General features: G+C 40.7%; 47 protein-coding genes and 2 tRNA genes (2 of these 49 cut by a window edge). 27 read left to right on the forward strand and 22 right to left on the reverse strand.

Annotation, left to right across the window (positions count from 1 at the left end; translation table 11 throughout):
• Both BLR53_RS16490 and BLR53_RS16495 read left to right on the forward strand, forming a co-directional pair.
• Window positions 1-14 carry the final stretch of a TonB-dependent receptor gene (locus BLR53_RS16490; RefSeq protein ID WP_074591298.1) on the forward strand. Its footprint begins 2,404 nt before the window's first position, so only the last 14 of its 2,418 coding nucleotides appear in the window; the start codon falls outside the window, past its left edge; the stop codon is at window positions 12-14.
• Between the two features lie 96 nt (window positions 15-110).
• Window positions 111-566: a hypothetical protein gene (locus BLR53_RS16495; RefSeq protein ID WP_074591301.1), complete on the forward strand. Its 456-nt coding sequence runs from the start codon at window positions 111-113 to the stop codon at window positions 564-566.
• A gap of 9 nt (window positions 567-575) precedes the next feature.
• Here BLR53_RS16495 and BLR53_RS16500 read toward each other — a convergent pair whose 3' ends face one another.
• Window positions 576-1,097 (reverse strand): NADPH-dependent FMN reductase, encoded by a 522-nt coding sequence (locus tag BLR53_RS16500; protein WP_037437865.1) that lies wholly within the window; start codon window positions 1,095-1,097, stop codon window positions 576-578.
• 179 nt (window positions 1,098-1,276) lie between these two features.
• Here BLR53_RS16500 and BLR53_RS16505 point away from each other — a divergent pair, with 179 nt between their 5' ends.
• From BLR53_RS16505 to lepB, 5 genes are read left to right on the forward strand one after another with little or no spacing between them, the layout of a single operon-like run.
• On the forward strand, window positions 1,277-2,080 hold the full coding sequence (locus BLR53_RS16505) for a ParA family protein (protein WP_037437864.1): 804 nt from the start codon (window positions 1,277-1,279) through the stop codon (window positions 2,078-2,080).
• Between the two features lie 10 nt (window positions 2,081-2,090).
• A complete protein-coding gene (locus BLR53_RS16510) occupies window positions 2,091-3,008 on the forward strand; it encodes a ParB/RepB/Spo0J family partition protein (protein ID WP_037437863.1) in 918 nt (305 codons plus the stop codon).
• Entirely contained in the window at window positions 3,008-3,628 is a 621-nt protein-coding gene (locus tag BLR53_RS16515; protein WP_074591303.1) for a DUF5683 domain-containing protein, read from the forward strand. The genes BLR53_RS16510 and BLR53_RS16515 overlap by 1 nt, the downstream gene beginning before the upstream one ends.
• Window positions 3,629-3,655: 27 nt before the next feature.
• Window positions 3,656-4,396, forward strand: coding sequence for a 4-hydroxy-tetrahydrodipicolinate reductase (dapB, locus tag BLR53_RS16520; RefSeq protein WP_037437861.1), 741 nt, complete (start codon window positions 3,656-3,658; stop codon window positions 4,394-4,396).
• A gap of 9 nt (window positions 4,397-4,405) precedes the next feature.
• The gene (gene lepB / locus BLR53_RS16525; RefSeq protein WP_037437860.1) at window positions 4,406-5,602 is read left to right on the forward strand and encodes a signal peptidase I; all 1,197 of its coding nucleotides are present in this window, start codon (window positions 4,406-4,408) and stop codon (window positions 5,600-5,602) included.
• Between the two features lie 87 nt (window positions 5,603-5,689).
• Here lepB and BLR53_RS16530 read toward each other — a convergent pair whose 3' ends face one another.
• The 7 genes from BLR53_RS16530 to rpmB form a co-directional block, all read right to left on the reverse strand.
• A complete protein-coding gene (locus tag BLR53_RS16530; protein WP_074591305.1) occupies window positions 5,690-6,775 on the reverse strand; it encodes an Ldh family oxidoreductase in 1,086 nt (361 codons plus the stop codon).
• Between the two features lie 7 nt (window positions 6,776-6,782).
• The gene (bshC, locus tag BLR53_RS16535; RefSeq protein WP_074591307.1) at window positions 6,783-8,369 is read right to left on the reverse strand and encodes a bacillithiol biosynthesis cysteine-adding enzyme BshC; all 1,587 of its coding nucleotides are present in this window, start codon (window positions 8,367-8,369) and stop codon (window positions 6,783-6,785) included.
• Window positions 8,370-8,415: 46 nt separating this feature from the next.
• Window positions 8,416-9,750, reverse strand: coding sequence for a 30S ribosomal protein S12 methylthiotransferase RimO (gene rimO / locus BLR53_RS16540; RefSeq protein WP_074591309.1), 1,335 nt, complete (start codon window positions 9,748-9,750; stop codon window positions 8,416-8,418).
• 29 nt (window positions 9,751-9,779) lie between these two features.
• A complete protein-coding gene (ftsY, locus tag BLR53_RS16545) occupies window positions 9,780-10,742 on the reverse strand; it encodes a signal recognition particle-docking protein FtsY (RefSeq protein WP_037437635.1) in 963 nt (320 codons plus the stop codon).
• A 72-nt stretch (window positions 10,743-10,814) separates the two neighbouring features.
• Window positions 10,815-10,982, reverse strand: a complete 168-nt coding sequence (locus BLR53_RS16550) for a DUF4295 domain-containing protein (protein ID WP_070808179.1) — start codon at window positions 10,980-10,982, stop codon at window positions 10,815-10,817.
• 25 nt (window positions 10,983-11,007) lie between these two features.
• Window positions 11,008-11,190 (reverse strand): 50S ribosomal protein L33, encoded by a 183-nt coding sequence (rpmG, locus tag BLR53_RS16555; RefSeq protein ID WP_008242799.1) that lies wholly within the window; start codon window positions 11,188-11,190, stop codon window positions 11,008-11,010.
• A gap of 39 nt (window positions 11,191-11,229) precedes the next feature.
• Window positions 11,230-11,463: a 50S ribosomal protein L28 gene (gene rpmB / locus BLR53_RS16560; protein ID WP_037437638.1), complete on the reverse strand. Its 234-nt coding sequence runs from the start codon at window positions 11,461-11,463 to the stop codon at window positions 11,230-11,232.
• Between the two features lie 315 nt (window positions 11,464-11,778).
• Between rpmB and acs the strand changes: the two genes are divergently transcribed.
• On the forward strand, window positions 11,779-13,674 hold the full coding sequence (gene acs / locus BLR53_RS16565) for an acetate--CoA ligase (protein WP_074591312.1): 1,896 nt from the start codon (window positions 11,779-11,781) through the stop codon (window positions 13,672-13,674).
• 50 nt (window positions 13,675-13,724) lie between these two features.
• On the opposite strand, the gene BLR53_RS16570 is transcribed toward acs, so the two are convergent.
• Window positions 13,725-14,366, reverse strand: coding sequence for a hypothetical protein (locus BLR53_RS16570; protein ID WP_074591314.1), 642 nt, complete (start codon window positions 14,364-14,366; stop codon window positions 13,725-13,727).
• A 227-nt stretch (window positions 14,367-14,593) separates the two neighbouring features.
• Between BLR53_RS16570 and BLR53_RS16575 the strand changes: the two genes are divergently transcribed.
• Window positions 14,594-14,779, forward strand: a complete 186-nt coding sequence (locus BLR53_RS16575) for a CsbD family protein (protein WP_037437646.1) — start codon at window positions 14,594-14,596, stop codon at window positions 14,777-14,779.
• Between the two features lie 414 nt (window positions 14,780-15,193).
• On the opposite strand, the gene BLR53_RS16580 is transcribed toward BLR53_RS16575, so the two are convergent.
• Entirely contained in the window at window positions 15,194-18,127 is a 2,934-nt protein-coding gene (locus BLR53_RS16580) for a M16 family metallopeptidase (protein WP_074591317.1), read from the reverse strand.
• Window positions 18,128-18,329: 202 nt separating this feature from the next.
• Here BLR53_RS16580 and surE point away from each other — a divergent pair, with 202 nt between their 5' ends.
• Both surE and lpxB read left to right on the forward strand, forming a co-directional pair.
• A complete protein-coding gene (gene surE / locus BLR53_RS16585) occupies window positions 18,330-19,109 on the forward strand; it encodes a 5'/3'-nucleotidase SurE (protein WP_037437651.1) in 780 nt (259 codons plus the stop codon).
• Window positions 19,110-19,150: 41 nt separating this feature from the next.
• Complete coding sequence (lpxB, locus tag BLR53_RS16590) at window positions 19,151-20,281, forward strand: lipid-A-disaccharide synthase (protein ID WP_074591320.1); 1,131 nt, start codon at window positions 19,151-19,153, stop codon at window positions 20,279-20,281.
• Window positions 20,282-20,315: 34 nt separating this feature from the next.
• Here the strand turns inward: lpxB and BLR53_RS16595 are convergent, their stop codons facing one another.
• The 3 genes from BLR53_RS16595 to hxlB form a co-directional block, all read right to left on the reverse strand.
• The gene (locus BLR53_RS16595; protein WP_074591323.1) at window positions 20,316-20,693 is read right to left on the reverse strand and encodes a response regulator transcription factor; all 378 of its coding nucleotides are present in this window, start codon (window positions 20,691-20,693) and stop codon (window positions 20,316-20,318) included.
• 124 nt (window positions 20,694-20,817) lie between these two features.
• Window positions 20,818-21,450, reverse strand: coding sequence for a 3-hexulose-6-phosphate synthase (gene hxlA, locus BLR53_RS16600; RefSeq protein ID WP_037437655.1), 633 nt, complete (start codon window positions 21,448-21,450; stop codon window positions 20,818-20,820).
• A 22-nt stretch (window positions 21,451-21,472) separates the two neighbouring features.
• On the reverse strand, window positions 21,473-22,093 hold the full coding sequence (gene hxlB, locus BLR53_RS16605; RefSeq protein WP_244889559.1) for a 6-phospho-3-hexuloisomerase: 621 nt from the start codon (window positions 22,091-22,093) through the stop codon (window positions 21,473-21,475).
• 208 nt (window positions 22,094-22,301) lie between these two features.
• On the opposite strand from hxlB, the gene BLR53_RS16610 reads away from it, so the two are divergent.
• On the forward strand, window positions 22,302-23,147 hold the full coding sequence (locus tag BLR53_RS16610) for a helix-turn-helix domain-containing protein (RefSeq protein ID WP_074591326.1): 846 nt from the start codon (window positions 22,302-22,304) through the stop codon (window positions 23,145-23,147).
• Window positions 23,148-23,151: 4 nt separating this feature from the next.
• Here the strand turns inward: BLR53_RS16610 and BLR53_RS16615 are convergent, their stop codons facing one another.
• The gene (locus BLR53_RS16615) at window positions 23,152-23,511 is read right to left on the reverse strand and encodes a response regulator transcription factor (RefSeq protein ID WP_037437657.1); all 360 of its coding nucleotides are present in this window, start codon (window positions 23,509-23,511) and stop codon (window positions 23,152-23,154) included.
• A 91-nt stretch (window positions 23,512-23,602) separates the two neighbouring features.
• The gene (locus tag BLR53_RS16620) at window positions 23,603-25,219 is read right to left on the reverse strand and encodes a sensor histidine kinase (RefSeq protein WP_074591328.1); all 1,617 of its coding nucleotides are present in this window, start codon (window positions 25,217-25,219) and stop codon (window positions 23,603-23,605) included.
• A 211-nt stretch (window positions 25,220-25,430) separates the two neighbouring features.
• Here BLR53_RS16620 and BLR53_RS16625 point away from each other — a divergent pair, with 211 nt between their 5' ends.
• Window positions 25,431-27,089: a M1 family metallopeptidase gene (locus BLR53_RS16625; protein WP_074591372.1), complete on the forward strand. Its 1,659-nt coding sequence runs from the start codon at window positions 25,431-25,433 to the stop codon at window positions 27,087-27,089.
• Here BLR53_RS16625 and BLR53_RS16630 read toward each other — a convergent pair.
• Window positions 27,082-27,387, reverse strand: coding sequence for an antibiotic biosynthesis monooxygenase family protein (locus BLR53_RS16630; protein ID WP_074591331.1), 306 nt, complete (start codon window positions 27,385-27,387; stop codon window positions 27,082-27,084). The genes BLR53_RS16625 and BLR53_RS16630 overlap by 8 nt on opposite strands.
• An 83-nt stretch (window positions 27,388-27,470) precedes the next feature.
• Here BLR53_RS16630 and BLR53_RS16635 point away from each other — a divergent pair, with 83 nt between their 5' ends.
• Window positions 27,471-27,809: a cupin domain-containing protein gene (locus BLR53_RS16635; RefSeq protein WP_074591332.1), complete on the forward strand. Its 339-nt coding sequence runs from the start codon at window positions 27,471-27,473 to the stop codon at window positions 27,807-27,809.
• Window positions 27,810-27,893: 84 nt separating this feature from the next.
• Window positions 27,894-27,967 (forward strand) — tRNA-Ala (locus tag BLR53_RS16640).
• Between the two features lie 242 nt (window positions 27,968-28,209).
• Here BLR53_RS16640 and BLR53_RS16645 read toward each other — a convergent pair.
• Complete coding sequence (locus BLR53_RS16645) at window positions 28,210-28,545, reverse strand: winged helix-turn-helix transcriptional regulator (RefSeq protein WP_074591333.1); 336 nt, start codon at window positions 28,543-28,545, stop codon at window positions 28,210-28,212.
• A gap of 95 nt (window positions 28,546-28,640) precedes the next feature.
• Between BLR53_RS16645 and BLR53_RS16650 the strand changes: the two genes are divergently transcribed.
• Window positions 28,641-29,624 (forward strand): quinone oxidoreductase family protein, encoded by a 984-nt coding sequence (locus tag BLR53_RS16650; protein WP_074591334.1) that lies wholly within the window; start codon window positions 28,641-28,643, stop codon window positions 29,622-29,624.
• Between the two features lie 75 nt (window positions 29,625-29,699).
• On the opposite strand, the gene BLR53_RS16655 is transcribed toward BLR53_RS16650, so the two are convergent.
• Window positions 29,700-30,062, reverse strand: coding sequence for a VOC family protein (locus BLR53_RS16655; protein WP_037437672.1), 363 nt, complete (start codon window positions 30,060-30,062; stop codon window positions 29,700-29,702).
• A gap of 61 nt (window positions 30,063-30,123) precedes the next feature.
• Window positions 30,124-30,741, reverse strand: coding sequence for a Crp/Fnr family transcriptional regulator (locus BLR53_RS16660; protein ID WP_234797584.1), 618 nt, complete (start codon window positions 30,739-30,741; stop codon window positions 30,124-30,126).
• A gap of 132 nt (window positions 30,742-30,873) precedes the next feature.
• On the opposite strand from BLR53_RS16660, the gene BLR53_RS16665 reads away from it, so the two are divergent.
• From BLR53_RS16665 to BLR53_RS16685, 5 genes are all read left to right on the forward strand, one after another.
• Complete coding sequence (locus BLR53_RS16665) at window positions 30,874-31,941, forward strand: SDR family oxidoreductase (protein ID WP_037437673.1); 1,068 nt, start codon at window positions 30,874-30,876, stop codon at window positions 31,939-31,941.
• Window positions 31,942-32,090: 149 nt separating this feature from the next.
• Window positions 32,091-36,272, forward strand: a complete 4,182-nt coding sequence (locus tag BLR53_RS16670; RefSeq protein WP_083332112.1) for a hybrid sensor histidine kinase/response regulator transcription factor — start codon at window positions 32,091-32,093, stop codon at window positions 36,270-36,272.
• Between the two features lie 237 nt (window positions 36,273-36,509).
• Window positions 36,510-39,635, forward strand: coding sequence for a SusC/RagA family TonB-linked outer membrane protein (locus BLR53_RS16675; RefSeq protein WP_083332113.1), 3,126 nt, complete (start codon window positions 36,510-36,512; stop codon window positions 39,633-39,635).
• A gap of 11 nt (window positions 39,636-39,646) precedes the next feature.
• On the forward strand, window positions 39,647-41,347 hold the full coding sequence (locus BLR53_RS16680; protein WP_037437677.1) for a RagB/SusD family nutrient uptake outer membrane protein: 1,701 nt from the start codon (window positions 39,647-39,649) through the stop codon (window positions 41,345-41,347).
• A 73-nt stretch (window positions 41,348-41,420) separates the two neighbouring features.
• Complete coding sequence (locus BLR53_RS16685) at window positions 41,421-43,844, forward strand: glycoside hydrolase family 2 TIM barrel-domain containing protein (protein ID WP_074591340.1); 2,424 nt, start codon at window positions 41,421-41,423, stop codon at window positions 43,842-43,844.
• A 104-nt stretch (window positions 43,845-43,948) separates the two neighbouring features.
• On the opposite strand, the gene BLR53_RS16690 is transcribed toward BLR53_RS16685, so the two are convergent.
• On the reverse strand, window positions 43,949-45,388 hold the full coding sequence (locus tag BLR53_RS16690) for a fimbrillin family protein (RefSeq protein WP_074591342.1): 1,440 nt from the start codon (window positions 45,386-45,388) through the stop codon (window positions 43,949-43,951).
• A 25-nt stretch (window positions 45,389-45,413) separates the two neighbouring features.
• Window positions 45,414-47,060 carry a fimbrillin family protein gene (locus tag BLR53_RS16695; protein ID WP_074591345.1) on the reverse strand — a complete coding sequence of 549 codons (1,647 nt, stop codon included), beginning with the start codon at window positions 47,058-47,060 and terminating at the stop codon, window positions 45,414-45,416.
• Between the two features lie 324 nt (window positions 47,061-47,384).
• On the opposite strand from BLR53_RS16695, the gene BLR53_RS16700 reads away from it, so the two are divergent.
• Window positions 47,385-48,296 (forward strand): hypothetical protein, encoded by a 912-nt coding sequence (locus tag BLR53_RS16700; RefSeq protein ID WP_074591348.1) that lies wholly within the window; start codon window positions 47,385-47,387, stop codon window positions 48,294-48,296.
• 69 nt (window positions 48,297-48,365) lie between these two features.
• A tRNA-Tyr gene (locus tag BLR53_RS16705) sits at window positions 48,366-48,448 on the forward strand.
• A gap of 84 nt (window positions 48,449-48,532) precedes the next feature.
• Here the strand turns inward: BLR53_RS16705 and BLR53_RS16710 are convergent.
• Window positions 48,533-50,908 (reverse strand): TonB-dependent receptor, encoded by a 2,376-nt coding sequence (locus BLR53_RS16710; protein ID WP_244889561.1) that lies wholly within the window; start codon window positions 50,906-50,908, stop codon window positions 48,533-48,535.
• A gap of 267 nt (window positions 50,909-51,175) precedes the next feature.
• Here BLR53_RS16710 and BLR53_RS16715 point away from each other — a divergent pair, with 267 nt between their 5' ends.
• The 4 genes from BLR53_RS16715 to BLR53_RS16730 all read left to right on the forward strand — a co-directional run.
• A complete protein-coding gene (locus tag BLR53_RS16715; RefSeq protein WP_074591352.1) occupies window positions 51,176-52,771 on the forward strand; it encodes a tetratricopeptide repeat protein in 1,596 nt (531 codons plus the stop codon).
• 261 nt (window positions 52,772-53,032) lie between these two features.
• Entirely contained in the window at window positions 53,033-55,789 is a 2,757-nt protein-coding gene (locus BLR53_RS16720) for a TonB-dependent receptor (protein WP_074591355.1), read from the forward strand.
• 22 nt (window positions 55,790-55,811) lie between these two features.
• The gene (locus BLR53_RS16725) at window positions 55,812-57,074 is read left to right on the forward strand and encodes a right-handed parallel beta-helix repeat-containing protein (protein WP_037437688.1); all 1,263 of its coding nucleotides are present in this window, start codon (window positions 55,812-55,814) and stop codon (window positions 57,072-57,074) included.
• A 10-nt stretch (window positions 57,075-57,084) separates the two neighbouring features.
• Window positions 57,085-57,671, forward strand: the 5' portion of a protein-coding gene (locus BLR53_RS16730) for a phytase (protein WP_244889562.1). The gene runs 511 nt beyond the window's last position; only the first 587 of its 1,098 coding nucleotides appear in the window; the start codon lies at window positions 57,085-57,087; the stop codon falls past the right edge of the window.

A 57,671-nucleotide genomic window follows, 5' to 3' on the forward strand; every position in this document is an offset into this window, starting at 1 on the left:
GTATCCAGCAATAAAATATTTCTATACAGATTGACGAAGGCTGCCTTTTAAAGGCAGCCTTTTTTTATTCGGCCCGCTTTCGTTACTTTTGCGGCAAGAAAACGCAAATTATGTCCTTTTTAACTGCAGTGATTAATAGTGTCGGAGATGAGAGTATCCAGGAATATTTACAGGAAAGGGTAGATATCATCTTGCATAAGATTAAATTTATGGAGCCGGTGCCGGTAATTTGCTTGAATCTGGATAATCAGGCCGATTATGTACTTAAGCAATTGCTGGAAGCAGCTGGTTGTTCAGTGCAAGACGATCCCCTGCAGGCCCGGATTCTTATTTATCATCAGCCAAATACAGGTATCCCTGAAATGATGGGCCAGGTTCCGCAGTTGCTGCAGAAAGAATGGCCGGCAGTAGAATATAATAAAGTTTATCTTTTGGAAGATGCCACTGCTGCGTTCAGCGATCCTCAGTCCTTGGTAGATGCTTTTGAAGATATAGCTGAAATCCTTTATCCAGGGTATTTCATTTTCGGAAACGAGGGGGAAACCTGGATGTCATTTGCAGTTTAAAATCTAGGGCTAATACAGTATAAATTTCTCGATCTGTTCGGTTGTAAATTTAAGGGTATCTTCCCTAAAGAAGGTATTGTGCTCATTCAGTTCCGTTTTTATTGCTGGAATATGCAGACGGAGCGGCATTACATTCAGGTGCAGATAACTGCAAACGCCACCAAAATGATCTATACCACGTATGTTTCCATATTTGCCCGATGAGATGCCAACGAGACAGCATTTTTTATCGTAAAAGCTGGCAGGAAATTCACAGGCGTCAATAAAAACCTTAAGTACGCCAGGGAAACTACCATTATATTCAGGAATAATAAATACGAATTTTTCAGTTTGATTAACGAGCTCCAGGGTCGATTTAAATGCAGGAGAACGTTTTCCGTAAAGGTCTGTTTGGATGATATTGTCGGGGAGTAAATCCAGACTGAGTAAATTGCTGCTTATTCCTCTGTCTGCCATTGCCTGCTGATAATATTTTGCGACTTTGAGCGTATTGCTACCAGGTCTGTTCGTGCCGGAAACGATAGTAATCATGTATGGATTGTTAATAAGATGTTCAAAACACTTATTGGTTTAACACTAATATTGTTATTTAGTTTGTATCTTAGCTAATTGTTAAAAAGCGCCTAAATATAGGCAATAATAGCGTTTTTTACAGGAACAATCTAATAGACAAATTCTCAGAAAATAATTGATAATTATTAAGAAGATAAATGAGTAAAATTATTGCATTGGCCAACCAGAAAGGTGGTGTCGGTAAAACAACGTCATCCATCAATTTAGCTGCCAGCCTCGCCGTTTTAGAGTACAGAACTTTGTTAGTTGATGCCGATCCTCAGGCCAACTCCACCTCTGGTATTGGATTCGATCCCAGAAGTATTAAAAATAGCATCTATGAATGCATTATCAATGATATAGAACCTGCTGAAGCTATTCAGAAAACAGAAACTCCTAATTTGGATCTGTTACCTGCTCATATCGACCTTGTCGGCGCTGAGATTGAGATGATCAATCTGACCAACCGGGAGTATAAAATGAAAGCAGTACTGGAAAAAGTTAAAGATCAGTACGATTTTATTATTATCGATTGTTCCCCTTCACTCGGTCTGATTACTATAAATGCGCTTACTGCTGCCGATTCTGTAATTATTCCTGTTCAATGCGAGTATTTTGCATTAGAAGGATTGGGTAAATTATTAAATACAATAAAGATTGTACAGAACAGGTTAAATACTGCCCTGGAGATTGAAGGTATTCTGTTAACGATGTATGACGTCAGACTGCGTCTGTCCAATCAGGTTGTGGAAGAAGTCAGAACGCACTTTCAGGATCTGGTATTTGAAACCATTATACAGAGAAACACCCGCTTAAGTGAAGCCCCGAGTTATGGCGTGTCAGTAATTATGCATGATGCTAATTGTAAGGGAGCGATCAATTATCTGAACCTTGCCCGCGAAATTGTCCGCAAGAACGGACTTGTTAAAGAGATCCGGGATGTGAGTTCTGCAAACATTTAAATTTTATTGAATGACATCTTTTCAGCGAAAAACAGGATTAGGAAGAGGATTAAGTGCGCTTTTGGATGATAGTGATGCTTCGCATCCACCCAGAAACGAGATCAATCAGGTTAGTGAAACGGAACAGAAGACACAGACAGGTCCTATCGGAATGATTCCTTTGAAGGAGATATCAACCAATCCATATCAGCCAAGAACAGCATTTGACGAAGTTGCATTAAATGAACTTGCCGATTCTATTCGGATACAAGGTCTTATTCAGCCGATCACAGTGCGTAAAACTCAACAGGGCGGCTATGAGCTTATCGCTGGAGAAAGACGTCTGCGGGCTACTAAAATAGCCGGACTGACAGAGATCCCTGCGTATATCAGGAAAGCTGACGACCAGCAGATGCTGGAAATGGCGCTGATTGAAAATATACAACGTGAAAACCTCAATGCGATAGAAGTAGCTTTAAGTTTTCAGCGTATGCTGGAAGAATGTAACCTTAAGCAGGAACAACTTGGAGAACGCGTAGGCAAGAACAGGTCTACAGTAACCAACTACCTGCGCCTTTTGAAATTACCTCCTGCAATTCAGATCTCTATCCGTGACCAAAAAATATCAATGGGACATGCCCGTGCACTGATAAGTGTAGAGGATACTGAAAAACAATTATTTATTCATCAGGAAATTTTGGATAAAGGGCTGTCCGTAAGAAAGGTTGAAGAACTGGTTCGAAGTATCGATACTTTACAAATAAAGCCTAAGCCTGGTAAACAGGCTGCGGGAGTTTCATTTGAATATCAGAAACTGCAGAAAGATCTGGCATCGCGCTTCGCATCCAAAGTGAAACTCAAAGTAGGGGAGAATGGTAAAGGTGCCATTGAAATACCGTTTGTATCCGATGACGATCTGAGCAGAATCCTGGAATTATTAGACTGGTAATGCTTAAAAATATATTATTAACCATAAGCTTTTTGCTGGCAATCAATGCGTGCTATGCGCAGGAGGGTTTTACCGTTAAAGGTGATACGCTTAAACGTACCCCGGCCCCGGCAGATACAGCTAAGTATGTAAATCCAGGTAAGCTGGCTGGAAGGAAAGCGATTTTCAGGTCTGCAGTGTTACCAGGATGGGGACAGTATGGAAATGGACTGAACGTCTACCGCGGTATCAAAATCGCTGCAATCTATGCCGGTGGTGCTGTTCTGGTAATGTCCTATATGGACAATAACAGACAATATAAAGTTTACTTGAAAGAACTCCAGTATCGCCTGGAAAACAATGATGACCCGGATCCCGATGGCTCGCTGCAAAGGTACACCACCGAGGGGCTGCGTGCTGCTAAAGATATTTACAGACGAAACCGTGAGGTGGTCATCTTTTCAATTGGAGCGCTTTACGCAGTAAATATCATCGAAGCTTATGTAGATGCAAGACTTAAATACTTCGATATAGGTAATAACCTGGCATTGAAGATTTCCCCAACGGTAATCGGTTCGGGTTCCATGTATGGCTATAACAATACCTTCACCCCCGCATTAAAATTAGCCATCAGACTATAAAGCTTCTAAATCTTAAAATAACAACACATGAATATTGCATTAATCGGTTATGGTAAAATGGGTCAGATTATTGAACGTTTTGCGATAGAAAGAGGACATGAGATTGTCCTGAAAATCAGTGTAGACAACCAGGAAGACCTAACTGCTGCTAACCTGAAGAAGGCCGATGTTGCGATCGATTTCAGTACGCCCGATGCAGCGATAAATAACATTTACATGTGCTTCGACGCGAACGTTCCATTAGTAGTTGGTACCACAGGATGGTACGGTCAGTTACAGGAAATAAAAAATGAGTGCCTTAGCCGTAACAATAGTTTACTTTATGGGTCAAACTTCAGTATAGGTGTTAATTTATTCTTTCATATTAATGAGGTTCTTGCAAAAGTGATGAACAACTATCCTGCATATGATGTGCAGGTAGAAGAAATTCATCATACCCAAAAACTGGATTCTCCAAGTGGAACGGCAATGACGCTGGCAGAAGGAATTATTGAACAACTCGATAGAAAAAATGAATGGTTGAATGAGCTGGATGGTTCAGTTAGTGGCGATGTGCTTAAAGCAGATCAGCTACTGATAGCCTCTGAGCGAATTGAAAATGTACCAGGAACACATACGGTTATCTACAGTTCGGAGGTTGATGAGATTGAGATCAAACATACCGCGCATAACCGGGCTGGGTTTGCATTAGGCGCAGTGGTTGCTGCGGAGTGGCTGCAGCATAAACAAGGCTTTTTCAATATAGCCGATATATTTAATTTTAAATAACAATAAGATATGAATTGGAAGTTCTGGCAAAAAAATAAAGAAACAGCAAGCAAGAAGAAAAAGACTAAAAGCCGGGAGTGGGCAGACGCGGTAATATTTGCGGTAGTCGCTGCTACTGTCATCAGAGTATTCTTTATTGAAGCTTATACCATACCTACCGGTTCAATGGAGCGGTCATTACTAATCGGTGACTTCCTTTTCGTAAGTAAAGTGAATTACGGCGCGAGAATTCCGATGACGCCTGTCGCTTTTCCTTTTGCGCACCATACTATGCCTGTAACGGGCACGAAAGCCTATTATGACGGTATTCAATGGAAATACAGAAGATTACCCGGACTTCAGGATATTAAAAGAAATGACGTAGTCGTATTTAATTTTCCTGACGGTGATACTGTAGCTGTCGAAGCACAAGACAGAGATTATTATGATATGGTTAGGGCCAACGGAAGAGAAGCCGTACATAATGCATATACTATTATCAGCCGTCCTGTAGATAAAAGGGAGAACTATATTAAACGTTGTATAGGTATTGCAGGTGACGTTCTCACTATGAAAGACGGATTGGTTTCTGTGAATGGAAAACCGGTACCAATGGAAAATACAGGTCAGATTGACTATTTGGTTAAATTTAAAACCAGCGATGTTAACTTCCAGGTTTTCGAAGAAATGGGGTTCAAAATACAACGCGATATTATGGGGCTTTCAGATGATACCTATAATTTCCTTGGAACTCCGGAAATGATGGCGAAAGTAGGAAAGCTTGACTTTGTAACTTCAGTGAAAGTAAGAACTGCAGAACCAGGTGTTAAAGAAGAAAACGTATTTCCTCATGATCCCAACAGGAACTGGAATGCAGATAACTGGGGTCCGATACTGATACCAAAAGAAGGCCTGACCGTAAAGCTCGACAGTGCAACTATTCCGATGTATCAACGTGCGATTACAGTTTATGAAGGTAATAAACTTGAGAAAACTGCAAACGGATGGTTAGTCAATGGCCAGAAAGCGGATAGTTATACATTCAAAATGAATTATTACTGGATGATGGGAGATAACCGCCATAATTCATTGGACTCACGTTACTGGGGATTTGTGCCGGAAGATCATATTGTAGGAAAAGCACTGTTTGTATGGATGAGTTATGATACAGATGGTTCTTTCTTCAGCAAAATCAGATGGAACAGACTATTCCATAGTATCCACTAAACGGAATCAACTTACAAAAAAGGCTCCTGTAAATTAATTTACAGGAGCCTTTTTTGTAAGTTATATATAATGCTGGATAACGAATTTCTAAGAAAGGCGTGGAATTTGTAACTGATCTGCCAGTTCATTCAGATCATTAACCACTACATCTATTAGAGGAATTCCTTGTTCCGCTCTTTCCTGTTCAAATGCGAATTCAGGTTCGCCTGGTATAATTACTTTTTTATCCGGGTCAATAGTCTTTGCTGCTTTAAACCTTGTAATCCAGTTATCCATATGATGTTTAAAATCAGCTGCAGGACGGAAACCGTCTATGCGCATTGCCCCTAGAAAATGACCGATTCCTTCACCGACAGGGTCAGCAGGAGGTTCCAGGAAAGATACAAAAGGCGGTACCCAGGGACCATAGCTCGCACCCGAAAGAACGGCACTCAAAATATCTACAGCAGCACTCAGTCCGTAACCTTTGTGACTGCCATGATCCTTATCGCTACCCAGGGGCAACAGTGACCCTCCAGCTTTTAATTCATTAGGGTCGGTAGAACCAACTCCATTTTTATCTTGTGCCCAGCCTTCCGGAATGGGTAGTTGTGCACGCTGTGCAATTTCTAATTTACCATTGGCCGCTGCCGCTGTCGCCATGTCAATTACAACTGGTGGGTAATCTCCTGCAGGAAAAGCATAACACATTGGATTCGTTCCTAAAAGACGTTCATTTGCATAGGTAGGTGCTACCAGAGGGCTGGCATTAGTCATACTGATGCCAATCATATCCTGCTCTACGGCCAGTAGTGCATGGTAACCTGCGATTCCGAAGTGGTTGGAATTAGTTACTGAAACCCAGCCAGAACCATAAACTTTAGCTTTCTCTATGGCGATCTTCATCGCAAAAGGGGCTACCACAAGGCCGAGACCTCCATCGCCATTTACAGTAGCCGTGGTCGGTGTTTCATGAACAATCCGGATATTTGGTACAGCATTAATTCTGTTCTTCTTCCATAAACGGATATAACCGCTTAAACGCGCGACACCATGAGAGTCGATACCACGCAGATCTGAGCGGAGTAATACATCGGTAGCCAGCTCTGCATCAGCAGGCGGACAACCCATTGCTATAAAAACCCGGTTTGTAAAATTACGGAGATGCGGTTCTGGGAAAGTATGGAAAGCCATATTTGAATTATTCGTATAGAATCGTGAATTGTTTATCCAGGGGCTTGAATGTTGCACAAAGACTATCGATGAAATCACCACCATAGTTGATATACATAGGTGCGATATTCAAAACCCTTTCCTGCAATACCCCGGAAGGAAACAGATCGTTCTTTAATTTGTCAATTTGGAGCAGAGAAGTATTATGTCTGCGTTTTTCTGCACGCAGCATTTTCTTTTCTAGATTGGTTACCAGTTTCAGTGCTTTGGTTTTTGCACCATCAGCAGACATAGAAAGTGTCTTATCTATTTTATAGGCATTCAATTTAATCTGGTCGAAGACTGCGCGTATAGCACGTTGTTCATCATCCAAACATAAAGAATCACCTACATTGGTTTTAACCCACTGGTTTTTGAGTTGTTCATTATCTAGGAACAGGCTAATCTGGTCAATTCCCAGAATATGCATTTTTCTTGCGGCGCGGCTATCTATAACTAATGCTGAGTTTCTCAGCACAAGCACCGGGAAAGGTACCTGGAAAAAATCAAAATTAGATTTAAGCTGTAACCAGTAGGTCACTTCAGCGCCGCCGCCAATATAAGCCAGATTAGGCAGGATTATTTCCTGATAAAGCGGGCGCATCACCACATTTGGGCTGAACTTTTCCGGATGTGCCTGTATTTCGGCCAGCAGACTTTCCTCCGTAAAACGGAGGTCGGTGTGCATGACCTGGTATTGCCCGTTTTCCAGGATAATACGTTCGCGCAATTTATCATCCATATAGAAGAAGTTTATCTCCCTTGGATTTACCTGAGGTTTGTACCCTAGGTTTTCCAGTTCGCTATTACGCTCACTGATATTTTTAAAACTATGCTCACCGGTAATGTCTTTGTAAATGACAGGTGCAAACTGAGCCTTTAGCCTGCTGTCATCTGCATCTACACAGATCAAACCTTTCTTTCCAAATAAAGCGTGAACGAGTTTACGGGTTGCTGCAGAAAGTGATTGGGAACCACTATATGCCTGTTCTGCAAATTCGGCTAATTCAGTGCCATTTTCACTAATACCCAGGTAACCTTTGTAGGCGAGTAAAGTCTCAGCAAGACTACTGGTATCAAGCCTGCCAGTAGCTCCGGCCGCTGCGGTATCCCAGCTTAATTTTTTGTCCTCCAGGCTAAGGTGGTTGATCTCTTCAAAATCGTGGTCTTCTGTAGCCATCCAGTAAACCGGTATAAACCGGTAATCCGGAAAACGCTGTTGCAGTTCAGCAGCCAGATTTATGGCTGTGACGATCTTATAAATAAAATAAAGAGGGCCTGTAAATATATTAAGCTGATGACCTGTTGTTATAGTAAACGTCCGGTCATCAGCTAGTAATTCTATTTGATGGAGCGTTTCAGCTCCAGGGTTAATTGCCTTGTATTGTTCCTGCAGGCAGCGAACGAGAAGATCCCGGTCACCGGAAAATTTCCGTTCCGCAATGGCTCTTTCAAAGCCGGCAATAGTAGGAGCGTACTGATAAAAGGACTCCAGTTTCTGATCTTCATTCAAGTAATCTAAAACGATACCTGAAAATGAATTTGTTTGTTGGTAAGAGATGTACTTGGCCTGCATTGGCACTAAATTAAGTTAATAATCCGCAATTCTCCACCTGCATCATTTATTTGACAATTTGTCCATAGAGATCGAAATCTTCAGCACGGTCGATAGCTACATTAACGAAGCTTCCAATGGCAGCATAACCAGTTGTCGCATCGATCAAGACCTCATTATCCACTTCAGGTGAATCAAATTCTGTACGCCCGATAAAGAAATCTCCTTCTTTGCGGTCTACCAGAACTTTGAATGTCTGACCAATTTTATCCTGGTTAATCTCATACGAAATACCTTGTTGTAATTCCATTATAGCATCCACACGTTCCTGTTTCACCTCGTCAGGTACATCGTCTACCAGCTGGTGCGCGTGAGTTTTTTCCTCATGTGAATAAGTGAAGCAGCCTAACCTGTCAAAACGGGTATCTTCTACCCACCGTAGCATCTCTTCAAAATCCTGTTCCGTTTCGCCAGGATAGCCACAGATTAATGTGGTACGCATAGCGATATTAGGCACCTTATCACGGATCTGATTCACGATATCAATAGTTTTTTGTTTAGTGATACCACGTCTCATCGATTTTAGCATCGGATCAGTAATATGCTGTAAAGGCATATCCAGGTAGTTACAGATATTTTCCCTTTCGTTCATCACATCCAGAATTTCCATTGGGAAACCAGAAGGATAGGCATATTGTAATCTTATCCATTCGATACCATTGATATCGGACAGTCTTCTCAATAATTCATCAAGGTTTCTTTTACCGTATATGTCAAGACCGTAATAAGTTAAATCCTGTGCAATAAGGATCAGTTCTTTCGTTCCATTGGCTGCAAGGATTTTAGCTTCCTTAACCAAGGCTTCTATATCGGTTGATACATGTTTACCACGCATCAGCGGAATTGCGCAGAAAGAGCAGGGGCGGTTACAGCCTTCTGCAATTTTGAAATAGGCGAAGTGTGAAGGCGTCGTGAGTAAACGCTCACCAATTAGTTCATGTTTGTAATTTGCACCTAATGAATGTAGAATGTTCTGCAGGTCATTTGTACCAAAAAAAGCATCGACATTAGTAATTTCCGATTCTAATTCTGGTTTGTAACGTTCAGAAAGACATCCGGTTACAATAACCTTACTTAACTTTCCAGCTTCTTTCAACTGGCTGTATTGAAGGATTGTATCAATTGATTCCTGTTTTGCATTATCGATAAAGCCGCAGGTATTGATAACTACGATATCATCCTTACCCATAGTGGAGGCTTCATGAACCACATCGAGGTTATTTCCTTTCAGTTGACCCATTAATACTTCAGAATCGTAAATGTTTTTGGAACAACCCAGTGTAATTACGTTAATCTTAGGTTTTTTCAGGGGGATGATCCTGGAAGTTGTTTTGGTATTCATTATATTTTATAGCTATGCTTTTCAGGAGCCTATTTAAAAAGACCGTCCACAAAAGCTTTTTTGTCAAATAATTGAAGGTCATTTACACCCTCACCCACGCCGATATATTTAACGGGGATTTTAAACTGATCTGAAATTCCGATAACCACACCACCTTTGGCAGTACCATCCAGTTTAGTGATGGCTAATGCATTTACATCTGTCGCTTCAGTGAATTGCTTGCATTGTTCAAATGCATTCTGACCGGTTGAGCCGTCCAGCACAAGCAATATTTCATGAGGTGCGCCCGGAATTACTTTTTCCATTACCTTTTTGATCTTGCCTAATTCATTCATCAGGCCGATCTTATTATGCAAACGCCCTGCGGTATCTATGATTACGACATCTTCGCCATTGGCAACAGCAGATTGAATAGTATCAAAAGCAACAGAAGCAGGATCTGAACCCATTGCTTGTGCAACCACTCTGACGTCGACACGCTGACCCCATAATTTAATTTGTTCCACAGCTGCAGCACGGAATGTATCGGCTGCACCCAGGACAACTTTAAGTCCTTCGGCTTTCAGTTTATGCGCCAGTTTACCAATAGTAGTAGTTTTACCCACACCGTTTACACCGACAACCATAATTACATATGGCTTATGATCTCCATATTCGAATTTACGGAAATCATTACTATTGTTTTCAGCTAATAAGAGTTGAATTTCATCTCTCAGTAAGTGGTTCAGTTCAGAAGTAGACAGGTATTTGTCCCGGGCTGCACGCTGTTGGATACGCTCAATTATTTTAAGCGTCGTAGAAACACCAACATCAGAAGTAACCAGAACTTCTTCCAGATTATCTAGTACATCATCATCTACAGTCGTTTTTCCGGCGACTGCTTTGGTGAGTTTACTTAGGAATCCTTCTTTAGTTTTTTCTAAACCTTTACTCAGGGCTTCCTGAGCTTCAGGTGCAGTTTCCTTTTTCTTGAAAAAATCAAATAATCCCATATAAATGTAGATGAAAACAAAAAAAGCCCTCCCATAATGAAGGGACGGCTTTAATATGATTAAATATTAAAATTACTTGCCTGATTGATTTCCTGCAATAGCATCTTTAACATGATCGTTATGCACGATAACTTCACTGAAAGAATAAGCACCTGTTTTTGGTGATTTAGTCATTGTGATAACTTTTGAATATTCTTTTCCTTTACCCGTCTTAAGGGTCGCAACTACCTTTTTTGCCATGATCTAAATAGATTATTGGTATGTATTACTTAATTTCTTTATGTACAGTTACTTTCTTCAACACTGGATTGAATTTTTTCAATTCTAAACGCTCAGTAGTGTTTTTACGGTTTTTTGTAGAGATATATCTAGACATACCAGGCATGCCGCTAGTTTTATGCTCTGTACATTCTAGAATAACTTGTACTCTGTTACCTTTTTTTGCCATTTCTATTAATAATTTAGTTGATTCACATCAACAATGTTTTTACAAAAATCCTTTTTTTACGAAACGATTGATCGCTTCAGTAATACCAATTTTATTGATGGTTTTGATAGCTGAAGTAGAAACTTTCAGTGTTATCCAACGGTCTTCATCAGGAATATAAAATTTCTGAAGTTGTAAGTTGGGATAAAACTTACGTTTAGTTTTAACGTTTGAGTGAGAAACATTAAAACCACTCATAGCCTTTTTTCCGGTTAAATCACAAACTCTAGACATGCCTTTAATATATATTGTTAATTGTTCTTCGCTTAATTTTTTAAGAGTGTGCAAATATCACTAAAATATTTGTAACGATCAATACTACATGTGATTATTTTTCAAAATAGTAGTGATCAATCTTTCTCTCGAACTGCAAAGCTATAAAAATTACGTCATAAAGCGAACGTCTTAGTGTTGTGAGAGCAGGCTATTTTACAAAGGGGCCCTGAGGACATCACAGGGCGGTAATATTCAGGCGAATGTGGAAAATTAATGTGGAATTTGTTACCTTACACTTATATTAAATCAGCCAATTTACACCCAAACCAAATTATGCAAATTAAATCTATAGCCGAATACGAAGAAACCTACAGGCTCAGCGTAGAGCAGCCTGAACAGTTCTGGGCAGGCATAGCCGACAACTTCCTGTGGAAAAAGAAATGGGACAATGTATTGTCCTGGAATTTTAGTGAGCCAAAAATTAAATGGTTTGAAGGTGCCAAACTGAATATTACAGAAAATTGTCTGGACAGACATCTGGAGAAGAACGGAGATAAACCAGCTATAATCTGGGAATCGAATGATCCTGAAAAACCAAGTGTAACGCTGACTTACCGTATTCTGCATGAACAAGTCTGCAGGTTTGCGAACGTGCTAAAGAAAAATGGGGTTAAAAAAGGAGACCGGATCTGCATTTACATGCCGATGGTACCTGAACTCGCTGTAGCCGTTTTGGCCTGTGCGCGAATTGGAGCTGTTCATTCAGTAATTTTCGGTGGTTTTTCTGCCAAATCCATAGCAGACCGGATTAATGATTCTGCCTGCAAACTGGTTATTACCGCTGACGGATCTTTCCGGGGTGCAAAACAGATTCAGTTGAAAGAAGTAATTGATGATGCACTGATTGCTTGTCCAACCGTAGAAAAAGTTATTGTTTTAACGCATACACGTACGCCGGTTTCCATGCTGAAAGGTAGGGACCTGTGGTTCGAAGATGAAATAAAACTGGTGGACACACACTGTCCGGCAGAAGAAATGGATGCAGAAGATATGTTATTTATCTTGTATACCTCCGGTTCAACTGGTAAGCCTAAAGGCGTTGTGCATACCGTTGGCGGATATATGGTGTATGCGGGTTATACCTTCAGTAATGCTTTTAATTATCAGCCGGACGAAGTGTTCTTCTGTACCGCAGATATTGGCTGGATTACTGGTCATTCCTATATAGTTTATGGTCCGCTTTCACAAGGAGCAACTACTTTAATGTTCGAAGGCGTACCAACCTATCCGACGCCATCCCGTCTTTGGGAGGTAGTGGATAAACACAAAGTTAATATACTGTATACAGCGCCCACCGCGATTCGCTCATTAATGAGTTTTGGTAAAGAACCGGTGGAAGGTGCAGATCTCAGCAGTCTGCGTGTGCTGGGATCAGTAGGTGAGCCGATTAATGAAGAGGCCTGGCATTGGTTCGATCAAGAAGTTGGTCACGGTAACTGTCCGATTGTAGATACCTGGTGGCAGACCGAAACAGGTGGGCTGATGATCTCTCCAATAGCTTTTGTGACACCATTAAAGCCCGCTTGTGCAACCTTACCATTACCCGGCGTTCAACCTGTGCTCGTCGATGAGAACGGAGCTGTTATCGAAGGAAATGGCGTAAGCGGTAATTTGTGTATTAAGTTTCCATGGCCGGGAATGCTCCGTACAACCTACGGAGATCATGAGCGTTGTAAACAGACCTATTTTTCTACTTATCCGGATCTGTATTTTACAGGAGACGGTTGTATGCGCGATGAAGATGGTTATTATAAAATTACAGGCCGCGTAGACGATGTAATTAATGTTTCCGGACACCGCATTGGAACCGCAGAAGTAGAAAATGCCATTAATATGCATGCCGGTGTGGTAGAAAGCGCAGTTGTAGGCTTCCCGCACGAGGTAAAAGGCCAGGGCATTTATGCATTTGTCATTTACCCGAACCTGCATACCGAAGCAGAACTGAGTAAAAAAGATATTCTGCAGACCGTAACCCGGGTTATTGGAGCGATCGCTAAACCAGATAAAATTCTTTTCGTACCTGGCCTTCCTAAGACCAGATCAGGTAAAATTATGAGAAGGATCCTGCGGAAAATTGCAGAGGGCGATTATACTAATCTGGGAGATACCAGCACGCTGCAGGATCCTGCAGTAGTTGATGAAATTATTGAGAAAGCGAAAAACCAGTAATCACTTAAAATTAAAAGGGCCTTTTTGCATTTGCAAAAAGGCCCTTTTGTTTAATTATCAGAACCTTTATTAGAGATACTGGCATTGATCTTTTCATTGGGGTCTTTCCCGAAATGAGTACTATACCAACTCTTAAGTTCTTCGGTACTCAGACGTTCTTCTTTATTAACTCCTTTAATTAAAATCTTGGTCGAAGAGGTTGCATCCATACCATTTCTCGCCTGATATAAGGCATAGTCAACGACAAGTTTATCAGATGGCAAGGGACCCTTGAAGCCCAGGATATGTCCGTCTTTACTCACAATTTGTGGTGACGTAGAAATACTGTATAACTCACGGAACGCTGCATTTGCCGGGTCTTCCGCTAAACGAAAAGCTTTTACATTCTTTTGCTGTAATCCGTGGATAAGCTTCCAGTCCTCATCCTTATTTCCAGTATACAGATTAATGAAAACAACATCCTCATATTTTGCAAAGCGGTCTTTTAATCCTTTATAAAGGAGGTCCTTGTCATCGGGAGGGAGTAGAATAGGGGATTTCCAGGTATAGAGATACACTGTTTTGCCAGTATATAGCTGTTCAAAGGAAGCCGTTTTCCCAAGGGTGTCCACTAATTTCAGCTGATTGATCTGGAGATCAACATGGTCATCATAGCCCTTCGCAGCAGATTTGGCAATTGTCTTCACCATCATCGTGCAGGAAGCAGACAAGATCAGGGGCAGCAATAAAAGCAGTAGTAAATTTTTTTCATCAGCATGTTCATTTGATTTATCGTTAGCGGTAATTTATCCGGTAGCTATATTTATAGCTGTCCGTTTAGATTTTAGACGAATTAATAATCCGAAAGGTAACATTCCAAACTTTTTTTAATTAGCGTTGTTCTTTTGTCAGTTCAATTTAGAAACAAAAAACAAATACCATGGACAAATTAGAATTAAAAGGAAAATGGAACGAGTTAAAAGGTAAAGTTAAACAAGCTTACGGCGACTTAACCGATGACGATCTTAAATACGAAGAAGGAAAAGATGATGAACTGTATGGAAGATTACAGCAGAAGACCGGAAAAACCCGCGATGAGCTGGTAGACTGGATTAAGTCACTGTAATTACCATATAATTAAACGTAGCAGGCTATATTCCGAAAGGAGTATAGCCTTTTTTATTGGGATGTTATACGGTATCTCAAGGAATAATGACGTTTCCCATCGGGTCGACCTCGGGTCAAGTTCGGGTTGGACTCACCTTATCTTCGGGTTCCATGCGAACAATACCAACAGATGGCCCGAATAAAACCAAAGCATCAATAGTATGGGCTTGCAGCAGTTTAAATTTTGTTAAAATAAATTCAGACGTCGCTAAGCTATTCATCAGAGATCTTCAAATATCATTAAATGGATCAAGGATGGGTTGGAGATATGTCTTAGCCTTAAGGATTCAATATAAAAAAATCCCGTTATCTTATAAAAAGATAACGGGATTTCGTTGGCAGCACCCAAATCAGATGCCCTTAATGGGGCCGGTTAATAACCGAAAATCTGCTCCAGGCTTAAGGTGTTCAGTTTCCCGAATTTCTCCATGTCAGCAGTTTTAACATTTTTATTGGACGCTACTATGCAATAGCTGAATGGCTTATTAGATACTTTATTATCATGGAAAGATTTGATATCGCTGAATTTTAAAGGTTTGATTCCATTAAATTCTGCGATCCTTGAATCTTGTTCCAGACCTAGTCTTTTGTCTGCATAATAATGGTTAATAATATCAAATTTGGTCACACGTGATGTTTCCAGTGCATTCAATGAATTTGATTTAGAAGACTCGAAATTCTTTTCAGATTCCGGCAATACATTCAGTAGTTCGTTCATACCGGCCACCGCCTCATTCATTTTATCGGCTTGTGTACCCACATAAGCAATCATAGAGTTGTCTTTCCCTGCTTTGTCAGGAGTAGAGTAGAATGCGTAGGTAGAGTAAGCCAGCGCTTTTGATTCACGGATAGTCTGGAAAACAATTGAACCCATACCGCCACCAAAATAACTGTTGAACAGGTTTATTTTCGCTGCATCAGCAGCATTGAATACGCCGTCATTTCTTAACCAGCGAATTTCGGCCTGCACCATGTCATAATCAGCGAAATAGACCTGATTATCTGCAGTTTGCATAAAGTTGAATTTCTGTGCAGCCGGAGCTTCCATAAAAGAAGCTGGAAGAATATGGATTTTCGCAATGTCACCAGTAAATGCCTGCAGCGTCTGTGGACCGTAGTAATTGATACTATGTTTCAGGTTATTTATATTATGCAGGATCTCCAGTAATTCAGCCGAAGTCATCTGTTCAACCTCTGCATTGGTGAGCGCATAATTGAACGGATTTTGTGCACCATATTGTGCGTAACTCATTAGACCAGATAAAATAGCAGCTTTATTCAGCTTATTATTTTCCCTTGATTTCAGGACGCTGCTTTTCATTTCTTTTAGTGCTTGCTCGTCTGGCTTACAATTTGCAAAAACATGCTCAACCAATTTTACCGCCTGGTCGAAGTTTTCCTGCAGACCGGAAATTCTAATCGTAGTTACGTCGTTGTTTACCGTAAATGAATAGCTGCAGGCAATATTATAGAACTGCTTGCTGATCTCTTCAGCTGAGTATTTATCTGTACCCAGAAAAGTCAGGTACCTTGCCGCGTAAGGAGCCAGCTTAGAATTCCATGAACCCAAATCATAACGGTAAGTCAAATTAAAAATACTGTTCTCTTTGTTTTCAACGGTAACCACATCGGCTATGCCTACTTTACCAAAGTTCAAATCTTTCTGGTAATCCAGGAATTTAGCTTCGATAGGTTTCGTTGTACGGGCAAGTAATTGCTGCGTGAAGGGAGAGGTTTCGTTCGTATTAGTCTTCACAGGTGTGATAACCGGTTTGTCGACTTTTGCAATGTTTTTGTCCTCGCCTTTATGTTTCAGAATAACTACATAATCGTTGCCAAAGAATTTATTTGCAAAATCTACAATTTCCTTTTTACTTACTTTAGCCATGGCATCCGGAGAATTCAGGGATTGATTCCATTTGGTACCGCGGTTCATGATAAACTCGTTGGTAATCGCCTCTACACGGAAACCATTATTATCAAAGTTTTCCAGTAAGCTAAGCTTGCTGTTGGCTACAGTCGCTTTAATCAAGCTCTCATCAAAAGAGCCTTTTTTTAATAAAGCCAGCTGGTCCAGCACCAGTTGTTTCGCTTCATCCAGTGACTGTCCCTGTTTAGGAGTAGCCAGCATAATGAATGTACCGTAATCCTTCATTTGCTGATAGCCAGCTGCTGCATTTAATACTTTTTGTGCCTTATTCAGGTTAATGTCCATTAAACCTGCTTTACCATTGGACAGGATGCTAGAAATTAAATCCAGCAGCATACTTTCTTTTGTGTTTTCCGCAAAACCACGATAACCGATCCTTACAACCTCTGCGCTTGGGCCATAGATGTCTGCAACCTGTACTTTAGTTAAAGGTTTCTCCGGTGCAGGCTGATAAAGTTCCAGTGGTTTCGCTTTCATATAACTAAAAGCAATGTCGACCTTTTTAATCATTTCATCTGCCTTGAAATCGCCGGACATTACAACGGCCATATTATTTGGTACATAATATTTGTTGTAGTATTTTCTGATTTCAACAAGAGATGGGTTTTTCAGGTGCTCAATAGTACCTATGGTTGTTTGCTGACCGTAATTGTGGGTTGGATAAAGTAAGTCGTTCAGCTTCTCGCTGATCTTCCAGGCATCATTATCCAGGCCCCTGTTTTTTTCTTCATAAACAGCTTCCAGTTCGGTATGGAAAATACGGAAGACAGGACTGCGGAAACGCTCTGCCTGCAATGCCAGAAACTTATCAGTTGCATTACTAGGGAAATCTTCATTGTACACGGTCTCTTCATACCAGGTATGCGCATTGGTAGACTGTCCGCCGATAGATTTCATCATTTTATCGTATTCGTTAGCGATAGAATAATTTGATGCTTCTCCAGATGTTTTGTTAATTTCAGCATAGATCTCCTTACGTTTTGCCGGGTCTGTAGTAGCGTGGTATTTTTCGTAAAGAGCTTCAATTTTGTCCAGCAGTGGCTTCTCCTTCGCGTAGTTCATTGTACCGAAACGATCTGTTCCTTTAAACAGTAAATGTTCCAGGTAATGGGCAAGTCCGGTTGCATTGCGTGGGTCTGTATTACTCCCTGCACGTACGGCCATGCGGTATTCGACATTTGGTTCTTTAGCATTTTCGGACAAAATAACCGACAGACCATTTTTTAACGTGTAGAAACGTGCTTTGGTTGGGTCATTAGTTACATATTTATAGCTGTAACCACCTGAAGTTGCAGTTTTCCACTGAAACTCGGTTTGTGCCATCAGCCCCGTCCCGGTAAGGAGGAAGCAGGATAGCATGATGAATTTAGATTTCATGAGCATTTTTTATAGTAAGGAGATTTTCTGATTGAGCGTCTTTTTTAATGCTATTGACAGCATTCTATGCATCAAATATACTTTTGTAAAACGAAATTTTCACAGAATGAGATGATATTCTTGTACTTTTACGATCAGGGATTGGCTAAATATCTATAGTCCCTGCGCTCAGCATAAAATTATCGCATAAAATAATATATACATGAAAAAGCAGTCAAACAGACCTCAGATTCTGGTAGTTAATGATGATGGAGTTACAGCACCCGGAATTAAAAATCTGATCGATGCTGTAAAGGAATTGGGAGACGTTGTCGTTGTTGCTCCTGACGGCCCGCAATCTGGCATGGGACATGCCATTACAATAGGTAAGCCATTGAGATTTGACCGCGTGAATCTTTATGAAGGCGTAGAAATGTACAAGTGCTCGGGAACACCCGTAGATTGCGTTAAACTAGCAGTAAATAAAATTTTTAAAGGTAAAAAACCAGATCTGTGTGTTTCCGGAATTAACCACGGACTAAACAACTCAATCAATGTAATCTATTCAGGAACAATGTCTGCTGCAGTAGAGGGAGCAATTGAGGGGATTCCTTCAATCGGGTTTTCGCTGGATGATTTTACCGAATCAGCAGATTTCAGTCATTGCCTGAAGTTTGTGACCAAAATCAGTGCAGAGGTGCTGGAACATGGTTTGCCGCAGGCAACTTTACTCAATGTGAATTTTCCGAACGGCGCAGATCTGAAAGGAATTAAAATTTGCCGTCAGGCCAATGCAAAATGGGCCGAAGAATTCGATGAACGCAAAGATCCACATGGCCGCCCTTACTACTGGCTTACCGGTGTTTTTCAGAATAATGATAAAGGAGAAGATACAGATGTCTGGGCATTGGAACACGGTTATGTATCCGTTGTGCCGGTTCAGTTCGACCTGACTGCCCACCACGCTATCCCTTTGTTAAATTCCTGGGATTTTAATGCTTAAAATCTGTTTGATAAGATGATGACCTTAAAAATAATGAGCCGATGAAATATTATCTTGTGGCTGGAGAAGCTTCGGGAGACCTGCATGGTGCAAACCTGATGAAAGCAGTCAAAGCGCTGGATCCTGAAGCGGACTTCCGTTATTTCGGCGGGGACAAAATGAAGGCAGAAGGTGGAATGCTGGTGAAGCATTATGCAGACATGGCTTTTATGGGCTTTACTGAAGTGGTATTAAATCTCCGGACCATCTTAAGGAACATGAAAACATGCAAAGAAGACATCCTTAAAACCCGTCCTGATGTACTGATCCTGATAGATTTCCCTGGCTTTAATCTTAAAATTGCTGAATTTGCAAAAGCGCAGGGCATAAAAGTCTGTTATTATATATCACCAAAGGTCTGGGCATGGAATCAAAAAAGAGTGCTTAAGATTAAAAAAGTCGTCGACCAGCTATATTGCATTTTGCCTTTTGAGGTGGAATTTTATAAAAGCTGGGGGATGGACGTACATTATGTTGGTAATCCACTATTGGACGAGAAGGAGGCTTATATCCCTGATCCTGGATTTGCGGCAGCTTATGGTTTTGGCAATCAGCAACTGGTCGCCTTATTGCCCGGAAGCAGGAAGCAGGAGATTGAACGTCTGCTGCCAGCTATGTTGAGTATTACTGACCGTTTTCCTGATCAGCAGTTCGCTATAGCGGCGGCGCCAGGTTTTCAGGTAGACTATTATGCACAATTTACCGCGGGCAAAAATGTATCGCTGGTCTTTGGCAAAACTTATGATTTGCTTCATCATGCCCATACGGCATTGGTTGCCTCCGGCACCGCGACTTTAGAAACTGCTTTATTTCGTGTGCCACAGGTTGTTTTATACAAAGGTGGCAGGATTTCAATTGCCATAGCTAGAATGCTGGTGAAGATCCGGTTTATATCCCTGGTTAATTTGATTATGGATCGTAAAGTAGTCACCGAGCTGATTCAGGAAGATTGTAATTCTAAAAATATAGAGTCTGAATTAAGGGGGCTGATTGAAGGGCCTGTCAGGATAAAGATGGAAGAAGAGTATGCTGAACTTGCTGAAAAGATGGGTGAGGCGGGAGCTTCTGCCCGTACTGCAGATTTAATTCTGGATTATCTTAAAAATGCAGTCCCCAAGCAGCAGGGAAATTAATTTAAATTCCAGCAGTCAAAAAAAAACACGAAGGTTAAACCTTCGTGTTTTTTTTATCTAATATTCTGTTGATTCTAATGAGTACATCGTCCAGATCAAATGGTTTGCTGATATAATCATCTGCACATGCCTGAGTGCTCATCTGCTTGCTTCTGGGATTTGCAGACATGACGATCACCGGAATATGTTTGGTGAAAATGTCATTTTTGAGGTCATCGCAAATTTCGATACCGTTTCCGTCAGGCAGCATTACATCTATGATAAATAAATCGGGTATGCCGTCTCTGATTTTGCTTTTCAACTCGCTTAAAGAGGAGGATTGTGTTAATTCATATCCTTCATCCTTTAATAAGTATTCAATGATATACCTGATATCACTGTCGTCCTCGAGAACATGTATCCTTTTTACCATAATCAAGAAATTAGCAGATTTTTGAATCAGAAAACAATCAAAAACTGTTCCAGTTTAAGGTAAGGCATTAATTTATCGCCCTTCGCTTATTCTTCTTCTCAAAATATATGATGTGCTGCAATTTTTAGGCTGCATCAATCGCTTCACGAAGTGCTTTTGCAGCAGCAGCCGGGTCTTCAGCGCCATAAATTGCTGCGCCTGCAACCGCTACGATAGCGCCAGCTCTAATTACATCGGCAACATTTGTGATGTTCACACCGCCAGCTACCGATACTGGTACACCTGCTCTTGAAGCTTCATCAATTAAAACCTGGATAGAATATCCTGGAGTCCACTGCTCGTCAAGACCTGCATGTAATTCTACGAATTCTGCACCAAGCTCAATAACCTCTTTAGCACGTTGTACGCGGTCTGCAACGCCGATAGTATCTACTACTACACCTTTACCATGTGCTTTTCCAGCTTTGATGGCTCCCGCAATGGTTGCGTTTCCTGCTGCGCCTAAGACGGTAACTAAGTCTGCACCAGCTTTAAATGCGATATCTGCTTCCAGTTCGCCGGCATCCATTGTTTTTAAATCTGCAAAAACCAATTTATCAGGATGTGCCTGCTTCATTGCTGTTACTACGGCAATTCCTTCATTTTTAATAAGGGGAGTACCTAATTCAATAATGTCAATATAAGGAGCGATTTTAGCTGCTAAAGCTAATGCATCCTGAGTGGTTAATAAATCAATTGCTACTTGTAATTTTGCCATGATAGATATATTTATTTTTTATTTATTCAAGATTTGCGTGCCTGGTCCAGAGCGTTTCTGCAGGACTGTATTCCATTGCCCAGAGGGTCTGAAATATGGCATCGGTGAGTAATAACAGTCCCTGTTCATAAAGGCTGCCGGCATATTGCTGTGACATTGTTTTGCCGTGATCCTGTTTTTGGGCGGCTGGCAGGATACAAACCAGTTCTGCCAATGCAGCAAGAGGTGAGTCTGCTGTTACACTCAGGGCAACTACTTTTGCTCCGGCATTAACTGCTTTCTGCGCTGCATTTACGATACTTGTTGTTGTACCGGATCCTGAAGCTGCCAGTAAGAGGTCTCCTTTACGGATAGCAGGTGTAGTTGTTTCTCCCGCGACATATACCTGGAAACCAAAATGCATGAGCCGCATTGCTGCTGCTTTCATTGATAATCCGGAACGACCCGCTCCAGCCACAAAGATCCGTTCAGCTGTCATCAGTTCGGGGATTAGCTTGGCAATCTGTCCATAATCTAATTTAGCAGCCAGCTGTAATTGCTCTGAAAGAATCATATTCAGATTTTTTTTCAACTGTTCTGTCTGTTTTAAAAAAGGCATTTCTGCCGGCTGAATAGAATCGTCCTGATTTGCTTTTGTGTCCATATATTGTAATTCAACTGCGTCAAAGATAGGGTGGACAGCAGATGAAGGTGTTAGACTATATGCCCATTGTGTTGGACTAATTGGAAATAATTATGAATTAAAATCATGGAAATGACATAAAAAAAGATCAATTAGCTATTAGTACACGCATATTTCCTGATTGTCCTACTGCTGCAGTTTGGTATCTTTATCTTTGATCTAAGAATCTATGGAGAAAATTAATGGCTTAGGATTAGAAAAATCACTGATCTATATCAGGAATCTGGAGAATTGCCCGCCGGCATATCTGAATGATCCCTGGAGAAAGGATTTTTTTGAAATTGTATGGCTGCAGCAGGAGTATCCGCTGCATACTGTTTTAGAAGGAGAACCAGCCGAGCTCGGTGATTGGATTTATCTGATACCGCCATATCGTGTTCATCAGCTAAAAAAAGCAGGTAAAAATGGAATCTTGCTTTCCTTTAAACGTGATTTTATCGATGATGAGGATAAGGAGTTTTACCTGGATCTTTTTAAGATTTTCAATATACAGGGAGAATTTTCTTTTCTTCCGCTCGCGCCGGATAATGTAGCTGAATTACGGCCTGTGTATGATTTACTGGCTGCGGAGTACGAAAGTAAACCTGCTGCCGACCAGATTATCAAAGCCTTACTACGCGTATTTCTACTTAAACTGATCAGGGTAAAAGAACATGTTTTCACTGCTCAAAACCTGAATCAGAAAAGGGTTTATCAATTTATGCTCTTGCTTGAAGAGAATTATGAGCAGGAAAGAAATGCTGAGTTTTATGCAGATCGGATTGGAATTAGCACGAAAAGGCTCAATCAGATTTTAAAAGAGAAGCTTGACAAAACTGCCATGCAGTTAATTCATGACCGTATTATTCTGGAAGCAAAAAGAAAGATTATCCATAGTGAACATAGTCTAAAGGAAATCGCTTATCTGCTGGGGTTTAGTGACCGCCCTTATTTTAGCCGTTTTTTTAAAAAACAAACAGGCTTTTCTCCGGAAGACTTTAAAAAGCAGTCATTACCCGCTCCAGAACAAGTTTAGACGGTTACGCAAGATGATATTCGATCCGTTTGATCAATTCTTCCAGATCAAATGGTTTGCCGATAAAATCATCTGCAAATGCCTGTTTACTTGCTTCTTCAGCAGTGGCATGGGCCGAAATGATAATTACAGGAATATGGCGGGTTTCGATACTTTGTTTAAGCTGTCTGCATAATTGCAAGCCGTTGCCATCTGGTAATCTGACATCCATTACAATAAGATCAGGGAGGGAATTAAACAGGTTAATCTTAAACTCCTTTGCATTTGAAGCTACATTAACTTCATATTCCGATTCCTGGAGGATAAATTCTATCACGTCTCTAATATCTTCGTCGTCCTCTATGATCTGTATGAGTTTTTGCATGGATTAGTTGTTTCTTTACCCTAAACACCTGAAAGTGTATTTTGTGTTAGGCTTTTGTTAAATACAGGTAGGAAATTTGATTAACAAAGATTTAGTCCTTGTTTTCCTGATATACGGGAAGGCTGATATAAAAAGTAGAGCCTTTACCTTTCTCGCTATTAACCCAGATGCCACCATTGTGACTTTTCATAATGCCGGCGCAGATGTATAGACCAATGCCAAATCCAGAAGCATTAATCGCTTTTTCATCTGCTGCCCGGTAGAATCTTTCAAAGATGCTTTTCTGATTTTTTGGATCAATACCTATACCATTATCTTTTACTGCGACGATGGCTTCATCACCACTGATCCAGGAAGAAACTTCAATATTTTTGGTGAGCGGTGAATATTTAATAGCATTACTGATTAAATTTTCGACAACCTGCCCCATTCTCACTTTGTCGCCGAAAATTGGCGCAGAAATGCCGGCGTTAAAAGTAATATGATGACTTGAAGTATGTAATTGAAAATCTGCGGTTAGTTCGCGAATCAGATCGTCGATCATAAAAGGATTCATATTGAGATCGAGATGGCCGGATTCAATTCTGGAAATATCCATGAAACTGTAAATCAACCTGGTCATCTTATTTACCTGATGCTCTGCTCTGGACGCCAGATCTTTCACTGTGTTCATATCATTGCCGCTTCTACCGGATTTCAGCAGTTGAATATAAGCTTTAACAGAAGTAAGCGGCGTTTTTAACTCATGACTGGCCAGCGCAATAAAATCATTCTTTTGAAGCTGTTCCATTTTGCGGTCTGTAATATCAATGCAGGTGCCAAGGATACGTACAGGTTTGTCATTCTCATCCCGTAGTAAACGTCCGTTGGTATTAATCCAGTGTTCGGACTGGTCTTCCCTGCAGATTCTTACTTCTGCATGGAAATTTCCAGAAATTAACGCATGATCATAAGCTTCTTCTAATGCTTTCTGGTCATCGGGATGAATCATGGCTATAAGTTCCGAAAGGTCGATTATTGCATTGCGCGGAAAACCGCAGATCTCCATTAGTGTTGGCGTGTAGATAATGGCTTTGCTGATCAGATCGATATCCCAGCTGCCGATGCCAGTCGCTTCAGTTGCCAATCGCAGTCTTTCTTCTGTATTCAGAATATCGGAGGTTCTGGTTTGTGAGATCGTATTCTGATCACCCTGAAGTTTCTGCAAGGCAAGCACCTTTTCCGTAGTCTCAAAACAAGTAATGAATACGCCCCGCTGATTTCCCAGCAGATCAGTTAGTACAGAAGAATTAAACGTCCAGAAGGCATCCTCAAAATGGTTATTTCTATATAAGGGCAGCGGGTGATCCTGTATGTTTGCTGCCGCAATACCTGTTTGTGCGTCTGGTAAAAGCAGCTGTGAAGAAGGCCAGGTGGCAAGCCAGAAAGAATCTGCAGGCTGACCGATGGCGATTGGATGATTACCGGCGAAACCAAGGCTGGGTCTGAAAGCTTCGTTATAAAAGATGTATCGCTCAGCTCCCCATAATAACAGGGTCGGGAGGGTGTTGTTTAGCAACAAACTTATTGTCGTTGTCAAACTTTCCGGCCATTTGTTGAAATGGCCGAGCGGGTGTTCACTCCAGTTATTCGTTCGGATATATGCACCGCATTTAACTTCCGGCGTATAATTCATCTTTTCTTTCGTCACGTATTTTTTTTCTTCCATTTCACGGTGTTGAATTACAGCTGGTTTATCAAAAAATCATTAATAATATAGGCTAATGTTTACAGATATATGTTGTAACCCAGAACAGGTTAGAATAGTTTGGGAAGAATGAGGATTAATAGGAATTTTTTATTCACGTTGCAACTTGTATAATTTTCAGGTCTGCATTAATCATATATTACAGCTAAATTATATGAACTTAAATTCCTTCATGAAATTATATTTCCTGCTTCCTTTAGTTACATTTTGCTGTGTTTGTTCTCTTGTGTCCAGCGCGCAAGACGTAACAGAAACCACCAGGTTTACCAGAGCGGATACGCTTCGGGGAACATTAACACCTTTGCGTACTTGTTACGATGTTAAATTCTATCACCTTGATGTGAAGTTTGATCTTGCAGACCGTTTTATAAGCGGAAGTAACCGTTTTAAGTTTGCTGCAGTATCGGATTTCAACCGTTTACAATTTGATCTTTTTGAAAATCTGCATGTTGACAGCGTCGTTTACAGATCGGGCAAACTTCCTTTTAAACGGGAAGCCAATGCGGTATTTGTATCATTCCCGGAAAATATTAAGAAAGGTAGCAGCGATGAGTTTACTGTTTTTTACTCGGGGCATCCTACTGTAACAAAACGTGCTCCGCGCGATGGGGGTGTAGTATTTTCTACTGATGCTGCGGGTAAACCATTTGTGGCGACGGCATGTGAGGGTACCGGCGCAAGTATCTGGTGGCCAAATAAAGATCACTTATCCGATGAGGTAGATAGTATGCTGATTAGCATTAGCGTTCCGACCGGGCTAAAAAATGTCTCGAACGGCCGGCTTCAGCAAATAACAGATTTAAAAAACGGATATACACGTTTCGACTGGTACGTAGCTAATCCAATTAATAATTATAATGTGGCGGCCAATATCGGCGATTACACACATTTCAGTGATACCTATAAAGGCGAAGGCGGCCTTTTAAATCTGGATTACTGGGTGCTCCCCGAAAATAAAGAAAAGGCTGTTCCTCAGTTTAAAAAGAGCGTTCCACAAATGCTGGCCGCTTTTGAATATTGGTTTGGTCGCTATCCTTTTTATAAGGACGGTTATAAACTGGTTGATGCGCCGTACCCGGCAATGGAACATCAGGGTGCTATTGGTTATGGCGGATTCTTGAAAGGATTTCCACCAAATGAGATGCATGCTGTCGGCAGGAAAGAAGTCTGGGACTTTATCATTGTGCATGAGAGCGCACATGAGTGGTTTGGCAACAATATCACGGCCAAGGACCTTGCCGACCTCTGGATCCACGAGTCTTTCGGGACCTATGCAGAATCTTTATTTATCGAATATCTGTATGGTAAGCAGGCAGGGCAGGATTATGTTGCACAGAACAGAGCGCATATCAAAAATGAGTCTGCAATCGTAGCTCCATATCATATGAACAAAATGGGATCGGGAGAAATGTATGGCAAGGGGTCTGTACTGTTAAATATGGTGAGAATAATTATCAATGATGATGTGAAGTGGCGCAAGATCTTACGCGGACTAAATGCACAATTCCGGCACCAAACGGTGACCTATGCTGATATTGTAAATTATATTTCTTTGCAGTCCGGCGAAAAGCTAAATACGATCTTTGACCAGTACCTACGCTTTAAAGATATCCCGAAACTGGAGCTTTCTACAGTTAAAGGTGAGCTGAACTGTCGTTGGATAGCTGATGTGAAAGATTTCAACATGCCAATACGTCTGAAACTCAAGGATGCGGAATATCAATGGATTTATCCTTCCTCAAAATTCAAACCCCTGGGTATCTCAGGCGCTACCAAAGATAATGTAGAAATTGATACAGCTAATTTCCTTGTGAAAGTTGAAGTTAGGTAGACCGGCCGTCGATTACAGTTTCAAAATGTTCGACCACAGGAAAGGGGTCGTAGTAATGATGCAGCAGCGCTTTCCAGGATTTGTAAGCTTCGGATTCCCTGAACCCAACGGTATGGTCTTCCAGATTCTCCCACTCGACGAGTAAAACGTATTTATTATCCTGCTCGATGCACCGCTGCAAACTGTGGCGGATATAGCCGGAGATTGAACTAATATATTGACCGGCAGTTTTAAAATCAGCTTCAAATAGTTCTTTCTGACCGTTCTTTACATAAAGAATTGCTACTTCTAAAATCATTTTGGGTAAATTGGGTTAGGAAGCAAGATAGGAGAAATGTTGTTATAGGTGGGAAATTAGCAGATAATTAATTATTCAGTAGTATGATCAAATCAATTCAAAATTCGGAACACTATAAATGGGGTGAAAATTGTGATGGCTGGCACCTGTTAAAATCAGATAGCTTAAGTGTTATTCAGGAGAAGATGCCCCCTGGTACGGCAGAGCGGATCCATATTCATACCCAAGCACAGCAATTATTTTTTATTTTATCAGGAACTGCAACCTTTAAAATTAAAGATGAGTTACTCACCGTAAATTCAGGAGAAAGTATGCATATTCCAAAAGGAACAGTACATTCCATTGCTAATCATGGGGTTAATGAATTAGAGTTCCTGGTTATTTCTGAGCCGAAATCCCATGGAGACAGAACGGACCTATAATCCGCTTAGAAGGATCCTGAGGTCTGTTAATATTTATTTGCATTCCTCAAACTAATTGCTATTTTTGCCATCCACAAGCCACGAGGGGGATTAGCTCAGCTGGCTAGAGCGCTTGCCTGGCAGGCAAGAGGTCAGCGGTTCGACTCCGCTATTCTCCACACCTTAAAAAGCCTTTCAGTTAGTTCTGGAAGGTTTTTTTGTTTTGAGGGGAATTTTTCTGGTTTTCATACTGTGCGTAAATGAAATTCATTCTGTCGAAGAATCTAATTACATTGCGTCTGCAGGCAAATTATAGGATTAAATAATGATGGATGGAGTCCTATAAAGAAGTTTAGTCATCCATTTATTTCGAATGTTTTAATGTATTTGAGCTTTCTTCTTTTACGTTTGTAACGCTGCCCTAAGACGCAATCCACTCTTCAAGGGAATCAAAAATGGACAATAAGGACTTGCCCTTAGCGGTAAGTTCATAGTCTACTCTAACGGGCACTTCAGGAACAATAGTTTTAGAGATCAGTCCATTCTGTTCCAGGTCCTTAAGCTGCCGGCCCAATATTTGGTCAGAAATAGGGCTGAGTATGTTCTTGAGCAGACTAAACCGATTTTGACCTTCATGTATATATATAATAATCAATGCTTTCCATCTGCCAGAAATCAAATCAATAGCTTCATTTACGCTGCAGGACCTGTGGAGAAACTCTTTGTTAAGTGCGTTGGATGAATTAGATTTTTTCATTGGTACTTCTATTTTTATGAGTAACTCACTTTAAAGTAGGTAGGGGCCAAACCGGGCTATTTTAAGCTACGTTTGTTTTCCTAAAGATAAGAAAAATGAAAACAATAGTATTGAATGGGTTTGGAGGAACAGAAAACTTCGGACAAGAAGAAATTAACATTCCTGTGTTTGGCGATAGTGAAGTTTTAGTACGTATAAAAGCTGCTGCCTTCAATCCGATAGATCATCAAATGCGTCGAGGGGAAAGAGAACGCGAGCTGATGATAGGAAATATCCTGGGTATTGAATTTTCTGGAATAGTCGAAAAAACGGGAGTAGCAGTTAATGACTTCAAAGAAGGCAATGAGGTTTTTGGATGTAGCATCGAGAAGGGAAGTAATGGAGCCTATGCTGAGTATATAGCTATTTCTAGTTCTGAGCTTATCCATAAACCGGCCAACATCAGTCTGGAAGAAGCGGCATCCCTTCCCATTGCCAGTATGACCGCATGGTTATGTGTGAACAGGATGGGCTGGAAATCTGGGGAGAGCGTTTTTATAAATGGTGCTGCAGGAGGAGTAGGACGCTTCCTTTTAGTACTATTAATGCGTAATCATCCTGATGCTCATGTAGTTGCGGTTGCCGGAAATCCTGAAAGTATTGCTGTCTTGAAAAGCCTCGGCTTACCAGATGAAAGAATTATTGATTATCATACCCCAGACCTGGAGAAGGTGCTCTTATCAGCAAATGGAGGAAGATTTTACGACCATGCGGTCGATCTGGTAGGCAGCACTATCTCCGAGATTACTGCCAGAATACTTGCCATAAACGGAAACTATCTGGATGTTACGCTTCATGGTACTCAAAATACTCGTGAGATTTTGTTTGATAAAGCAGCAACCGTTATGAACATTGCCGCATATGCTGAAATACAAGATAATAGCGTTTTAAACGCTATTGCTGAGCTTATCAGCAACAAGCAAATAACTGTTCCGGAAATTCGGATCATCGGACCAATCAGCGTAGAGACTGTGTCAGAAGCTCACCACCTGATGGAAAAAAATCAGACGAACGGGAAAAAGTTAGTGATGACAATGTAGGTCTGATTCCCAATTATTTAAGAAGCCTTTCAGCGAATGTTGGAAGGCTTTTTGTTTAAAATCCTTCCCTTTAAATCAATAAAATTCGCCAAAATGCCAGAGTATCCCCGATGGATCATGCAGAAAACATTCCCGCCCCCAATTTTCTACACGGATAGGTGTCAGCTTAACATCCGGATATTTTTTTTCCAGTTCCAAAGAAATCAATTCATCCCAGGTATGCGTTACATTTTCAACCTGAAAGAACACCATGGTATTATCAATCCAATCCTTTACGTAAGCATCCTGCAAATAGAAACCCAATTCCCCCCATTTGAATAGGGATAATACCGGACTTAGAACTGTTTCATTAAATCCAATATCCTGATAAAAATTCCGGGACTGTTCAAAATCTTTAGCACCAATAAATGGCCGGACGGAAACTGCGTTTTGTTTCATATAAAATAATTTTAAATAGTTAGTAGTGAATAGATTCGTATACTGAGCTTTAAATTTCCTATTACTTTCTAAGTACCAGTTTTTTCTTTATCCGGCTTAGTGTTTCTGGAGCAATACCCAGGTAAGAGGCAATGAGGTTTTGGGGGATACGCTCAATAATCTGGGGGTTGGAATTTATAAGCTGCACATACTTTTCTTCAGCATTATGGGTTATGGAGCTCATTAACCGCTTTTCCTTTGTAACCAGGCTATTTTGGTAGAGGATACGGAAATACCGGTCCATAACCGGTACAGCTAATGTGAGTGCCTCATAATTCGATAATGAGATGAGTAGCAGTTCAGCTTCTTCAATAGCATCAATATTAAATACTGACGCCTCACCTGAAAGAAAGCTGTTGAAATCGGAAATCCACCAGCCCTCCCAGCCAAAAACGCTCATATGCTCATCTCCCTTCTCATCTACGTTATAAGTGCGTATCAATCCGGAGGCCACGAATGACAAGTACTTGCAAACATCACCTTCCTGAAGCAAGTACTGTTTTCTCCTTAATTTTTTTTCAATAAAAAAGGGCTTTATCAATTCCTTGTCCATCTCGGTAAGTGACACCTTATCCTGAATATGTTTGAAAAGTATATCGATCATATCTTCTTGTTCTGGAAGTAAAGATAATTCTTTCATGGACTACCTGTAGGTGCAAAGGAACTTCGCTTGATCTGGATCAAGTTTCTTATTTGACACAGGTCAAGGGTGAACCGCTTTCAACTCTTTAATATTGCATAAGATTTTTATGAATTCAAAAAATATATTGATATGGACAAAATAGCTTTAGTAGTTGGTTCAAGTGGGATAGCAGGAAGTAACCTTGCAGAGAAATTAATTTCAAGAGGCTGGGAAACTTATGGACTTGCGCGTAGACCGAATATAGAAAATAAAGAACTTAAGCCTGTTGCCGCCGACCTTATGGATCTTGATAGTTTAAGAAAGGCATTAGCTGAGGTCAGACCAACGCATGTTTACATTACGACCTGGATGCGCAACGAAACCGAGGCAGAAAATATTCGGGTTAACGGGCTAATGGTTCGAAATCTCCTGAGTGTATTGTCAGAAGGCAAATCGGTTGAACACGTGGCTCTAGTTACCGGGTTGAAACATTATCTAGGTCCATTCGAGGCTTATGCGAAAGAGGGATTTCTACCTGAAACGCCACTGCGTGAAGAACACCCAAGATTGGATTTGGAGAATTTTTACTATGCACAGGAAGACGAAGTATATGCCGCCGCAGAACGGGATGGTTTTACCTGGAGTATTCATAGACCGCACACTGTTATCGGTATGGCAGTTGGAAATGCGATGAATATGGGCACAACCCTGGCCGTTTATGCAAGTATTTGCAAAGAGACGGGACGGAAATTTATATGGCCGGGTTCTTCTGCGCAATGGAACGGCATATCTGATGTAACTGATGCAGGTGTATTAGCAGAGCATCTGATTTGGGCATCTACAACTGATGTCGCCCGAAATGAGGCGTTCAATATTGTCAATGGAGACGTATTTCGTTGGAGCAGGTTATGGAAACGACTGGCCGGGTATTTTGATGTGGCTCCTGTTGGTTTTGATGGGCAAATCCATCCTTTAGAGCTCACCATGGCTAATGATGGAGAAATCTGGAAACAGATTGCGGAAAAATACAAATTGAAAGAAAATTCGCTGAGTCGTCTGGCAACAGCATGGCATACTGATCTTGATCTGGGCAGGCCGATTGAAGTGATGACAGACATGTCAAAGAGCAGAAAAATGGGCTTTACTGTTTTTCAGGATACAGAAGAAGCATTTTATAATCTTTTCGAAAAATTGAAGCGCGAAAACTTAATTCCTTAAATCAATAATACACCTGATTTCTTATCAATCCCTCTTTAAAATTTCTTAAAGAGGGATTTTTTGTGGAATCCATTCACTTGTTTTTATACCGTCAATATGACATATTATAAATAATATTGGTATATATGTGACGGGGTTTAAATACTAAAATGATTTTGATGAGGGTGCTCTCCATTCTGTTATTTTTATTAAGTTTTTCTGTTTATGGACAAGTGCCATCCGGAAAAACTATGCATTATACGCAAAAGGAGGGGCTCTCCTTTAATATTATTAATAGTATCAATCAGGATAAAAATGGGTTCATCTGGTTTGCTACTGGAAATGGCTTGAATCGTTTTGATGGCATTAATTTCCGCACTTTCAAATCAGATCCCGATGATTCTGCGGGAATACCGGATAATTATATCCAGAAACTCACCAGGGACGAGAACGGTAGCTTCTGGATTTCTTCGAGAAAAGGACTCTACAGCTTTGATGTAAGTACGGAGAAATTTAAAAATCATCCTATTTTACCACAACGCAGCAAAGCAGATGTGGCGGGAATCAGTCAGAATACTTTGGGTAATTTGTGGGTAGCGACCAGTGGAAATGGTTTTTCATATCTTGACAAAAAAACAGGGCATTTCAAAAATTACACAATGAAATCTCTGAAAGGATTGCCTAGTAATTCCATATTGAGCATCGAAGAAGATCCATTTGGTATACTCTGGGTGGGGACAAGAGATGCCGGCCTTTGTGCATTTAGGCTCAATCGGGATAAAGTTCCGGAACAGCTTTTTAGCGCTCATAATCCGATGCCCTCAAGCAGGGTGAATGCGATTTACCGGGATCATCTTCAGAATATGTGGATTGCGACATCGCGGGGTTTATGGTTATATGAGCGTAAAACCAATAATTTTCATGTCTTTTCTGCAGGTAGTCATCAGTTCATCAGCAACGTTTTTCTATCACTGGCAGAAGACAGTGATCACCAATTATATATTGGTTTACAGGAAGGTGGACTTTATCATTTGGATCTGAATAAGTTAGGTGAAGTGGCGCCTAAAGAGTTAATTTTCGATCAGGTCAAAGATGAAAATGGATTTGGCATTACCCCACGCTCAGTTCCGGATTTGTTTTTGGACCGTGACGAAAATCTCTGGCTGGGTACTTATGGAGACGGTGTTTATATGGTTAGCAAGACGCCCGCGAAGTTTAAGCAGTTTAAAAGAAAATTGATCAATAAAAGTGGGGAAAGCTATCTGCGGTATTATGGGATGTGTATGGATGCGGAGGGGAATCTTTGGCTAGGAACTGACGGTGATGGAATTTATAAATCCCGAAAAGATGGTAAAGTACTACGGCATTACCTGGCTGATGGCCGGCCGAACAGTCTTACAGATAATGCAATACTGAGTGCTTTCAAGGATAGTAAAAATAACCTCTGGTTCGGCACATATGCCAACGGATTGTTGCGCTATGACCCTGCTAAAGATGGTTTTGTTAGTTATAAATATGATCCCCGTAAATCTGGTTCTATTGCTGGTAATGATGTGCGGGTTATACACGAAGATGATCATGGAAATATCTGGATAGGAACTAATGGTGGTGGCTTGAGTAAATTAGATGGTCAGACTGGAAAGTTTATAAATTATAATATGGTTAATAGCCGCATTAGTTCTAATGATGTCCGTTCTTTAGAAAACGATGAAAAAGGAAATCTTTGGATAGGGACTTATGGCGGGGGGCTTAACTATCTAGTAGTTAGAGAAAATAAGATTTATCCATTTCTCCAGGATGGAAAATCCCGTGTCAATTTATCTGGTAACATTCTCTATGCTTTACACCTGGATGGGCAAAAAAGATTATGGATCGGGTCGGAGGGAAATGGGTTGTTAGTTTATGATACCCGCCAGAAATCATTACTGAAATTCAGTGAAAAGAACGGGCTGGCCGATAATACAGTGTATGCCATCCTGCAGGAGAGCCCGGGCAAAGTCTGGATAAGTACTAATGATGGTTTATCAAGTATTGATCTGAATACCAAACAAGTTTATAACTTCAGTGGAAGCGATGGACTTCAGGGTGGCCAGTTTAACGCCGGGTCGGCGATGGTAGACGGCAGTAGTGGTTTTATGTGTTTTGGTGGTACAGAAGGGTGGAATTTGTTTTACCCCAAAACTATAATGCCGAGTACCTTTAAACCACAGATCAGTATTATTGGTCTGCAATTGTATGGCCGGGCAGAAAAAGATAAAGGTAATCTGGTCCATGTTAATGCGGGAGAAGAATTGACATTAGAAGCTAATCAATCGGTGTTTTCTATACAGTATGCAGCGTTAAACTATGCTTATCCACATGATGCACAGTTTGCATACAAACTCGAAGGTTTAGATAATGACTGGAATTATGTGAAGCGGCAACGGTCTGCGACCTACAGGTATCTGCAACCTGGCACCTATACTTTTAAAGTTATAGCGACCAATCAGGATAATATCTGGCAGGAAAATTTCGCTGCGATTACTATTCACATTTTACCTCCCTGGTATAAGAGCTGGTGGGCCTACACACTTTATGCTGTTTTAGTTGCCGCTTTGATTTATGGATTTGTCCATTATAAATCTAAACAGGCCAAGCTCAAATACAGGATCCGCATTGCTAACCTGGAAGCACAGCAAGAACGGGAACTGCATCAGAGTAAATTATCTTTTTTTACAAATATTTCCCATGAATTCCGAAGTCCCCTTACCCTGATTATTAATCCGGTAAAGGAAATGATCCAGGATCAGCAGACGAGTTCAGACTTAGGAAATCTGAATATTGTTTACCGGAATGCAAAAAGGTTATTAAGCCTTATTGACCAGTTGCTTTTGTTTAATAAGGCAGAGACTCAGTCCGATCAGCTTAATATCTCCAGGATTAACCTTATTGAGCTGTGTGAAGAGGTTTTTCTCTGCTTTTCTTACCAGGCAACGAAAAAAAATATCACTTATACTTTTGAAAAAGAAAGTGACTATACCGAACTGTATGCAGATCGTGAAAAAATAGAAATTGCTTTATTTAATTTGATTTCCAATGCTTTACGTCATACTGCCGATGGAGGAATTGTGAAGCTTTCTATCCTGGAATCGCAAACTAATGTAAGCATAACAGTTGCGGATACCGGAACCGGGATAGATCCTAAGATCGGGAATAAGGTGTTCGAACGTTTTTATAAATCTCAGCAACATCAGAAAAACTTTAAAGGCGGTTTTGGAATAGGGCTGTTCCTGGTCAAAAATTTCGTTGACAATCATCATGGTCAGGTTAGTTTTACCAGTAAAGTCAATGAAGGTACAATATTCAAGATTGAGCTGTTGAAGGGGAAGCAGCACTTTAAGCAACATCTGATTCTGGACCATCAACCGCAAAGTTCCGTGATTCTGGACGAGTTAAATACTTTTGAGCAGGATTTTACCGAACTCAATACAACAGAAAGCCAGGAATTCAGGCAGGATGAAAATGCGCTGGACCTGCAACAGGGAATCCTGTCCGAAAAACCAACACTTTTGATTATTGACGATAATGATGACATCAGGCGCTATATCAGCAGTATTTTTAAACCGAAATATGAAATTCTGGAAGCTATAAATGGTGAAGATGGCCTTTTAATGATAGTCAAATATTTACCGGATATAATTATCAGTGATGTACTCATGCAAAATATGGATGGTTTAGCACTTTGCAGTTTGGTTAAAGCAGACCCGGCACTTAATCACATTCCATTCATTTTGTTGACAGCAAGTTCTTCTCCTGAAACCCGTCTTAAAGGTATCGAAGGAGGCGCCGATGCGTATGTAAGCAAACCGTTTGATAAAAAATTTCTTATCGTAACTGTGGATAGTCTGCTGAAAAGCAGAAATAACCTGCAGACATACTTCTATAATAAAATAACACTGAAATCTGCAAACCTGAAAATTTCTGCAGATTATAAAGAGTTTTTGGACCGCTGTATCGATATCGTAGAACGGCATATCACCGACCCTAATTTTGGCATCAGTACACTCGCAGATGAAATCGGGATGAGCCGTTCAAATCTCTACACTAAAATTAAATCTATTTCCGGACAATCATCAAATAGCTTTATTCGCTTTATCCGTTTACGTAAAGCAGCAGAAATATTTATTCATACAGATCTTACTGTACAGGAAACAACTCTTCTGGTAGGGATCAGGGATGCACGTTATTTTAGGGAACAATTCTATAAGCTGTTTGCCATGAATCCTTCTGACTATATTAAAAAATACAGGAAAGTATTCGGGAGCAAATATGCTGTTCATAAATCTCTGTTAAAGGGAAAAGAAGAGAAATAAAGCTGTTTTTGTTCAAATCCCCCCGCTTATTTGAGAGTTTACCCCTCACGGCGTGGCTGTAAATATATCGAATTTAGCTTCGTTCATGGCGCTACTTAACAGCAGCCTTACGAGCACTTAACACAAACCAAATATAGTATGAAACGAAATCTACAAAACAACCTGTCAGGGGACACCTGATCCGTGGGCTTAAATCCCATTATTAATTCTCTAAGTGTCCACTCAAAAATTACGATCATGTATTTAAAATATTCTCTTAAAAAGAGTATTCAACTGATGACGGGAATATGCATTCTCCTTATCCTGACTTCTACTGCCTTCGCACAGCAAGTGCTGCGCGGAAAGGTAACAGACAGTAATAATCAACCTTTACCTGGAATCAGTGTGAGGGTTAAAAATGCCGCATCAGGCACCAGCACTGATGCCAATGGTAATTATCAGCTTAGTATTTCTGACAACAATGCCATTCTTCAGTTCACATCTGTAGGATTTGCCGTGCAGGAAGTTTCTGCTCAAGGTAAAACGACCATCAACGTTGTGCTGCAAAGTGACGACCGTGCTTTAAATGAAGTTATGGTGGTTGGTTATGGTACGCAAAAGAAAGAGACTGTAACCGGATCTATTTCCCAGGTAAAAGGGGAGGATCTCGTGAAAAGTCCGCAGCCCAATCTTTCCAATGCACTTGCCGGAAGATTTTCTGGTGTAGTGATTAGCAACCGTGGTGGAGAGCCAGGTTATGACGGCTCTAACATTACTATCCGTGGACTGGCCACTACAGGTAGCAACAACGTTCTTGTTGTGGTAGATGGAATTCCAGGACAAATAGGAGGTTTGGAACGTCTGGATCCGAATGATATTGAAAGTGTCTCTGTATTAAAAGATGCGTCTGCAGCTATTTATGGTAACCGTGCTGCTAACGGTGTAATTCTGGTAACGACCAAAAAAGGTAAAACCGGAAAACCTGTTGTCAGTTATAGTTTTAACCAGGGTTTCAGCACACCAACGCGATTGCCAAAGATGGCAGATGCCGCTACTTATGCGCAGATCATGAATGAGATTAATTTTGACTCTAATCCTAATGGTGGACTAAATCAGTCTTTTACACCGGAACAGATAGAGTTATTCCGGAACGGTTCAGATCCTTTGCTCTATCCAAATACAGACTGGACAAAAACAGTTCTGAATAAAGTTGCAGGACAGACACAACACAGCCTTTCTGTAAACGGTGGAACTGAAGACGTTAAATATTATATGTCATTAGGAACGATCAGCCAACAAGGGTTGTATAAAAATGGCGCGACAAAATACAATCAGTATAACTTCAGAACTAATCTGGAAGCAAACATAAGTAAACGTTTAAAGGTTGGTTTATCCCTTTCCGGTAGGGAGGAGGATCGTAAATTCCCAATTACTGGTGGTGGTAATATTTTCCGCTCTTTATATCGTTCGAAACCTACCATTGCCGCATTCTATCCAAATGGCTTGCCTACAACTGGAATTGAAAATGAAAATCCGGCCGTTCAGGTTACTGACCTAGGGGGGAGCACCAACAATCCGAATCAGGTACTGAATGCAATTTTAAGAGGTAGTTATCAGATTCCTGGTGTAGAAGGACTTTCAGTAGATGGTTTCTTCTCAGCAGACAAATCGAATGCCTTCAGCAAAAGCTTTAATAAACCTTATGTGCTTTATAACTACGTGCCTTCAACTGGTTTATACAACAGTAATATTGTAGGGGGAAATAATCAAAAAGCTACTTTAACAGAATCGCAGCGTCGTGAGTCTTTATTAACTTCCAACGTTAAATTGAATTATGCCCGTCGTTTTGGTCGTCATGATATCAATGCCTTTGTTGGTTATGAGCAAAGTAAAAATAACCTGGAGTATTTTGATGCGCAGCGTTTCAACTATCTGTCTACGCAACTGCCGGAACTTTCGCAAGGTGGAACAGCGGCTATTGACTTCCTGAACTCGGGTTATAGTTCAAATTATACCCGTAGAAGTATTATCAGCAGGTTAGCTTATACCTTTGACGATAAATATCTTTTCGAAGGACAATTAAGAAGAGACGGTTCTTCGATCTTTGCAAAAGGTAATCAGTACGGGTCTTTCCCTTCAGTTTCTGCAGGCTGGAGAATTAACAAAGAAGAATGGTTTAAAAACAATATCAACTTCTTTGATGAGTTGAAGATTAGAGGTTCCTATGGTTCATTAGGTAATGATAACGTAAATGGATTTCAGTTTTATGACAACTACACCTTGGTTAACAATGGTTTTGTAGCGCTGACTCCAGGTGGTGTGCCTACTATTCAGCCAGGTGTGGCTCTATCTAAATTAGCCAATCCAAATATTACCTGGGAAGTAGCCAAGAAACTGGATATCGGTATTAACGCTGTTTTCCTGAAAAACTTCACTTTAGAAGCGATCTATTTTGAGCAGAAGCGTTCAGATATTTTAACAACAAGAAATGCTTCGCTTCCAGGTTCATCGGGTATTGTGAATCCTTTCGAGCCAGATCCGAATAATCTTAAGCCGTTGGTGCCTTCTGAGAATATTGGAAAAGTAAACAGTAAAGGTTTCGAGGCTACTTTAGGTTATAATCATACTGGAAGTGAATGGAGATGGGGAGTTTCCGGTAATTTTACCTATGCAAAAAGCAAGATCATTTTTATTGATGAAGCAGCAGGTACGCTCGATTATCAAAGACAAACCGGAAGACCATTAAACAGTTATTTACTCTATAACAGCATTGGCATTTTCCGTACACAGGCAGAGCTGGATGCTTATCCACATATCAACGGCGCAAAGGTTGGGGACTTACAGTATCAGGACTTTAATGGCGACGGAGTAATTAATGCCGACGATCAGACAAGAACTAAATATGGTAATGTTCCGCAGATCACTTACGGTTTCAATTTTAACGTTTCCTATAAAAATTTCGATCTGTCAGTTTTGTTCGCCGGTCAGGCACAAGTGAGTCAATATGTATTACCTGAAGCAGGTAGTGTAGGTAATTTCTACAGCAGCTGGGCAGATAACAGATTTAGTCCTACTAACCCTAACGGAACTTTTCCAAGGGTAACAGAAAGAGCTTCGAACGCAATTAGTGGTGGTGCCTACAGAAATGACTTCTGGTTAAATAATGCAGCTTTCCTAAGGTTAAAGAATGTAGAACTTGCTTACAACTTAAAAGCAGATTTCTTATCTAAATTGAAGGTTTCTGGTGTAAGAGTATTCGCCAGCGGATTTAACCTCTTTACAATTAGTAAGGTAAAAGACTACGATCCTGAAGGAAATAATGAAAGCGGTCAATTTTATCCGCAGCAAAGGATCATCAATTTAGGCGCTAACGTGAAATTTTAATAAGAACCAAGATGAAATACAATTATAAATTACCTGTTTTTATCGTGATCGGCAGTCTATTTACGCTGGGTTCATGTAAAAAAGATTTTCTGGAAACTACGGCAACGGATAGAATCCCAACCAATACACTAGAAACAGATTCTGCTGTTTTTGAGGCCTTTGTTACTAATGGATACATTGGAACAAGATTGCAGGATAAAGAAGCTGACGGCACAAATCCTGGATTTGGACGAGGTTTTGAGTACAGTATGGCGAGTTCCTTTACGGATGAGTCATTATACAATAATGATGACAATACCTGGATGGTTCAGCGCGGGCAATTAGCTCCGGAGAACCTGGGTGCACTGGGTGTTCTCTGGGGTAGAAGTTACAGAAGTATCCGGGAATGCAATTATGCCTTAAGTGTGCTGGCTAAGATTGATATGAGTGCTGGCCACAAGCGTATGCTGGAAGGAGAGATTAAATTTATCAGAGCTTTCCGCTACCTGGATCTGATTAGAAACTACGGTAGAGTGGTTTTAATGGGAGACCGCGTGCTAGGTTTGAATGACAACCTTCAGGATCCTTCATTATTTAAACGGGAAACCATCAAAGAGGGGATTGACTATGCGGCTGCGCAGTTTGCAGAGGCGGCAGAAAAACTTCCTCAAGATAATGGCGGTAACTGGGTGTCGGGCAGAGCAACAAAAGGAGCTGCCCTGGCTTTAAGAGGACGTTTACTTTTATACGCTGCCAGCCCTTTGTATAACGCAGGGACCTGGGCTGATGCTGTTACTGCATCGCAACAAGTAATGAGCTTAAACAAATATGCGCTTTATCAGGGTGGATATGGCAATATGTTCCTGATCAACGAAAGTGATGAAGCTATTTTTCAGCGTTTGTATACCAGAAATGCGAATCATGTGCACATGGAAATTGCCAATGGTCCAAATGGTTATGGAGGTTGGGCAGGTAATACACCTATGCAGAATATGGTCGATGCTTATCAGCTTACGAATGGTTTGCCTGCAAATACGTCGAACCCATTATATAATCCGGCAAATCCTTACGCGAATCGTGATCCGCGTTTTGCCGCGACAATCCTTTATAACGGCGCTCCTTACAGAGGTCGTAATGTGGAAACTTTTATACCTGGAGGTAAAGACAGCAGAGATGGGCAGGATAACTGGAATACAAGTAAAACAGGGTATTATCTGAAGAAGTATATGAATGATGCTTACCCACTGCAAAATCCATGGGGAAATGCCGGTTTTCAGCCTTGGATCTATATTCGTTATGCAGAAGTTTTATTAAATTTTGCTGAAGCCAGCAATGAAGCTTATGGCCCGCAAGCCGTAGCTCCAGGTTCTTCTATATCTGCTGTACAGGCAATTAATATGATCCGGGCGAGGCAGGGTGTAAATATGCCAGCACTTCCTGCAGGTATTAATCAAACAGATATGCGTCTGGCAATCAGAAATGAAAGACAGGTGGAACTCGCCTATGAAGAGCACCGTTTTTATGATGTGAGAAGATGGCAGATTGCTGCGGTAACAGAAAATGAACCCGCAAAAGGAATTATCATCACTAAAAATTCAAATGGCACTTTTACTTACACTCCAAAAGTAGCACTGGATGGCAGAAGGTTTGAAACCAAGCATTATTGGCTCCCTATTCCACGTTCTGAAATCTTAACATCAAATAATCAACTGGAACAAAATCCAGGTTATTAATACCAAACAGCTTCAGAAAGATCCTTTCTGAAGCTGTTTTCTAATTAAAATTCACAAGAACCATTGCTGCATTATGAGAAGAAAATACTATTTATTATTCACGTTACTTTGTTTCCTTTGTCCAGCTTTATTGAATGCACAGGATGCCAGTGAGCGCATACTGTTTAATACGGGCTGGAAATTTCATAAAGGAGACCTACCGCAGGCTGAAAAGGTCAATCTGAATGATCAAAAATGGCGTAGTCTGGAATTGCCCCATGACTGGAGTATTGAAGGGCCGTTTAGCCAGGAATGGGCGAGCAGCACAGGATATCTTCCAGGGGGTATTGCCTGGTATCGTAAAACATTTAAATTAAAACCTGAAGAAATTTCTGCTAAAACGTTTATTTATTTTGACGGGGTTTATAAAAATAGTGAAGTCTGGATTAACGGACATTACCTGGGAAAAAGACCTAATGGTTATGTATCCTTTCAATATGAACTTAGTAAATACCTGAGTAAGAATGGAAGTAATGTGATCGCTGTCAAAGTAGACCATACCAAATTTGCAGATTCACGCTGGTACCCTGGTTCTGGGATTTACCGTAATGTCTACTTGATTAAGAAAAATCCGGTTTATATCCCGACTTGGGGACTGACGTTTACCACTCCGGAAGTTAGAACTAACAAGACATTGGCGAATGTGGTCGTAAAGGTAGAAAATTCAAATGCTAAAGCTGCTGTGGTCACCGTAAAAAGTACGCTGAAAGACCCTCAGGGAAAGGTTGCTGCGACGGCGGAAAAGCAACTGAATCTGGGTGCTGTAGCAAAAGGAGAAACAGCTATGGATTTTGTGCTTAACTCCCCGCAGTTGTGGTCAGTAGACAAACCGGCATTATATGACTTGAATGTCTCTATTTTTATCGATGGAAAGAAAGTAGATCAGCAGACAGAAAGAGTTGGTTTGAGAGATATCCGTTTTGATGCTAACGAAGGTTTCTTCCTGAATGGCCAGAATATGAAAATGAAAGGTGTCTGCGTACATCATGATGCAGGCGCATTAGGTGCTGCGGTACCTGTTGAAGTATGGAGAAGGAGATTACAGCAATTAAAAGACGTAGGGTGTAATGCAATCAGAATGAGCCACTATCCGCACCAGGACTATTTATATGATCTGTGTGATGAAATGGGATTTCTGGTTATGGATGAAGCATTCGATGAATGGGCACTGGGAAAAAATAAATGGATCAAAGGTTGGAATGAAGGCACGCCGGGAAAAGATGGTTACCATGAATATTTCGCAGAATGGGCAGAGCGTGATCTGGAAGATATGATCTTGCGGAGCCGTAACCATCCCTCTATTGTTATGTGGAGTATAGGTAATGAGATCGACTATCCAAATGATCCTTACTCTCATGAAATACTCAGCAGTGGTCGTAATCCTCAGATTTATGGAAGAGGTTATTCTCCGACTAGTCCACCTGCCAGTGAGATGGGAGATATTGCAAGGAAACTGGTCGATATAGTCAAAAGGAATGATACAACGCGTCCTGTAACTGCTGCGTTAGCTGGTGTAGTGATGTCTAATTTTACAGATTATCCTGGACTACTAGATCTGGTAGGGTATAACTATCAGGAATACCGCTATGCAGAGGATCATAAAAAATATCCTAAAAGAATTATCTATGGTAGTGAGAATGGTAAAGGAAAAAATGAGTGGTTAGCTGTTGACAGTAACAAGTACATATTTGGCCAGTTCTTATGGACAGGGTTCGATTTTGTTGGTGAAGCGAGAAAATGGCCGATGAGAAGTAGCGGTGCAGGTTTATATGATATGGCAGGCTTCCCAAAAAATGATTTTTACCTGAGACAGTCACTTTGGACAGAAAAACCGATGGCTTATATCATGGCTTCGAAAAATGATGCTGACGAGGATATGAAGTTTCTATGGAGTTCTGTTCCTTCCTGGAACTGGGAGGCAGGAGCTCAATTGAAGATTCAGGGGATCACCAACACGGAAGAAGCTGAGCTTTTTCTGAACGGGAAGTCTCTGGGCAGAAAAAAGGCCGGGAAGCTGGAGCCTACTCTTTATTGGGATGTAGCCTATCAGCCGGGTACGCTGGTGATTAAAGGCTACCGAGACGGAAAAGAGGTCGCATCTTATAGTTTGATTACCAGTACTGATGCTACTCAAATAACGGCTAATACAGATCGGACAACTTTCGATAAAAAAGCAAAAGGAGTCTCGATGGTCGAGTTACTTTTAAAAGATAAAGACGGAAACAGCGTTTTTAATGCAGATCAAACTGTTGAGGTTACGATTGAAGGTCCGGCTAAGCTTTTAGGTCTGGAAAGCGGAGATCTCGCCAGTCATGAAAGTTACCAGTCAAATCGCAGAAAAGTATATAGAGGAAAACTATTGGCTTATATCCAATCTGAAGGAAAGGCAGGAACAATAAAAGTAACCTTTAGTTCTCCGGGACTGACATCTAAAACAATTACCTATAAGTCGGAGTAAATTTCATTGATTAGCTTAAAATAAAAAACCTGCCCAGAGACATTGATGTCTCCAGGCAGGTTTTTTGTTTTAAGCTGCCATTGGCAGACAATATAATGCTGCGTTTATTTTACACCGATAATGACCACATTATCCAGGCGCATGCCTAGTGTATTTGCTGAAGCAGAGCCGAAAAATTCGACTGTGTTATTTTCGAGTGCTGAGATATCAGTTAATTCTATAGTAGAGAATTTATTGTTGTCTGCATTGCTCACCGGACGACTTGGAACTGTGATTTGTACACCGTTTACTTTAACAGAAATTACGTTGAAATCTGATACAGAGCTTGCTGAATTCGCATTTGGAGCAAGGTCATATTTGAGCTTAAGTTTTGTATATCCGGATGTTTTAATCCCTTCTATTTTCAAAGAAGCATCTTTAGTCGCTGGTAACCAGGCGTGGATATTGTCAGGGTAAGCACTAATAGTTCTCAAGTCTGTAGTACCATAGCTATCGCTGAAGATAAATGATGAATTTGACCAGCCCGTATAAGAACCGACTTTTGGCTTATTTGCTGCGGCACCTGTTCCAAAGGTTTCAGTGAAAAGCACTTCCTCTACACCTGTTGGTGGATTGGTTTCGTCTTTATCCTGATTAACTTCGTGAGAACCAGAGGGTACTTCTGTCCAGTTGTTAATAGTTGCTCTTAATGATAACGCTACTGGTGTTCTTGAAGGACCATTTCTGAGTTCTATATCGTAAATGTATTTTTTACCTTGTTCGAACTTCGTATTTGCAGGCAGGCTCAATTTAAATTTACCACCTGGTAAAGTGAAAGTGATTTGCGTAGCAGCCGCTTCAGATGAGGGTAACAGGATCGCTTCTGCAGTCACCACTGAATTTATGCTTTCGATCTTTGCAGATAAGTCGGCAGTTTCTGAGGCGTCACCCAATGAACCTGTCGCTAAATCAAAATTTGCTTTGGTATTTAAGCCGGCGATGGTAACTGCCAGACCACTTAAATCAGTAACGCCTTCCCCTGTTTTTACGTTGAATTCTATTTTCGATAATTGGTGAGAAAAGACAAGGTTTGCATTTGAGTTGGTTTTGCTTAATCCGTTAGCATTATTTGAGTATAAAAGATCAATCGCTGCCTGGTTGTTTTGATTACTGATATCTACTGGATATACATTACCGTTAAGCGTAGATTTTAGTGGGTAGTAAGCAATAAAGTCAACCGTTTTTCCATCTTCCGGAAAGTATATAGTTTGATTTTTCGCTGAAGGATTGAAATCGCCATCACCATTAGTCTTGTATGCTTTATTTGCAGCCAATATATCAGTTAACCCGGTTCCGGTTTTCATGAAAACCCCGATTTCATCGTTAGCTGCCCAGGCATCGTTCAATGCTGTGGTTTTAACCAGGTTATTAATACTCGAGGAGAAAGATATTGCCTTAGCACCAGGTGTTAGCTCAGGAGGTGTTGTTGTATCGTCTTTTTTGCAGGAGCTGCTCATGATGAACAGCGCCATAGCCGTAGCCAGTAGAATGTTTTGATTTTTCATTTAGCGTTATGTAAGCTCGTTAGGTTTATTTCCAGATAGTATTATCAATAGTTGCTTTAGCGTCATTCGGGATTTTCGGAAAGAAAGTATACCCAGTTTCTTTCTCCAGGTCACTTACATTCATTCTGTAGCTATTATAAGAGGTTGAAGAAGGAATAATTTGATTATTAATCTTGAAAGCGATTGTATAATAAGTATTCCCTTTTTTCATCGCCAGTGCTTTATAATAATATTTAGGTATTGCAGACCCTTTGGCATACGTTACCGTTTCATCCGTTTTTGTTTTGATTGCTGCTCCCGTCACTACGTATAATGTGTCGCTTTGCGCCGTCCATGTTCTTACCTGTTGTTCCAGGTTGTTCCAGATTCCCTGGTTCATGGAAGATATCTGAGCGGTCATATTGCTGTAGTAGAATGTTGTTGCATTGAGGTCTCTTGTCGCTGTACGGTCCCCGCTTGGAATCTGGTGACCACGGTCATACCCATTACCAAAAGAACTGCTTAAATTCACCTGTGAATCCTGGTTAATCAGCGGGTCAAAAGCCCAGGCATCACTACGGCCGGAACTGCCTATGTAGGAAGAATGCATAGGATAAGCCACCCAGTATGCCATTTTATATTTCTTATCATATAACATAGCGTAGTTTCTGACATTTGGACGGCCCGGGAATCCATGAGCTATATAAACCGTGTTTTCGTCGGTACTGATTACCGGAGTTTCCAGATAACCTGATGTGGCGGGCGGCGTAGTTACCGTTTCCTGATCCAGTATGAATGTGCCCGAAGGAATGTCTGTCCAATTGGTAATCGACGCTTTTAAGGATACAGCTGTACCGGTATTTCCGTTACCATCGCTGTTTAATACAATTTCATACGTGTATTTTTTACCCTTTTCGAATTTTGTATCTGCAGGGATTTTCCAGGTGAAGTTTTTTCCACCAACGTTGAACACAACTTTGGTTGCCGACACAGCCGGAGATGGGATCAGGATAGCTTCTGCAATCGTCAATCCATTTCTGACACTTGTCCTTGACTGAATATCGGCAGTCTGATCCTGCGATGTTAAACTTCCGGTAGCTAAATCAAATTCAGCAGTAGTTTTCTGGTCAGTCAGACTCGCACTTAATCCATTAAGATTAGAAACACCTGTGCCGTTTTTTACCGTAAATTCAACTTTAGAAAGCTGATGTGAAAAAATAAGGCTTGCACCAGGTTTAACCTTACTCAGGTTTACAGCATTGTCTGCATATAATAAATCTATGGCACTTTGTATAGTTTGATTAGTTACATCAACGGGATATTTAGTAGAAGTTAAAGCCTGCATGTAAGGGTAGTAGGCGATAAAATCCACTGTACTGCCGTCTTCAGGGTAATAAATTGTCTGATCTGGGGAGACAGGCGTAAATTCGCCGTCGCCCGGGGTCGAATACATTTTATTGACAGAAAGAACATTAAGCAGTCCACTTCCTGTTTTCATGAATACACCAATGTTATCATTTGTGTTCCAGCTGTTGTCAACAGCTTTCGTTTTTATTTCTCCATTAATCGATGAAGAGAATTTTACTGCTGTACCGCTGCCGGGGATAATTTCAGGAGCTCTATCCTTCCGGCATGCGGTACCAAACAGTACAAGCAAGAAAATAGTAGTTAAGTGTAGATTTTTAATTTTCATATTTTGTAATTTATTTCGGTTTTACTTTGCAGGCGCCGACTTGCATAATTTGTGCTTGAATGACGAGCAGTTCATTTTTATAATGGGCGCATTTAAATGTGAAATCCGGTTACAAAGGAACGTTCTGCGGCGTAAGGATTTGTTAACGATTTGAAAAGCTTACGTTAAGTTTTGGAAGGTCTTGCGGTTTGACGGGTAGGTTTTAAAGCTATGCAGTGTCCAGATAATTAACAGAGGGAGGCGTATAATAGTCAGGACGTAGTGAATATCAACCTTCCGGTTTTGCTTATTACTTTATAAGTAAATTGAGTTTTTCAAAAAAATATGTCTAAGAAAGTTTTGACTGTATTTGTATTTGCAATGCTTGCGTTGTCGCTGGGAGGTTACCGTGTCTATCGTTATTATACCTCCCGGGTTCCCAATGAAACTGAGTATAAAAGGTTGGTTGTTCCTAAAGCGATTCAGCTTTATGAAATGGATTTCACCGGAAAAAGTGATCAGCCTGTAAAGAAGTATAAGATACTTCCTGCAAAGTCTGTGGTTTTGGTCGCGGTGAATGAATGGGCCTCCCATGACGACCTGGGGGATCTTAGAAAATTGAAAGGTTACGATGGAAAAGATAATATTTACGCCGAGGAGATTATCGGTAATTATTTACCGGAAAGTATGGTGAATGCACATGGATCTGGAAGACTGATGTATTACCAGATTTTTCCATTATCAGTTTATAATGAGATCCCGGGAAAGATTAAAACTTGTATTGCGGCTTATTTTCATGAGCATGATTTTCAGCGTACCAAGGAGTACCAGTTTACAGCCATTGCGGACAGGGCAGCGAAGGTTATGGCTTACGGTGATTTCACCGGAGACAATGGACAGGACATGGCCGTGCTATTGGAAAATAAAGATAAAACAGGTAGTAGACTTGTGATATTTCATGTAGATAAAAGCCAGGAGTGTCATGTAATTTTCACGACAGATCTATCCGGATTGTTTATCATTAAATCTCTTAAAAAGGGATCGCGTGTTTTTATGAATGATTATAACCTGGAAAGCGCGCCTTTAGATGGAATTATTATCAAGGACAAAGAAAATAAATATGCTATTATTTACGATTCGGATTATAAGAGTTTTAGGCAACACTATCAATATAGTGATCAGGAAATCAATGAATTAAAAGAGACGCAGCAGAAGCTGGAAGATGATGTAACTGATACTGTCGAATCCAGTTACTGATTCTGGTTACAATAAAAAACCTGCTTTATTTGCATTTTAAGGGATATTACCTATATTCGCCCAGCGTTAGGGGGGATACCAGAGTGGCCAAATGGGACAGACTGTAACTCTGTTGTCGCAAGACTTCGAAGGTTCGAATCCTTCTCCCCCCACTTTAATAAAAAAGCCTTTCAGTAAATAACTGAAAGGCTTTTCTTTTTTGATAACCCGGGGGTTTAACCACAGGGATGCTTATACTAAAAATGGTATCCGATACCACCCGACACTGTACGTGGTCTCATTGGTTCCAGTGTACTCCATCCTTTAAAGTATTCTTTGTTCGTCAGGTTGTCAACTTTTAACGAGAAAGTGAAATTGCCTGTGCCATATGATGCCGATGCGTTTAATATTGTATAAGAAGGGACAGTAAACACACCCACTGTTGCGTCATTCACGATCAGGTTTTTGCTGGCGTAATTTCCTCCAAAGCCAAATCCGAGACCTTTTGCAGCTCCGTTAAGTATTTTATAACTAATCCATCCGTTTACCAGGTCCTCAGGACCCGCGCTAGTAGGTCTTCTGCCTTCTGTTGCAACGCTTGCATTTGTTAATTTACTTTTGTTTTTAGTGTATCCTGCAGTTATGTTTAACCCCGGGAATGGGTTGGCGGTAAATTCAGCCTCAACACCTTTGCTATATTGTTCGCCACCTTGCGAATATTGATTCATACCGGTACTTAATACAATATTGGAAACTTTAATATCGTAGTAGCTTAATGAACCAGATAATTTTCCATCGAAGATGTCTGTTTTAATTCCTCCTTCGATTTGATTTGCATGTTCAGGTTTAAAGGTAGTTACTGTAGGGACGCCATTAATTTCTGCATTTACAGGAGCAACGTTACTAAAACCATTCATGTAATTTCCGAATACAGACAATTTATCCTGCAGGATTTGGTAAACTAAACCGAATTTTGGAGACCATGCGGTTTGACCGTACTTATCTGCCGCTGCTGTGCTTAAACCGCCATTTTGAAAACGATCAACACGTACACTCACCATACCGGAAAACTGAGAAGTGAAGTTCACTACGTTTGAAACATAAGCGCTGTACACTTCCTGTGTCGTTCTGCTGTTGCCACCATAACCTGCTGCGGCAATAGCTTCATCTGCACTTTGACGTGTTAAGACACCCGAATCTTCACCATTAGGCTTAACTGCACCAAGTGGCGCATAATTCGAGCTGTTACTGATTGAAGTTCTGTTAAAATAATCTAAACCAGCTACAATGCGGTTACGGATACTTCCAATGTGGAAATCGCCGGTGAAATTTTGTTGAATGTCAGTAGTTTCTGTATTGGTGTTTTGGTCGCTTATCCAGCGATCAAATATGCCATTGCTGGTTGTTTTATCGCCGGTCTTTTTGGTCCCTTCGAACAAATAAGAATAATAACCATCTGATTTTGCAGAACCTCTTGACACAACGGTCTGCGAATTCCACTGGTCACTGATCTTGTAATTCATCTGTGCCTGAACTGATGTTACCGGTGTTTTGATGCTCAAGTCATTGCTCGTAAAAGAGTTTTTAGGGTTATAACCGAGCTGAGCAACATTATTGTAGATCAATGGTGCACTTCTATTGAAGAACAGCATCGTAGGATTTGTTCCTTCAGCACGCAGGAATTGTGCATTTAATAGGAATGAAAGTCTGTCATTAACTTTATAAGACAGGGATGGTGCAATAAATGTCGACTTCCTGAATCCTGCATCCTGAAAACTATTTTCTTCCTGATACGCAGCGTTAACACGGAACAGTACTTTATGTTCTGCATCCAGCGGCGTATTCACATCAACGCTCAGTCTGTTTAATCCGTAACTTCCGGCTACATAATTTACGTCGGTTGACACTGCGTCAAAAGGTTGTTTGGTTACAGTGTTGATCAAACCACCATAAGAGATCAGGCTGCTGCCAAATAAAGTTCCGGAAGGCCCTTTGATTACTTCAATGCGTTCTATATTGGAAACGTCAAGACTTCCATTGGTTAAACCTGGTAAACCGTTAACCAATGTCGGTTGTACTGCAAAGCCTCTTAAAGAGAAATAACCAGCTCCGTCACCACCGCGACCCGTTGATGACCACAATTTATCTACCCCCGGTGCATTCTTTAAAGCATCATCGAAATTAGTGATTACCTGTTCTTTCAGGAGTTCTTTAGATACCACGGAATAGACCTGCGGGTTTTCCAGGTTTTTTAAAGGCATTTTAGCCACAAATTCACTTTCTTTAACTGCAAATTTGTTCTTTTTACCTCCGCTGACAATCACTTCTTTCAGCTGCTCGTTTGACGCTTGTAAACCAAGTTGAACGGTCGAAGTTTCACCGGCCGTCACAAAAACCGATTTTGTATCGGCTTTTAAGCCTACTAGTTTTGCAGTGATCATATAATCTCCTGCTGGAATATTCTTTAGCGTAAAGTTTCCATTTCTGTCTGTCGTTGCATTAGCTACTCCGCGAATACTCACCTCTGCGGATTCTACAGCTCCGCCGTCGCTGGTAACTACTGTTCCCTTTATAATTCCCGTTTTCGATTGTGCAAAGGAAATCACGCCCGTGAACAGCAGGATAAGTGTCATTAAATAAAATTTAAAGTATTTGTTTTGCATTTTGTGTATGTGTTGTTTAGAATGATTTTAAACTGCAAAACTACAATAAGACTTGAGTGTGTAACAATACTATTGAGATTCATTTTAAATAAGACATAATTATGACAAAACTGAATAGGGGTAAATCCAGTCGTCAGATTCAAGCGAGCGATTATGGTTAAATTAATGTTAATTGATATCTTCATTTAAAGCACTTTACTTAACATATGGTTCATATAGGAAGGCGTCCTTTGCATCATGTCATACTATTCTTGCAAATCTATCAGCAGATTGCTGTGCGTAATTTTACTGTCTGCCCTGATCTATAGCAACGCTTTCGCGGCCGAAGATCCTGCCATTAAACTCAAATACACCCTAGCCTTGAGTAAACAGTATCCTGACTCGGCATTTTTGATCTTAAAGAAATTATACGGGCAGGCTCAGCTCAGTAATGATCAAAGGAGCTCAGGAATTTGTCTCCAGCAAATGGGAGAGATATCGAGTGCACAAGGGCATTTTTCACAGTCATTAGATTATTTTCAGCAAGCCTACAAAATATATGAGCAGGTTGGAGACCGGAATCTGCTTGCTCATAATTTTAATGATATGGGTAATTTATACTATCAGAATCTGGATAAAGTATCCTCCCGTAAACAATACGATAAAGCACTTCAGTTGTATCAAACCTTGAATAACCGGGTTGGTTTGGGCGAAACTTATGGTAATATTGGTCATTTATATGAAAAAGAGCAGCGTTACGATAGCGCTTTTTATTATCAAAAGCTTGCGTTAAGTGCGTATCAGCACGCGGATCATAAAGCTGGTATGGCAAAGATCTACGAAAACCTGGGAAGTATATTCGAAGATCTGGTTCGTTATGATTCTGCAAGATATTATTTTGATCATTCCCTTCAGCTTTATCAATCCGTAAATAATCAGGTTTCCAGCATTGAAGTGATGAATAACATTGGTGATATTCTACGTAAGACAGGGGATTATAAACAAGGGCTGCGTTATTCTCAAAAAGCACTTATAATGGCTGTGGATACTAAAAATGAATATCAGCAAGCTTCAGCTTACAGGGATATTGCCAAAGCATACAATCTGATGGGCAAAAATGACAGTGCTTTTCATTACCTGGAACTTAGCCGTAAGCACCTGCTTAATATATATTCTACGCAGAACAACAGGCAGATGTCATTCCTGAATATTGTATACGATACCGACAAAAAGAACGATGAGATTGCTGCGCTTGAAAACGGTCGTAAAGTGAATATTATAGTTACTGTTTCTATTGTGGTAGTTGTGATTTTATTAATTGTAATGGGATTGCTGACGATTTCCAGGCAACGGCTGAAGCTGAGAGAAAATAATGCCGTGGTGGAAAAAAATAAACAGCTTTCTCTTGCCCAGCAAACGCAGCTTGAGTTAAAAACGAAAGAGCTGACTACCCATACGCTACAGGTAATTCAACATAATCAGTTCCTGGAAAGTATGCGTAATACAATGGAAGAGATGATCAAAGAGGAGAAAAGAGATCAGAAGAAACAGATGCAACAATTAGTTAAGCAGATCATGCAGCATATGAATCAGGATCAGCAATGGAAAGATTTCACAGAAATGTTTGAGCAGCTGCATCAGTCCTTTTTTGACAAACTGAAAGCAAAGGGCGAAAATCTGACGGTTAATGACATGCGTCTGATTGCGCTAATTAAAATGAATATGAATGCCAGGGATATGGCTGTCATCTTTGGAATATCGCAGGATAGTTTACGCATGGCCAGATACAGACTTCGAAAGAAACTTAACATAGCTGAAGGTGATAACCTGACAACATTTATACAGGCTGTATAGACTTAGAATCTTCCGGATTCTACTACTTAACAATTTGTTAATGTTACGCTAACTGAATGGTAATGGTGCTTTTGTCTTTTGTAAGTATTTGTTTTCCAGTTTATTGCATGCTGGTTGTCTATGCTGTATGCGCTTCGTATACAGCCTTGTATACGCTGTTGACGCTTTGTATACGGTGATAATTTGACGCTTCAATAAACACCCTGCACATTTGAGGAATAGTTGTAAAAACAGCAAACGACTTTAAAATCTCAATTCAAAATGAAACCAATTTTTAAGATTATTTTATGCTTCTTTCTAAGTATTACTGTCGCAAAAGCGAGTAATATAAAGGGGCATGTGTACGACAAGAAAACAGGTGAGGCACTAGTTGGTGCTTCTGTCAGATTGGAAAACACAGACAAAGTTACCATGACCGGTCTGGATGGGTCATTTGAATTTAAGAAGGTGAAGGCAGGTCTCGCGGTTTTAAAAGTGTCGTATGTAACTTATCAAACTTTTACCAGGCAGTTGAATGTACTTGATGAAGACAATCCTTCGATCCAGATTTATCTGAGTGACGCCAATGGAAATGACCTGAATGAAGTGGTTATTGGTGCCAAACATGACGGGGCCTCAGAACGCACAGCCAGAAAACTGGAGCAGAAAGCCATGCAGGTTACGAATGTCGTATCTGGCAGGGCAATGGAAATCTCCCCGGATCTGACTGTGGCGAATGTAGTTCAGCGTGTTTCTGGTGTATCTATTGAACGAAGCAGTAATGGTGGTGGACAATATGCTATCCTGCGGGGTATGGACAAACGCTATAATTATACCCTGGTTAACGGGATTAAAATTGCAAGTTCTGATGATAAATTCCGGTATGTACCACTGGATGTGTTCCCGACAGAATTATTACAACGTCTGGAGGTTTATAAATCGCTAACTCCAAATATGGAAGGTGACGCCGTGGGTGGAGTTATCAATATGGTTATGAAAGATGCACCCGCTAAACTGGAAATTAATGCTAATCTGGCAGGGGGATACAACCAGATGTTGCTGGACCGTAAATTTCTGTCTTTCGATGCTGGCGCGCTGAATGCTAAATCACCTTATGAAATAAATGGGAAAAACTATAATTCTAAATCGGGTGATTTCTCCAATGGAGCAGTAGATTATAAGGCTAAACAGCCAGCTCCTAATGTAGTCGGTGGATTGTCGATAGGCCAGCGGTTTCTGGATAATCGGCTGGGCGTAATCATTGCAGGAAGTTATCAGAATAATTATACCGCGACTAACAGTACTTTTTATAACTCTACGGTAGCTGGAACAGATGCAGTTTCCAGAATTACTTCCCAGGATTACCGTCAGTACAGTGAGCAGCAGAAAAGATACGGGTTGCACGGCAAAATAGATTATACGCTGAATAAAAATAATAAGCTGGCATTGGTAAACTCGTATGTTAACCTAACCAGTATTCAGACCAGAGATGTGCTGAATACCAATTTCTCCAATGCAGACTATAACCCCGGAGCCGGGAATGCACAACTCACTTATCAAACCCGCTCACGATTAGCTGAACAACAGATTTACAATACCACTTTACAGGGGGAACATAAACTGTTCAATGAAAAACTAAAGATTAACTGGTCTGGTGTATATTCTTCAGCGAAAAACGATGTTCCGGAAGAAACTTCAGTTACATTAAACGGGCTCAGAACTAATTTCCTAGATCAAAGAACTACGGCTTCCAAAAGTACGCGCCGGTGGTCAAGAAATACAGATGAAGATAAAGCAGGATACCTTGATCTTACCTACTCCGCAGCTATTGCAGGCCTGAAAGTTGATTTTACAGCCGGTGGCTTGTACCGCGATAAACAAAGAAGCAGCTTTTATAACAACTACGTATTTGAGCCATCTGCACCTAAGTCACTTTATGGTGTTGATTTTAATAATTATACTGAGATTAACTGGGATATTCAGAATCCTAAAGGTGCAGTAGCCAATTCGCTTACTTACAATGCTTCGGAGAAAACGACAGCCGGTTATGGGATGTTCAACGTTAAAATAGAGGATCTAGAGGTAGTAGGAGGGGTCAGAGTCGAGCATACCAACCAGGGATATGACCTGTTGTTCCCTGCAGGAGAAAGCAAACCAAAAGGCAGCCAGGTTTATACAGATGTACTTCCAAGTTTAAATCTGAAATATGGATTGACAGCGCAACAGAACTTGAGAGCCAGTTATTTCCGCTCGCTGAACAGACCTGGTTTTTATGAGATCGTACCTTCGAAAGTTGTTTACGAAGAATACACAGAACGTGGAAACCCCGATCTGAAGCGTGCTATAGCAGATAATTTCGACCTGCGGTATGAATTTTTTCCAAATAGCTCTGATCAGCTTTTAATTGGAGGATTCTATAAAAACATTCAGGATCCTATTGAATACACGATTCAGGCAGATACCCGCGGAGACCTTTATTACAGTGCCGGCAATTTCGGTAATGCTAAGAACTATGGATTAGAACTGGATTATGTGAAGTTCATCAGCAAATTTGGTTTCAAAGCCAATTACACATACACGCATTCACGTATTACAACCAGCAAAACCAGCCGAATCAGAAACAGTGCAGGAGATCTGGAAACTATCTCTGTAGAACAAACAAGACCACTTTACGGCCAGGCAGCACATATTGCGAACCTTTCTCTCTTATATAAAGATACTCAAAACGGCTGGGATGCACAGCTTGCCGGATCCTATACCGGTGACAGAATTAATACTGTTTCCCAGTTTGTCGATAATGATTTGTGGCAGAAAGGTTTCATCCAGATGGACGCTTCAGTTGAAAAGAAATTCAAGAATAAAATAAGCGTCTTTATAAAAGCCGGAAATCTATTGAACACGCCGACGACCTTATTTATTAAGGGTGTAAATGCTGTAAATGCAGGACTTCCTGACCAGAAAGACGGAAAGAATGAAACCCTGATCCGCAAAGACTATTACGAGCAGACCTATTTACTGGGCTTACGTTACAAATTATAAATAAAGCATAATCAAAAAAGCTATGAAAACTAAATCATTTATCCTCTCTCTGCTGATGGCTGTGGTGTTCCTGAATGCCTGCAAGAAAGCAAACGTGGATGTAGATACTTCAACTTCAGTGACTGATAACAGCGGTGTTTCGGGAGAGGTTTACGGAATTTGGACTAAAGGCAGTGTGATCAGAGTGACCGGAGATATTATTGTTCCGGAGAACAAAACACTGACTATTGAAGAAGGTGTAATTGTAATTATGGATACGCTGGCCAGTCCGGAGATTATTCTGAAGGGCAATCTTTATGCACTGGGTACCGCGGCCAATCCTGTGAAATTTACAGTAGAAGAAAATTACCGTAATGAAGCTCATAAATTCGGAAAACTATGGGGAGGCCTGCTGGCTGCAAAGACCTGTACAGAAATGGTATTGGACAACACTATTATTGAATACGGTGGTGCAACCACTACTGAAGCTTCCACTTCGGTTAAATTAGGCCTGTACAAAGCAGTGAGTGGTGAAAACACGCCAGCAATATGGTTTTCGAATACGACAGGAAAGCTAGTGGTAACCAACAGTACATTCAGGCATTTTTATGATGACTGTACTTATCTGGAAGGTGGACATATCATATTTGCCAACAATAAATTTTATACGACTGGTCTTACTGGCGGTGAGGGTATCAACATTAAGTCTGGTGTTCTGGCAGATGTTGCTTATAACTTGTTTTACTCCACCAATACGAATGCGCTGAAGTTATCTAATGCAGGCGGTCGTTCACCACAGGCCCATGTTGTCGCTTATAACAATACAATGGTGAATACAGGATGGAGAAGACCTACTGCAAAAGGTGGTTCTGTCTGGCTGGAGACCAGTGTAAACGTAGAGTTATATAATAACTTATTTGCGAATACACGTTTTGGGATAAAAAGGAATACCAAAGACGCAGAAGACGCACGTTCAATTTTTAAAAATTCGCTTTATTACGGTTACAGACAGGATATAGTGTCACAGTTTCAGCCAGCTTCAGATATAGTTGCCGGTAAAAATGATGTTATCGGTGCTCTGGCCGGACAAAACGATCCTCTTTTTGTGAATTATCCAGTTACAACAGCGACTGATAATCCAACATTTAATGAAAACTGGGATTTTCATTTGAAAGTTGGTTCTGCAGCATTAAATGCCGGAACCAAAGATTTCAGCCGCAACTTTCCTGACGGTCTGACCCTGAATGGTGTAGTGTATACCACACCGGAACCTGCTTCTTACATTGGTGCATTTGGTGCCAACTAATATTTTATCTATGATCTTATCTAAATCAATAAACTTTTTAATGCTGGCGCCTTTATTCCTGGCGGCATGCAGTCCAAAATTATCCAGTGTTCCTGCAGGTATTACTGTGAGCAGGGGCACTATAAAACCTGCAGTTATTTCTGAAAAGGTAGGCTTTGACTCAGACGATCCTGCGATCTGGGTAAATCCTGCGGATCCTTCAAAGAGTCTGGTCATCGGGACAGATAAGTCAGTTAACGGGGCCTTGTATGTATTCAACCTGGAGGGTAAAATCCAGGCGGACCTAACGGTAAAAGATTTAAAGAGACCGAATAATGTTGACGTCGCTTATGGTTTAAAACTAAATGGGGTATCTACGGATATCGCGATTACTACAGAACGGTTCACGCATCAGCTGCGGATTTTTTCTTTACCGGATATGAAACCTGTTGATGGAGGTGGTATCCCTGTATTTGAAGGCGAAACTGGTATAGAATATCGTGATCTGATGGGAATTGCTGTTTACACAGCTAAATCAGGAAAGTTATATGCAATAGTAGGCCGTAAAACAGGACCGGTAGATGGTAGCTATCTATGGCAATATTTATTATCAGATAA

The organism is Pedobacter antarcticus, from assembly GCF_900103515.1.
In the GTDB taxonomy this organism is placed as follows: Bacteria; Bacteroidota; Bacteroidia; order Sphingobacteriales; family Sphingobacteriaceae; genus Pedobacter; species Pedobacter antarcticus.

Coding starts and splice junctions, on each gene's coding strand:
- BLR53_RS16495 (WP_074591301.1), top strand. CDS start 111: ATGTCCTTTTTAACTGCAGTGATTAATAGTGTCGGAGATGAGAGTATC.
- BLR53_RS16500 (WP_037437865.1), bottom strand. CDS start 1,097: ATGATTACTATCGTTTCCGGCACGAACAGACCTGGTAGCAATACGCTC.
- BLR53_RS16505 (WP_037437864.1), top strand. CDS start 1,277: ATGAGTAAAATTATTGCATTGGCCAACCAGAAAGGTGGTGTCGGTAAA.
- BLR53_RS16510 (WP_037437863.1), top strand. CDS start 2,091: ATGACATCTTTTCAGCGAAAAACAGGATTAGGAAGAGGATTAAGTGCG.
- BLR53_RS16515 (WP_074591303.1), top strand. CDS start 3,008: ATGCTTAAAAATATATTATTAACCATAAGCTTTTTGCTGGCAATCAAT.
- dapB (WP_037437861.1), top strand. CDS start 3,656: ATGAATATTGCATTAATCGGTTATGGTAAAATGGGTCAGATTATTGAA.
- lepB (WP_037437860.1), top strand. CDS start 4,406: ATGAATTGGAAGTTCTGGCAAAAAAATAAAGAAACAGCAAGCAAGAAG.
- BLR53_RS16530 (WP_074591305.1), bottom strand. CDS start 6,775: ATGGCTTTCCATACTTTCCCAGAACCGCATCTCCGTAATTTTACAAAC.
- bshC (WP_074591307.1), bottom strand. CDS start 8,369: ATGCAGGCCAAGTACATCTCTTACCAACAAACAAATTCATTTTCAGGT.
- rimO (WP_074591309.1), bottom strand. CDS start 9,750: ATGAATACCAAAACAACTTCCAGGATCATCCCCCTGAAAAAACCTAAG.
- ftsY (WP_037437635.1), bottom strand. CDS start 10,742: ATGGGATTATTTGATTTTTTCAAGAAAAAGGAAACTGCACCTGAAGCT.
- BLR53_RS16550 (WP_070808179.1), bottom strand. CDS start 10,982: ATGGCAAAAAAGGTAGTTGCGACCCTTAAGACGGGTAAAGGAAAAGAA.
- rpmG (WP_008242799.1), bottom strand. CDS start 11,190: ATGGCAAAAAAAGGTAACAGAGTACAAGTTATTCTAGAATGTACAGAG.
- rpmB (WP_037437638.1), bottom strand. CDS start 11,463: ATGTCTAGAGTTTGTGATTTAACCGGAAAAAAGGCTATGAGTGGTTTT.
- acs (WP_074591312.1), top strand. CDS start 11,779: ATGCAAATTAAATCTATAGCCGAATACGAAGAAACCTACAGGCTCAGC.
- BLR53_RS16570 (WP_074591314.1), bottom strand. CDS start 14,366: ATGATGGTGAAGACAATTGCCAAATCTGCTGCGAAGGGCTATGATGAC.
- BLR53_RS16575 (WP_037437646.1), top strand. CDS start 14,594: ATGGACAAATTAGAATTAAAAGGAAAATGGAACGAGTTAAAAGGTAAA.
- BLR53_RS16580 (WP_074591317.1), bottom strand. CDS start 18,127: ATGAAATCTAAATTCATCATGCTATCCTGCTTCCTCCTTACCGGGACG.
- surE (WP_037437651.1), top strand. CDS start 18,330: ATGAAAAAGCAGTCAAACAGACCTCAGATTCTGGTAGTTAATGATGAT.
- lpxB (WP_074591320.1), top strand. CDS start 19,151: ATGAAATATTATCTTGTGGCTGGAGAAGCTTCGGGAGACCTGCATGGT.
- BLR53_RS16595 (WP_074591323.1), bottom strand. CDS start 20,693: ATGGTAAAAAGGATACATGTTCTCGAGGACGACAGTGATATCAGGTAT.
- hxlA (WP_037437655.1), bottom strand. CDS start 21,450: ATGGCAAAATTACAAGTAGCAATTGATTTATTAACCACTCAGGATGCA.
- hxlB (WP_244889559.1), bottom strand. CDS start 22,093: ATGGACACAAAAGCAAATCAGGACGATTCTATTCAGCCGGCAGAAATG.
- BLR53_RS16610 (WP_074591326.1), top strand. CDS start 22,302: ATGGAGAAAATTAATGGCTTAGGATTAGAAAAATCACTGATCTATATC.
- BLR53_RS16615 (WP_037437657.1), bottom strand. CDS start 23,511: ATGCAAAAACTCATACAGATCATAGAGGACGACGAAGATATTAGAGAC.
- BLR53_RS16620 (WP_074591328.1), bottom strand. CDS start 25,219: ATGGAAGAAAAAAAATACGTGACGAAAGAAAAGATGAATTATACGCCG.
- BLR53_RS16625 (WP_074591372.1), top strand. CDS start 25,431: ATGAAATTATATTTCCTGCTTCCTTTAGTTACATTTTGCTGTGTTTGT.
- BLR53_RS16630 (WP_074591331.1), bottom strand. CDS start 27,387: ATGATTTTAGAAGTAGCAATTCTTTATGTAAAGAACGGTCAGAAAGAA.
- BLR53_RS16635 (WP_074591332.1), top strand. CDS start 27,471: ATGATCAAATCAATTCAAAATTCGGAACACTATAAATGGGGTGAAAAT.
- BLR53_RS16645 (WP_074591333.1), bottom strand. CDS start 28,545: ATGAAAAAATCTAATTCATCCAACGCACTTAACAAAGAGTTTCTCCAC.
- BLR53_RS16650 (WP_074591334.1), top strand. CDS start 28,641: ATGAAAACAATAGTATTGAATGGGTTTGGAGGAACAGAAAACTTCGGA.
- BLR53_RS16655 (WP_037437672.1), bottom strand. CDS start 30,062: ATGAAACAAAACGCAGTTTCCGTCCGGCCATTTATTGGTGCTAAAGAT.
- BLR53_RS16660 (WP_234797584.1), bottom strand. CDS start 30,741: ATGAAAGAATTATCTTTACTTCCAGAACAAGAAGATATGATCGATATA.
- BLR53_RS16665 (WP_037437673.1), top strand. CDS start 30,874: ATGGACAAAATAGCTTTAGTAGTTGGTTCAAGTGGGATAGCAGGAAGT.
- BLR53_RS16670 (WP_083332112.1), top strand. CDS start 32,091: ATGATTTTGATGAGGGTGCTCTCCATTCTGTTATTTTTATTAAGTTTT.
- BLR53_RS16675 (WP_083332113.1), top strand. CDS start 36,510: ATGTATTTAAAATATTCTCTTAAAAAGAGTATTCAACTGATGACGGGA.
- BLR53_RS16680 (WP_037437677.1), top strand. CDS start 39,647: ATGAAATACAATTATAAATTACCTGTTTTTATCGTGATCGGCAGTCTA.
- BLR53_RS16685 (WP_074591340.1), top strand. CDS start 41,421: ATGAGAAGAAAATACTATTTATTATTCACGTTACTTTGTTTCCTTTGT.
- BLR53_RS16690 (WP_074591342.1), bottom strand. CDS start 45,388: ATGAAAAATCAAAACATTCTACTGGCTACGGCTATGGCGCTGTTCATC.
- BLR53_RS16695 (WP_074591345.1), bottom strand. CDS start 47,060: ATGAAAATTAAAAATCTACACTTAACTACTATTTTCTTGCTTGTACTG.
- BLR53_RS16700 (WP_074591348.1), top strand. CDS start 47,385: ATGTCTAAGAAAGTTTTGACTGTATTTGTATTTGCAATGCTTGCGTTG.
- BLR53_RS16710 (WP_244889561.1), bottom strand. CDS start 50,908: ATGACACTTATCCTGCTGTTCACGGGCGTGATTTCCTTTGCACAATCG.
- BLR53_RS16715 (WP_074591352.1), top strand. CDS start 51,176: ATGTCATACTATTCTTGCAAATCTATCAGCAGATTGCTGTGCGTAATT.
- BLR53_RS16720 (WP_074591355.1), top strand. CDS start 53,033: ATGAAACCAATTTTTAAGATTATTTTATGCTTCTTTCTAAGTATTACT.
- BLR53_RS16725 (WP_037437688.1), top strand. CDS start 55,812: ATGAAAACTAAATCATTTATCCTCTCTCTGCTGATGGCTGTGGTGTTC.